Origin of the sequence: Pseudomonas sp. NBRC 111139, assembly GCF_001753955.1 — a bacterium.
Lineage (GTDB): Bacteria > Pseudomonadota > Gammaproteobacteria > Pseudomonadales > Pseudomonadaceae > Aquipseudomonas > Aquipseudomonas alloputida.
The window spans coordinates 1-55,500 of sequence record NZ_BCBP01000037.1 but is presented as its reverse complement, the minus strand read 5'-3'; the positions used below and the strand labels follow the sequence as shown (position 1 = coordinate 55,500).

Annotated in this window: 52 protein-coding genes and 1 riboswitch; of the genes, 38 read left to right on the top strand and 14 right to left on the bottom strand. The window is 63.4% G+C overall.

Going from position 1 to position 55,500, the window contains the following annotated elements; translation table 11 throughout:
• Positions 1–45: 45 nt before the first annotated feature.
• The gene (locus BJQ17_RS15175; RefSeq protein ID WP_003252403.1) at positions 46–510 is read left to right on the top strand and encodes a peroxiredoxin family protein; all 465 of its coding nucleotides are present in this window, start codon (positions 46–48) and stop codon (positions 508–510) included.
• 113 nt (positions 511–623) lie between these two features.
• On the opposite strand, the gene BJQ17_RS15170 is transcribed toward BJQ17_RS15175, so the two are convergent.
• The 4 genes from BJQ17_RS15170 to BJQ17_RS15155 all read right to left on the bottom strand — a co-directional run bounded on the left by BJQ17_RS15170 (position 624) and on the right by BJQ17_RS15155 (position 5,313).
• Entirely contained in the window at positions 624–1,028 is a 405-nt protein-coding gene (locus BJQ17_RS15170) for an META domain-containing protein (RefSeq protein ID WP_003252405.1), read from the bottom strand.
• On the bottom strand, positions 1,025–1,462 hold the full coding sequence (locus tag BJQ17_RS15165) for a hypothetical protein (RefSeq protein ID WP_004575339.1): 438 nt from the start codon (positions 1,460–1,462) through the stop codon (positions 1,025–1,027). The genes BJQ17_RS15170 and BJQ17_RS15165 overlap by 4 nt, the downstream gene beginning before the upstream one ends.
• 31 nt (positions 1,463–1,493) lie before the next feature.
• Positions 1,494–2,483, bottom strand: a complete 990-nt coding sequence (locus BJQ17_RS15160) for a 2-hydroxyacid dehydrogenase (RefSeq protein ID WP_004575338.1) — start codon at positions 2,481–2,483, stop codon at positions 1,494–1,496.
• Between the two features lie 76 nt (positions 2,484–2,559).
• Positions 2,560–5,313: a response regulator gene (locus BJQ17_RS15155; protein WP_070096282.1), complete on the bottom strand. Its 2,754-nt coding sequence runs from the start codon at positions 5,311–5,313 to the stop codon at positions 2,560–2,562.
• 193 nt (positions 5,314–5,506) lie between these two features.
• Between BJQ17_RS15155 and BJQ17_RS15150 the strand changes: the two genes are divergently transcribed.
• From BJQ17_RS15150 to BJQ17_RS15105, 10 genes are all read left to right on the top strand, one after another.
• Entirely contained in the window at positions 5,507–6,226 is a 720-nt protein-coding gene (locus BJQ17_RS15150; RefSeq protein ID WP_004575336.1) for a response regulator transcription factor, read from the top strand.
• Positions 6,227–6,229: 3 nt separating this feature from the next.
• Positions 6,230–7,621, top strand: coding sequence for a cell wall metabolism sensor histidine kinase WalK (locus tag BJQ17_RS15145; RefSeq protein ID WP_070096281.1), 1,392 nt, complete (start codon positions 6,230–6,232; stop codon positions 7,619–7,621).
• Positions 7,622–7,762: 141 nt separating this feature from the next.
• Positions 7,763–8,662, top strand: coding sequence for a cysteine synthase CysM (cysM, locus tag BJQ17_RS15140; RefSeq protein ID WP_003252416.1), 900 nt, complete (start codon positions 7,763–7,765; stop codon positions 8,660–8,662).
• Complete coding sequence (gene rlmD / locus BJQ17_RS15135) at positions 8,663–10,021, top strand: 23S rRNA (uracil(1939)-C(5))-methyltransferase RlmD (RefSeq protein ID WP_003252418.1); 1,359 nt, start codon at positions 8,663–8,665, stop codon at positions 10,019–10,021.
• 96 nt (positions 10,022–10,117) lie between these two features.
• Positions 10,118–12,358, top strand: coding sequence for a GTP diphosphokinase (relA, locus tag BJQ17_RS15130; protein ID WP_003252420.1), 2,241 nt, complete (start codon positions 10,118–10,120; stop codon positions 12,356–12,358).
• A 125-nt stretch (positions 12,359–12,483) separates the two neighbouring features.
• Entirely contained in the window at positions 12,484–13,317 is an 834-nt protein-coding gene (gene mazG / locus BJQ17_RS15125; RefSeq protein ID WP_003252422.1) for a nucleoside triphosphate pyrophosphohydrolase, read from the top strand.
• Between the two features lie 26 nt (positions 13,318–13,343).
• On the top strand, positions 13,344–13,883 hold the full coding sequence (locus tag BJQ17_RS15120) for a DUF2058 domain-containing protein (protein ID WP_003252424.1): 540 nt from the start codon (positions 13,344–13,346) through the stop codon (positions 13,881–13,883).
• Positions 13,884–14,193: 310 nt separating this feature from the next.
• Positions 14,194–15,534 (top strand): hypothetical protein, encoded by a 1,341-nt coding sequence (locus BJQ17_RS15115; protein ID WP_060538692.1) that lies wholly within the window; start codon positions 14,194–14,196, stop codon positions 15,532–15,534.
• Positions 15,535–15,538: 4 nt separating this feature from the next.
• A complete protein-coding gene (locus BJQ17_RS15110; protein WP_003252427.1) occupies positions 15,539–16,030 on the top strand; it encodes a hypothetical protein in 492 nt (163 codons plus the stop codon).
• On the top strand, positions 16,027–18,285 hold the full coding sequence (locus BJQ17_RS15105; RefSeq protein ID WP_003252429.1) for a GMC oxidoreductase: 2,259 nt from the start codon (positions 16,027–16,029) through the stop codon (positions 18,283–18,285). The genes BJQ17_RS15110 and BJQ17_RS15105 overlap by 4 nt, the downstream gene beginning before the upstream one ends.
• Positions 18,286–18,385: 100 nt before the next feature.
• Here the strand turns inward: BJQ17_RS15105 and BJQ17_RS15100 are convergent, their stop codons facing one another.
• The 4 genes from BJQ17_RS15100 to purM all read right to left on the bottom strand — a co-directional run bounded on the left by BJQ17_RS15100 (position 18,386) and on the right by purM (position 21,199).
• A complete protein-coding gene (locus BJQ17_RS15100) occupies positions 18,386–18,568 on the bottom strand; it encodes a hypothetical protein (protein ID WP_003252431.1) in 183 nt (60 codons plus the stop codon).
• A gap of 200 nt (positions 18,569–18,768) precedes the next feature.
• The gene (locus BJQ17_RS15095; RefSeq protein WP_070096280.1) at positions 18,769–19,479 is read right to left on the bottom strand and encodes a DUF3108 domain-containing protein; all 711 of its coding nucleotides are present in this window, start codon (positions 19,477–19,479) and stop codon (positions 18,769–18,771) included.
• A gap of 8 nt (positions 19,480–19,487) precedes the next feature.
• On the bottom strand, positions 19,488–20,141 hold the full coding sequence (gene purN, locus BJQ17_RS15090; RefSeq protein WP_003252434.1) for a phosphoribosylglycinamide formyltransferase: 654 nt from the start codon (positions 20,139–20,141) through the stop codon (positions 19,488–19,490).
• Positions 20,141–21,199 (bottom strand): phosphoribosylformylglycinamidine cyclo-ligase, encoded by a 1,059-nt coding sequence (purM, locus tag BJQ17_RS15085; protein WP_070096279.1) that lies wholly within the window; start codon positions 21,197–21,199, stop codon positions 20,141–20,143. The genes purN and purM overlap by 1 nt, the downstream gene beginning before the upstream one ends.
• Positions 21,200–21,519: 320 nt before the next feature.
• Between purM and BJQ17_RS15080 the strand changes: the two genes are divergently transcribed.
• The 20 genes from BJQ17_RS15080 to BJQ17_RS14990 all read left to right on the top strand — a co-directional run bounded on the left by BJQ17_RS15080 (position 21,520) and on the right by BJQ17_RS14990 (position 39,160).
• Entirely contained in the window at positions 21,520–22,587 is a 1,068-nt protein-coding gene (locus BJQ17_RS15080) for a DUF2066 domain-containing protein (protein WP_070096278.1), read from the top strand.
• Positions 22,588–22,599: 12 nt separating this feature from the next.
• Entirely contained in the window at positions 22,600–23,673 is a 1,074-nt protein-coding gene (locus BJQ17_RS15075) for an AI-2E family transporter (RefSeq protein WP_003252442.1), read from the top strand.
• A gap of 236 nt (positions 23,674–23,909) precedes the next feature.
• Positions 23,910–24,617 (top strand): DnaA regulatory inactivator Hda, encoded by a 708-nt coding sequence (hda, locus tag BJQ17_RS15070; protein ID WP_003252443.1) that lies wholly within the window; start codon positions 23,910–23,912, stop codon positions 24,615–24,617.
• Positions 24,618–24,744: 127 nt separating this feature from the next.
• The gene (locus BJQ17_RS15065; RefSeq protein ID WP_070096277.1) at positions 24,745–25,383 is read left to right on the top strand and encodes a C40 family peptidase; all 639 of its coding nucleotides are present in this window, start codon (positions 24,745–24,747) and stop codon (positions 25,381–25,383) included.
• A 139-nt stretch (positions 25,384–25,522) separates the two neighbouring features.
• Positions 25,523–26,056: a C40 family peptidase gene (locus BJQ17_RS15060; RefSeq protein WP_003252446.1), complete on the top strand. Its 534-nt coding sequence runs from the start codon at positions 25,523–25,525 to the stop codon at positions 26,054–26,056.
• A 219-nt stretch (positions 26,057–26,275) separates the two neighbouring features.
• A riboswitch (cobalamin riboswitch) is annotated at positions 26,276–26,497 on the top strand.
• 119 nt (positions 26,498–26,616) lie between these two features.
• Positions 26,617–27,228, top strand: a complete 612-nt coding sequence (cobO, locus tag BJQ17_RS15055; protein WP_003252448.1) for a cob(I)yrinic acid a,c-diamide adenosyltransferase — start codon at positions 26,617–26,619, stop codon at positions 27,226–27,228.
• Positions 27,225–28,520: a cobyrinate a,c-diamide synthase gene (locus BJQ17_RS15050; RefSeq protein ID WP_012053452.1), complete on the top strand. Its 1,296-nt coding sequence runs from the start codon at positions 27,225–27,227 to the stop codon at positions 28,518–28,520. The genes cobO and BJQ17_RS15050 overlap by 4 nt, the downstream gene beginning before the upstream one ends.
• On the top strand, positions 28,517–29,167 hold the full coding sequence (gene bluB, locus BJQ17_RS15045; RefSeq protein ID WP_003252453.1) for a 5,6-dimethylbenzimidazole synthase: 651 nt from the start codon (positions 28,517–28,519) through the stop codon (positions 29,165–29,167). Before BJQ17_RS15050 ends, bluB begins: the two co-directional genes overlap by 4 nt.
• The gene (cbiB, locus tag BJQ17_RS15040) at positions 29,164–30,072 is read left to right on the top strand and encodes an adenosylcobinamide-phosphate synthase CbiB (RefSeq protein ID WP_003252455.1); all 909 of its coding nucleotides are present in this window, start codon (positions 29,164–29,166) and stop codon (positions 30,070–30,072) included. The genes bluB and cbiB overlap by 4 nt, the downstream gene beginning before the upstream one ends.
• Positions 30,065–31,057, top strand: a complete 993-nt coding sequence (cobD, locus tag BJQ17_RS15035) for a threonine-phosphate decarboxylase CobD (protein ID WP_003252458.1) — start codon at positions 30,065–30,067, stop codon at positions 31,055–31,057. The genes cbiB and cobD overlap by 8 nt, the downstream gene beginning before the upstream one ends.
• Complete coding sequence (locus tag BJQ17_RS15030) at positions 31,054–32,508, top strand: cobyric acid synthase (protein ID WP_070096276.1); 1,455 nt, start codon at positions 31,054–31,056, stop codon at positions 32,506–32,508. Before cobD ends, BJQ17_RS15030 begins: the two co-directional genes overlap by 4 nt.
• A 1-nt stretch (position 32,509) precedes the next feature.
• Positions 32,510–33,031 (top strand): bifunctional adenosylcobinamide kinase/adenosylcobinamide-phosphate guanylyltransferase, encoded by a 522-nt coding sequence (cobU, locus tag BJQ17_RS15025; protein WP_003252463.1) that lies wholly within the window; start codon positions 32,510–32,512, stop codon positions 33,029–33,031.
• Positions 33,028–34,083 (top strand): nicotinate-nucleotide--dimethylbenzimidazole phosphoribosyltransferase, encoded by a 1,056-nt coding sequence (cobT, locus tag BJQ17_RS15020; protein WP_003252465.1) that lies wholly within the window; start codon positions 33,028–33,030, stop codon positions 34,081–34,083. The genes cobU and cobT overlap by 4 nt, the downstream gene beginning before the upstream one ends.
• Positions 34,080–34,646: a histidine phosphatase family protein gene (locus tag BJQ17_RS15015; protein ID WP_003252467.1), complete on the top strand. Its 567-nt coding sequence runs from the start codon at positions 34,080–34,082 to the stop codon at positions 34,644–34,646. Before cobT ends, BJQ17_RS15015 begins: the two co-directional genes overlap by 4 nt.
• 1 nt (position 34,647) lies before the next feature.
• Positions 34,648–35,370 (top strand): adenosylcobinamide-GDP ribazoletransferase, encoded by a 723-nt coding sequence (locus tag BJQ17_RS15010; protein ID WP_004575325.1) that lies wholly within the window; start codon positions 34,648–34,650, stop codon positions 35,368–35,370.
• 225 nt (positions 35,371–35,595) lie between these two features.
• Entirely contained in the window at positions 35,596–36,711 is a 1,116-nt protein-coding gene (locus BJQ17_RS15005; RefSeq protein WP_003252471.1) for a glycoside hydrolase family 5 protein, read from the top strand.
• A 62-nt stretch (positions 36,712–36,773) separates the two neighbouring features.
• A complete protein-coding gene (locus BJQ17_RS15000; protein WP_003252473.1) occupies positions 36,774–37,178 on the top strand; it encodes a MarR family winged helix-turn-helix transcriptional regulator in 405 nt (134 codons plus the stop codon).
• 62 nt (positions 37,179–37,240) lie between these two features.
• Entirely contained in the window at positions 37,241–38,443 is a 1,203-nt protein-coding gene (locus BJQ17_RS14995; protein WP_070096275.1) for an MFS transporter, read from the top strand.
• Complete coding sequence (locus BJQ17_RS32130) at positions 38,440–38,562, top strand: hypothetical protein (RefSeq protein ID WP_256559700.1); 123 nt, start codon at positions 38,440–38,442, stop codon at positions 38,560–38,562. The genes BJQ17_RS14995 and BJQ17_RS32130 overlap by 4 nt, the downstream gene beginning before the upstream one ends.
• A gap of 46 nt (positions 38,563–38,608) precedes the next feature.
• A complete protein-coding gene (locus tag BJQ17_RS14990; protein ID WP_064491168.1) occupies positions 38,609–39,160 on the top strand; it encodes a glutathione peroxidase in 552 nt (183 codons plus the stop codon).
• Between the two features lie 143 nt (positions 39,161–39,303).
• On the opposite strand, the gene BJQ17_RS14985 is transcribed toward BJQ17_RS14990, so the two are convergent.
• Complete coding sequence (locus BJQ17_RS14985) at positions 39,304–39,564, bottom strand: DUF2798 domain-containing protein (protein WP_070096274.1); 261 nt, start codon at positions 39,562–39,564, stop codon at positions 39,304–39,306.
• Between the two features lie 113 nt (positions 39,565–39,677).
• Here BJQ17_RS14985 and BJQ17_RS14980 point away from each other — a divergent pair, with 113 nt between their 5' ends.
• Entirely contained in the window at positions 39,678–40,607 is a 930-nt protein-coding gene (locus BJQ17_RS14980; protein WP_070096273.1) for a LysR family transcriptional regulator, read from the top strand.
• 42 nt (positions 40,608–40,649) lie between these two features.
• On the opposite strand, the gene BJQ17_RS14975 is transcribed toward BJQ17_RS14980, so the two are convergent.
• From BJQ17_RS14975 to BJQ17_RS14965, 3 genes are all read right to left on the bottom strand, one after another.
• Positions 40,650–41,930 (bottom strand): OmpP1/FadL family transporter, encoded by a 1,281-nt coding sequence (locus BJQ17_RS14975; protein ID WP_070096272.1) that lies wholly within the window; start codon positions 41,928–41,930, stop codon positions 40,650–40,652.
• Positions 41,931–42,076: 146 nt separating this feature from the next.
• Positions 42,077–42,559: a hypothetical protein gene (locus BJQ17_RS14970; RefSeq protein ID WP_003252489.1), complete on the bottom strand. Its 483-nt coding sequence runs from the start codon at positions 42,557–42,559 to the stop codon at positions 42,077–42,079.
• 249 nt (positions 42,560–42,808) lie between these two features.
• On the bottom strand, positions 42,809–43,033 hold the full coding sequence (locus BJQ17_RS14965) for a hypothetical protein (RefSeq protein WP_010952743.1): 225 nt from the start codon (positions 43,031–43,033) through the stop codon (positions 42,809–42,811).
• Between the two features lie 950 nt (positions 43,034–43,983).
• Here BJQ17_RS14965 and BJQ17_RS14960 point away from each other — a divergent pair.
• Both BJQ17_RS14960 and rmuC read left to right on the top strand, forming a co-directional pair.
• Positions 43,984–44,403 (top strand): tetratricopeptide repeat protein, encoded by a 420-nt coding sequence (locus tag BJQ17_RS14960; protein ID WP_012053440.1) that lies wholly within the window; start codon positions 43,984–43,986, stop codon positions 44,401–44,403.
• Positions 44,404–44,814: 411 nt separating this feature from the next.
• A complete protein-coding gene (gene rmuC, locus BJQ17_RS14955; protein WP_161774447.1) occupies positions 44,815–46,188 on the top strand; it encodes a DNA recombination protein RmuC in 1,374 nt (457 codons plus the stop codon).
• Here rmuC and BJQ17_RS14950 read toward each other — a convergent pair.
• Together BJQ17_RS14950 and BJQ17_RS14945 are read right to left on the bottom strand one after the other, a co-directional pair.
• Complete coding sequence (locus BJQ17_RS14950; RefSeq protein WP_012053438.1) at positions 46,160–49,639, bottom strand: PAS domain-containing hybrid sensor histidine kinase/response regulator; 3,480 nt, start codon at positions 49,637–49,639, stop codon at positions 46,160–46,162. The genes rmuC and BJQ17_RS14950 overlap by 29 nt on opposite strands.
• A 126-nt stretch (positions 49,640–49,765) precedes the next feature.
• Entirely contained in the window at positions 49,766–50,944 is a 1,179-nt protein-coding gene (locus tag BJQ17_RS14945) for an MFS transporter (RefSeq protein ID WP_070096271.1), read from the bottom strand.
• A 241-nt stretch (positions 50,945–51,185) separates the two neighbouring features.
• Here BJQ17_RS14945 and BJQ17_RS14940 point away from each other — a divergent pair, with 241 nt between their 5' ends.
• The 4 genes from BJQ17_RS14940 to BJQ17_RS14925 all read left to right on the top strand — a co-directional run.
• Entirely contained in the window at positions 51,186–51,917 is a 732-nt protein-coding gene (locus BJQ17_RS14940) for a GntR family transcriptional regulator (protein WP_070096270.1), read from the top strand.
• Between the two features lie 94 nt (positions 51,918–52,011).
• Complete coding sequence (locus BJQ17_RS14935) at positions 52,012–53,286, top strand: MFS transporter (RefSeq protein ID WP_070096269.1); 1,275 nt, start codon at positions 52,012–52,014, stop codon at positions 53,284–53,286.
• A gap of 24 nt (positions 53,287–53,310) precedes the next feature.
• Positions 53,311–54,144, top strand: a complete 834-nt coding sequence (locus tag BJQ17_RS14930) for an amidohydrolase (protein WP_070096268.1) — start codon at positions 53,311–53,313, stop codon at positions 54,142–54,144.
• A gap of 157 nt (positions 54,145–54,301) precedes the next feature.
• Positions 54,302–55,500: MFS transporter (locus BJQ17_RS14925; RefSeq protein ID WP_139139785.1), on the top strand; the 1,199-nt coding region annotated here is incomplete at its 3' end.

Here is a 55,500-nt window from a genome sequence, read left to right as displayed (position 1 = left end):
GCAGCGACTGACCAATTTGCTTTAAAACTCGAGAAGGATTGACCCATGGCAAGGCGTCTGGCAGCAGTACTGGCCATCACCGCGAGCCTGTTGCTCGGTGGTTGCGGTGCCGATTACGGCGTGGACCAACACGGTAATACGGTTAAGGCCGAACAGATCGAAGGGCACTGGCTGGTGCTCAACTACTGGGCTGAATGGTGCGGACCGTGCCGTACCGAAATCCCGGAACTGAATGCGGCGGCCAAGCAATGGGCGGCTGAGGGCATCAAGGTGGTGGGGGTGAACTTCGACGGTTTGCAGGGGCAGGACCTGAAGCAGGCTGCCGAAACCCTGGGTATCGGTTTCACCGTGCTCGCCCAGGACCCGGCCGAGCGCTATGACCTGCCGCGTAGCGAGGCCTTGCCGGTGACCTACATCATCGACGACAAGGGCAAGGTGCGTGAGCAGTTGATGGGCGAGCAGACCCTTGAAGGGTTGCAGGCCAAGATCAAGGCCCTGAAAGGCGCCTGATGCATTCGGGCCGCTTTTGCGGCCCTTTGCGGGCAGGCCCGCTTCCACAGGGGGGTGACAAACTGTGGGAGCGGGCGCGCCCGCGAAGGGCCGCAAAGCGGCCCAGGCAATCCTCAGCCTTCTTCAGGCCAGAAGCGCAGCGGCTTGCCTTCGGCCGGCCAGAAGCGCATCTGCTCCACCGGTGACACATCCCAACGCTCTACCGTTTCCAGCGCCTGCAGGAAGCGTTTTTCCTGTTCCATCAGCGCGGGTGCACACAGCTTGCGGGTCTTGCCGACCTTGCCGAAGCTCAGGTGCTCGCCATCGAGCGTGTAAGGCGCAAACCAGTGGTTGCAGCCGCCGTTGCCATAGGCACGGCCGTCGCTGGCCAGGGTCAAGGTCAGGTGGCTGTAGTCGATCAGTGGTCGTTCGCCAATCCACTCCAGCACGTAGCTGCGTTCCTGCTGCAGCCGGGAAGGTTCCGTGGCGCAGCCGAGCAGGCCGGTTGCAATCAGCACGCCGGTCAGCAGATTCTTCACTCGGCGCTCTCCTGGCAACGCGGGCACAGGTGTTTTTCGCCACGGCTGGCCCAGCCCAGCGCTGCGATACGGGCGCTGGCAGCCGGTTGACGAGCTGCCTTGCCGAGCTTGGCGTCTACTGCGAACTCGAAGCTCAGCACCGCATCGCAGCGATCGCATTCGACCTGCCAGGTGAGGATTTCCAGCTCGTTGAATACCGGGCCACTCGCCACGGCAACCCACTGGCCGCGTGGGTTGATCAGGTGGCGCACGCTTTCCACGGTCAGGCGCATGGACAAATCCTTGCTGCCCTTGAGCGTGACCAGCAAGCTGTCGCCTTTTTGCATCGAACCGCCGTTGCCCGTGACCTGGTAGCGGCCCGGCACCAAAGCGCGGCACTCGATCAGGGTGTGTTGCGGGTTGAAAAGGGTGTAGCGAAAATCGTGTTCGACCATGGGTCCTCCAGAAATGCCGCGTATCCTAGCATTAACCCATCACCAGGTTCTGTGGATTGCCTGCCGCCCAGCGGTTGATGTTGTCCAGTGTGGTCGCGGCAATGGCATCCAGCGCCTCGCGGGTGAGGAAAGCCTGGTGAGCGGTGATGATCACGTTGGGGAAGGTCAGCAGCCGAGCCAGCACATCGTCTTGCAAGGGCAGGTCGGAGCGGTCTTCGAAGAACAGTTGGGCTTCTTCCTCGTAGACGTCCAGGCCCAGGTAGCCAAGCTGGCCGCTTTTCAGTGCGTCGATCAGCGCCGGGGTGTCGACCAGCGCACCGCGACCGGTGTTGATCAGCATGGCGCCGGGCTGCAACTGGGCCAGGCTTTGCGCGTTGACCAGGTGGCGAGTGTGCTCGGTCAGCGGGCAGTGCAGGCTGATGATGCGGGCTTCGCGCAACAGCTCGGGCAGGGGCATGTAGCGGGCGCCAAGGGCCAGCAGCTCTGGGTTGGGGTAGGGGTCGTACGCCAGCAGCTGGCAGCCGAAACCGGCCATGATGCGAGCGAAGGCGGCCCCGATCTGGCCGGTACCGACCACCCCGACGGTTTTGCCGTGCAGGTCGAAGCCGGTCAGCCCGTGCAGGGTGAAGTCACCTTCGCGGGTGCGGTTGTAGGCCCGATGCAGGCGCCGGTTGAGTGCCAGGATGAGCGCCACGGCGTGCTCGGCAACGGCGTGTGGCGAGTAGGCCGGCACCCGCACCACGGCCAGGCCCAAGCGCTGGGCGGCGGCCAGGTCGACGTGGTTGTAGCCGGCCGAGCGCAGGGCGATCAACCGCGTGCCCGCAGCGGCCAGGCGCTGCAGCACCGGCGCGTCGAGTTCGTCATTGATGAAGGCGCAGACCACCTCAAAGCCCTCTGCCAGGGCGGCGGTGTCGAGGGTCAGGCGGGCGGGCTGGAAATGCAGCTCCAGGGTGGTGCCGCTGACAGCCTTGGTGAAGCTTTCCTGATCGTAGTGCTGGCTGCTGAACAACAGGGCGCGCATGGTGGAACTCCTTTGCAATGCATGTCTTGGTTGGGTCGCTGCCTGTCAAGGCATACCCAGCGTGGCCCAGAGCCACTCAAGCGCTCAATCTGGCCTGTGCCGACAGCCGGCTGATCGCGCTGTCCAGTTCATCCAGGGCCTGCTGCGCCTGCGGATTGTCCTGCTTCAGCAAGGTCTCGCTGCGTTGGCACGCTGCCCGTAACTGCGGTACGCCACAATAGCGTGAGGCCCCGTTCAGACGGTGTACTTGCTCGATCAGGCCATTGCGGTCGTCGGCTTCGCGGGCGGCGCGTATGGCTTCGCGGTCCGTATCCAGGGAGGCCAGCAGCATGCTCAGCATGTCAGCGGCCAGATCTGCCTTGCCAGCGGCCAGGCGCAGGCCCTCTTCGGGGTCGAGTACCTTCAGTTCGTCGCCATTGGTCAGTAGCTCGGCGTGCGCCTGCTGCGGTGTGCCCAGGCTCAGGCCGGTCCACTTCATCACCACCTGGGCCAGTTGCCGTTCGCTGATGGGTTTGGTCAGGTAGTCGTCCATGCCGCTGTGCAACAACGCGCGCTTTTCATTGGCCATGGCATGGGCAGTGAGGGCGACGATCGGCAGCGGGTTGCCGCTCTGGGTGTTTTCCCACAGGCGGATCTGTTCAGTACAGGCGCGGCCGTCCATGCCGGGCATCTGCACATCCATCAGCACCAGGTCGAACAACTCCTCCTGCACGGCCTGTACCGCCGCATAACCATTGTTGACGGCCAGTACCTCGGCACCCAAGTCTTCGAGCAGGGTTTTTACCAGCAGCAGGTTGGCGGCATTGTCGTCGACGCAGAGTATTTTCGGGCGTCGCTGGCCGTTGGCGTTGCTCCCTTCGGCCAGCGGACGGCGAGGTTGTACCAGCTCCAGCAAGAGGCGACGCAGCTTGCGGGTGCAGGTCGGCTTGGACAGCAACTGGCCATGGCCGTTGGGCAGGTACGGGTGGTACAGCGCCTGCTCGGTGGTCGGGCACAGCACCACGCATTGGCAGTGGTAACGCTCGAGCTGCTGATGATAACGGCCCAGTTGCTCGGGCGACAGGTTACCCAGGTTGGCCCCGAGCACCGCGAACTCGAAGGGCAGGCCGGCCTGGCTGGCGGCCTGCACCCCCTGCAGCAACTGGTCGTAGGAGGCGAACAGGCTCACGCTGAGGCCGCAGTCTTCCAGCTGGTGCTCCAGTGCCTGGCGCGCCAGTTCGTGGCCATCGACAATGGCGGCACGGCGACCCAGCAATGGCTGCGGTGGCAGCGCTTCGGCATCGTCATGAGCCTTGGGCAGGTTGAGGCTGATCCAGAACTGCGAACCTTCGCCCGGGGTACTGTCGACACCGATCTCGCCGCCCATCTGTTCGATCAGGCGCTTGGAAATCACCAGCCCCAGACCGGTGCCACCGGGCTGGCGAGCCAGTGAGTTGTCAGCCTGGCTGAAGGCCTGGAACAGTGTGCGCACATCCTGTGGTGACAGGCCGATGCCGGTGTCCTGTACGCTGATGCGCAACTGCGCGCAGTCTTCGTGCTCGTCTTCCAGCATGGCGCGCACGACGATGGTGCCTTCGCGGGTGAACTTGATGGCGTTGCTGACCAGGTTGGTGAGGATCTGCTTGAGCCGCAACGGGTCGCCCACCAGCGAAGCAGGCGTGTCGCGGTAGATCAGGCTCAGCAATTCCAGCTGCTTGGCGTGGGCGGCCGGAGCGAGGATGGTCAGGGTGTCCTGGATCAGGTCCCGCAGGTTGAACGGTATGCTGTCGAGCACCAGCTTGCCGGCTTCGATCTTGGAGAAATCGAGGATCTCGTTGATGATTCCCAGCAGGTTGTCAGCAGACTTCTCGATGGTGTTCAGGTAGTCGAGCTGGCGCGGTGTCATCTCGCTTTTTTGCAGCAGGTGGGTAAAGCCGAGGATGCCATTGAGCGGGGTGCGGATTTCGTGGCTCATGTTGGCCAGGAACTCCGACTTGATACGGCTGGCCTCAAGGGCCTCTTTGCGCGCCATGTCCAGCTCGATGTTCTGGATTTCGATGGTTTCCAGGTTCTGGCGCACGTCTTCGGTGGCCTGGTCGATGCTGTGTTGCAGTTCTTCGTGGGCGTTTTGCAGGGTTTCGGCCATGCGGTTGATGCCGTGGGCCAGTTCGTCCAGCTCATGGCTGCCCATGGTCGGCAGGCGTTCTTCGAGGTGGCCGTCCTTGAGCTGATTGACCGCGTGCTTGATGCGTTCGATGGGGTCGTTGATGGTGCGGCTCATGCGCAGCGCCAACAGGCCGCTGAGTGCCAGGCAGGCGAGGATCAGCAACAGGCTGGTGAACAGGTTGCGGTAGCCGCGCAGCAGCGTGCCGTCGTGCGACAGCTCGATCTCTACCCAGCCCAGCAGGCGCTCGGCTTCGGCCGGCACGGCGTCGGTGGCCAGGTCGCGGTGGTGGCCGAACACGGGCATCAGGTAGCGGGTGGCGTCGTTGCCACTGCGCTGCAGGAGTTGGGTGCCGGTACCGCCGCTGGGCGGCAGGTTGAGCATGCTCGGGCCGGCGTGGGCCAGGCGCGTGCGGTCCGGGGCCAGAAACGCCACTGCGCGCACATCGGCCTGCTCCAGGGTTTGTGCGGCAATTCGCTCCAGTTGCGCAGGCGCGAGCCGGGCCATGGCCGGTGCGGCCAGGGGCGCCAGTTGTTCGGCGATCATCTTGCCGCGCTGCAGCAGCTGGGTGCGCAGGTCGTTCTGTTGCAGCCAGGTGAAATAGCTACCCAGCACCAGGGCCATCAAGCCGGCCGGTAGCAGTGCCAGCAGCAGTACCCGGCTGCGGATTCCCAAGCGATCGAGCACACTCGCCTCCTCTGATGTGCCTGGATGCCGTCAAGTGGTAACGGCCAAGCCGCGAAGTTACTCCGCCTGCCGCACCATTGCATCTCTTTAGTACGTGTTATGCGCCGTTGCCGGGGCATTGGTCGCAGTGCGGTTGCCTGGCAGGTGGCGAATGCTCAATAATCACGTAATTGAGAATGCATGGCAGTTGCCAATGAATCCTGTATCTATTTACAACACCCACATCCTTGCCATCGAGGACGACCCGGTGCTTGGCGCCTATCTGCAGGAAGAGCTGCAGCGTGGCGGCTGCCAGGTCACCTGGTGCCGCAATGGCCTGGAGGGTCTGGAAACGGCTGGCCGCCAGGCTTTCGATGTTGTGCTCATGGACATCCTGCTGCCCGGGCTTGATGGGCTGGACGCCTTGGCGCAGTTGCGCAGGCACAGCGCTACACCGGTAATCATGATGTCGGCGCTGGGGGCCGAGGCGGATCGTATCAGCGGCTTTCAGCGCGGCGCCGACGATTACCTGCCCAAGCCATTCAGCATGGCCGAGTTGCAGGTGCGCATCGAGGCGATTTTGCGCCGCGTGGCCCTGGAGCGGCGGCATCAGGGCCCGCTGGAGCAAGCCGGCTGCGGCGAGCTGCAGTTCGATGAGGGGCTGTGTGACGTGCGCCTGAATAGCCGTCTGGCAGGCCTGACCCCCAGCGAATACCGCCTGCTGGACATCCTCAACCGCAACCTCGACGAAGTCCTCAGCAAGCCGTTCCTGTACCAGCACGTGTTGCAGCGCGGCTATTCACGGCATGACCGCAGCCTGGACATGCACGTCAGCCAGATCCGTCGCAAGCTCAAGGGCATCGGTTATCACGAACGGCAGATCCGCACCGTGTGGGGCAAGGGTTACGTGCTCAGTGCCAGCGAGGCGGAGTGAACCATGCTCGACCGCCATTCGCTGTTCTGGAAGCTGACCATCTTGCTGGTGGGCTTCTGCCTGCTGATGATCGGCCTCAGTTATACCTGGGGCCGACACATGGAAACCCAGAATGCCTTCCTCTCGGAGTCGGCACGGCAGACCCTGCGGGGTTATGCCGCCGAAGCTGAGCAGGCCTGGCGCAGCGGCGGGCGGGAAGGGTTGGACCAGTGGGTGGCGGCCATGCATCAGCGCGAACGGGGCTGGGTGGGCGTGCTCGACATCAACCTGCGCCCGCTCGACAGCGCCTCCCTCAACCCACAGATCATGCAGCGTCTGACACGCCTGCGCGGTGTCGATTGGCCGATGAGTCGGCGCAGTTTCGACCAGCCGTGGGTGCGCATACCGTTCCCGGGGGCGCCGGAGCAGGGCATGCTGGTGATCGAACTGCCGCAGCGCTTCAATCCGGGCCAGCACCGCTTGCTGTGGCGCATTGTCACCAACGGCATCATTCCGGGGCTGTTCACCTTGCTGTTGTGTGTGGGCCTGTACCGCATGTTGATCGTGCCGCTGAATCAACTTCGCGAGCAGGCCAATGCCTGGCGGGCCGATCAGCTGTCGGCCCGCCTGGACTCGCGCACCATCGCCCGGCATGACGAATTGGGCGAACTGGCGCGTGCCTTTGACCAGATGGCCGAGCGACTGCAAGGCACGGTGGCTATGCAGCAGCAGTTGCTGCGCGACCTGTCCCACGAAATGCGCACGCCGCTGAGCCGGCTGCGGGTGGCCTGCGATGGTGAAACCGACCTGCAGCGTCTGCGTGATCGCCTGATCCGTGAAGTGGACTGCATGCAGCAACTGGTCGAAGACACCCTGCAACTGGCCTGGCAGGACGCCGAGCGTGCGCCGATGAACCTTGAGCCGATCGAGGTCCACGCCTTGTGGGAGTTGCTGGCCGAAAATGCCAGCTACGAGAGCGGCTGGTCGCCTGCGCAACTGCGCTGCGAAGTACCGGCCGACTGCTGGGTGCAGGGCAACCTCAACCACCTGGCTCAGGCGCTGGAGAACATGTTGCGCAATGCCATTCGCCACTCGCCGGCCGAGGGTGTGGTGCGGTTGGGTGGGCAGCGTGAGGGTAGCTATTGGTGGTTGTGGCTTGAGGATGAGGGTGGCGGTGTCGCTGAAGAAGACCTGGAACGGATCTTCGCGCCGTTTTCGCGGTTGGACGGTTCGCGGCCCGGGGATGGTGGCTTCGGCCTGGGGCTGAGCATCGCCCGCAGTGCCATCCAGCGCCAGGGCGGCACCTTGTGGGCGCAGAATGGCAAACGCGGGTTGCGCTTGTGGATGAGGTTGCCGTTGCATGTGCCGGCCGCTTCGCGGGTAAACCCGCTCCTGCACGCTAGCGAATCCCCGTAGGAGCGGGTTTACCCGCGAAGAGGCCAGCACATGTCACACCGTTATAGCTTGTAGCTATATGCACTACAGATTGCGTGATATGGCCGCGAAGGGTTTGCCGGTATGATAGGCACCCCCGCCGTCCGGATTGCGAAATACGCCATGACCGTGCAGTACCCAACCATCGCCGATTGCGTCGGCAATACGCCACTGGTTCGCCTGCAGCGCATCGCTGGCGAAACCAGCAATACCCTCCTGCTCAAGCTCGAAGGTAACAATCCTGCCGGCTCGGTGAAAGACCGCCCGGCACTGTCGATGATCGCTCGCGCCGAACTGCGCGGCCAGATCAAGCCAGGCGATACCCTGATCGAAGCCACCTCCGGCAACACCGGCATCGCCCTGGCGATGGCGGCGGCGATCAAGGGCTACAAGATGATCCTGATCATGCCCGACAACTCCACCGCCGAGCGCAAGGCCGCCATGACGGCCTATGGCGCCGAGCTGATCCTGGTGACCAAGGAGGAGGGGATGGAAGGCGCCCGTGACCTGGCCGAGAAGCTGCAGGCCGAAGGCCGTGGCTTGGTGCTCGACCAGTTCGCCAACGGCGACAACCCGATCGCCCACTACAACAGCACCGGCCCGGAGATCTGGCAGCAGACCCAGGGCACCATTACCCATTTCGTCAGCTCCATGGGGACCACCGGTACCATCATGGGCTGCTCGCAGTACCTCAAGGAACAGAACCCCGCGGTGCAGATCATCGGCCTGCAACCGATGGAGGGCTCGGCTATTCCGGGCATTCGCCGCTGGCCCGAGGAATACCTGCCGAAAATCTTCGATGCCACCCGCGTCGACCGCGTGGTCGACATGTCGCAGCAGGAAGCCGAAGACACCACCCGTCGCCTTGCGCGTGAAGAGGGCATTTTCTGCGGCGTGTCTTCTGGTGGTGCGGTCGCGGCCATGTTGCGCCTGTCCCGCGAAGTGGAAAATGCGGTCATGGTTGCGATCATTTGCGACCGCGGCGACCGTTATCTGTCCACCGGCCTGTTTGATCCACGCTAAATGTCCAAGAAAAAAAGCAACAGCGGCCTGCGCTTCCAGCCGGCCGGCGGCAATCGCACCCCCCAGGTCCCAGTGGGCAAGAAGCAGCGCCTGGACATCGAGCGCCTGGCCGGTGACGGCCGTGGCATTGCCTTCCTCGACGGGCGTACCTGGTTCGTCAGCGGCGCCTTGGCCGGTGAGGCCGTGGAGGCGCGGGTGCTCAACGCCCGTGGCAAAGTGGTCGAGGCACGCCTGGAGCGGTTGCTGCAGGCCGCGCCCGAGCGCCGTGAGGCGCCATGTCGCTACTACGACCGCTGCGGTGGCTGCAACCTGCAGCACCTGCCGCACGACGCGCAACTGGCGCTGAAGCAGCGCACCCTCGCCGAGCAGTTGCAGCGGGTGGCCGGCGTGCAACCCGAGGCGTGGGCTGCCCCCCTGAGCGGGCCGGAATTCGGCTACCGGCGCCGCGCCCGTGTGGCCGTGCGCTGGGACGTCAAGGCGCGTCAGCTGGAGGTGGGCTTCCGCGCCGAAGCCAGCCAGGACATCATTGCCATCGACGATTGCGCAGTGCTGGTACAACCCTTGCAGTCCATTTTGCGCCACTTGCCGACCGTGCTGCGTTCGTTGAGCAAGCCGCAGGCGCTGGGCCATGTAGAGCTGTTCAGTGGCACCGCCGAGGCGGTTCTGGTGCGCCACGTCGCGCCATTGCCGGCTGAGGACCAGGCCAGGTTGCAAGCGTTCTGCGAGCAGGCCAACGCCCAGCTGTGGCTGCAAGGCGAAGGTGAGCCGGCGCCCGTGGACCCAGCGGCGCAGTTGGGCTTTGCCCTGGCACCCTGGCAGCTGGAGCTGGCCTGGCGCCCGGGCGATTTCGTGCAGGTGAATGCCCAGGTCAATACGGCGATGATCGAGCAGGCTTTGGCCTGGCTCGCTCCACAAGCCGACGAGCGTGTGCTGGACTTGTTCTGCGGTCTGGGCAACTTTGCCCTGCCGCTGGCCCGCCAGGCGCGTGAGGTGGTGGCAGTGGAAGGTGTACAGGCCATGGTCGATCGGGCCGCGGCCAATGCCCGGAACAACAATGTGCATAACGCACGGTTTTTTCAGGCCGATTTATCGCAGCCTTTGGCAGGCACCGGATGGGCCGCCGAGGGCTTTTCTGCGGTACTCTTGGATCCACCGCGCGACGGTGCTTTCGAGGTGGTGCAAGGCATCGCCCGCCTCAAGGCCAGAAGGCTGGTCTACGTATCGTGCAACCCGGCCACGCTGGCGAGAGACGCCCAAGTGCTGGTCGGCCAGGGGTACCGGTTAAAAAGGGCCGGGATTCTCGACATGTTTCCTCAGACGGCGCATGTCGAGGCCATGGCGTTATTCGAAGCGGGCTAGCTGACTGGCCCCTTGGTGCGGTTGCCACGGAATGGCGGCCGCACGGTGATCGCCAGCACACCCGTATGGTGTGCTGCATGGAAAGGTAAAACAAAGATGGTACAGGTGAGAGTGCACCAGCCGGTCAACACCGACGGCAGTATCAATCTCGAAGCATGGTTGGACCATGTGGTAAGCGTCGATTCGGCACTGGATCGCGCAGCGCTGAAAGAAGCCTGCGAGTTTGCTCTTGAGGTAGAGAAAAAGGGCAACCCGGCCAAGCATTCCTGGGCGGATGGTACGTCCAGCTTCCAGGCAGGCCTGGAAATCGCCGAAATTCTTGCTGACCTCAAGCTCGACCAGGACTCTCTGGTGGCTGCGGTCATCTACCGCTCGGTGCGCGAGGGCAAGGTCACCCTCGCCGAGGTCAGCCAGCGTTTTGGCCCGGTGGTGTCCAAGCTGATCGACGGCGTGCTGCGCATGGCCGCCATCAGTGCCAGCCTCAGCCCACGACAGTCGCTGGTGCTGGGCTCGCAGGCGCAGGTCGAGAACCTGCGCAAGATGCTGGTGGCCATGGTCGACGACGTGCGCGTGGCGCTGATCAAGCTGGCCGAACGCACGTGCGCAATTCGGGCGGTCAAGTCCGCCGATGACGAGAAACGCTTGCGTGTCGCGCGTGAAGTGTTCGACATCTACGCGCCGCTCGCGCACCGCCTGGGTATCGGTCACATCAAGTGGGAGCTGGAAGACCTGTCCTTCCGCTACCTGGAGCCCGACCAGTACAAGCAGATCGCCAAGCTGTTGCATGAGCGGCGACTGGACCGCGAGCGCTTCATCAGCGACGTGATGAACCAGTTGCAGAACGAGTTGCTCGCCACTGGCGTAAATGCCGACATCAGCGGTCGGGCGAAACATATCTATTCGATCTGGCGCAAGATGCAGCGCAAAGGCCTGGAGTTCAGCCAGATCTACGACGTGCGTGCGGTGCGCGTGCTGGTGCCGGAAATCCGCGACTGCTACACCGCGCTGGGCATCGTGCACACCTTGTGGCGGCATATTCCCAAGGAGTTCGACGACTACATCGCCAACCCCAAGGAGAACGGCTACCGCTCGTTGCACACTGCGGTAATCGGCCCCGAGGGCAAAGTGCTGGAGGTGCAGATCCGTACCCACGGCATGCACGAAGAGGCCGAACTTGGGGTATGCGCCCACTGGCGCTACAAGGGCACCGACGTCAAGCCCAGCTCCAACCACTACGAAGAAAAGATTTCCTGGTTGCGCCAGGTGCTGGAATGGCACGAAGAGCTGGGCGACATCGGTGGCCTGGCCGAGCAGTTGCGGGTCGACATCGAGCCTGACCGGGTTTATGTGTTCACCCCCGACGGCCACGCCATCGACCTGCCCAAAGGCGCCACGCCATTGGACTTTGCCTACCGCGTGCACACCGAGATCGGCCACAACTGCCGCGGCGCGAAGATCAACGGCCGTATCGTGCCGCTGAACTACAGCCTGCAGACTGGCGAACAGGTGGAGATCATCACCAGCAAGCACGGCAACCCTAGCCGTGACTGGTTGAACTCCAACCTGGGCTACGTGACCACCTCACGGGCGCGGGCCAAGATCGTCCACTGGTTCAAATTGCAGGCCCGCGACCAGAACGTTGCTGCCGGCAAGACCTTGCTTGAGCGCGAGCTCAGTCGTCTGGGCCTGCCGCAGGTTGATTTCGAGCGCCTGGCCGAGAAGACCAACGTCAAGACCGCCGAGGACATGTTTGCCTCGCTCGGTGCTGGCGACCTGCGCCTGGCTCATCTGGTCAACGCTGCCCAGCAGTTGCTGGAGCCTGAGCGTATCGAGCAGATCGAGCTGGTGCCGCGCAAGCCTACCGGGCCGCGTACCGGCAAGCGTGGCGACATTCAGATCCAGGGTGTCGGCAACCTGCTGACACAGATGGCCGGCTGCTGCCAGCCGCTACCGGGCGATGCCATTGTCGGTTACATCACCCAGGGCCGTGGCGTGAGCATTCATCGCCAGGACTGCGCCTCGGTACTGCAGCTGGCGGGCAAGGAGCCAGAGCGCATGATCCAGGTGAGCTGGGGGCCGATCCCGGTGCAGACCTACCCGGTCGACATCGTCATCCGTGCCTACGATCGCCCGGGCCTGCTGCGCGATGTGTCGCAGGTGCTGCTGAACGAGAAGATCAACGTGCTGGCGGTGAATACCCGTTCGAACAAGGAAGACAACACCGCGCTGATGTCGCTGACCATCGAGATCCCCGGCCTGGACGCGCTGGGGCGCCTGCTGGGGCGGATCTCGCAGTTGCCGAACATCATCGAGACGCGGCGTAATCGTACCCCTTGAGACCGGGGCGTCTGCTTCGCGGGTAAACCCGCTCCTACAGGTAAGGTGCAGATTTCGAAAGCTGCACCCATCCTGTGGGAGCGGGTTTACCCGCGAAGAAGGCGCCACTGAAAGGACCTGATTGAATGACCTACACCCTTGACGACCTGCTGCATCTCATGGCCCGCCTACGCGACCCGCAGTACGGCTGCCCGTGGGACCTGAAGCAGAACTACGCCAGCATCGTCCCACACACTATCGAAGAGGCCTACGAGGTCGCTGATACCATTGAGCGCGGCGATTTCGAGCACTTGCAAGGCGAGCTGGGCGATTTGCTGTTCCAGGTGGTCTACTACAGCCAGCTGGCCCGCGAAGAAGGGCGTTTCGAGTTCGATGGTGTGGTCGACAGCATCACCCGCAAGCTCATCCGCCGCCACCCGCACGTTTTTCCGACTGGCGAGCTGTACGCGCCGGTGGACACGCCCAGCCTGAGCGAAGCCCAGGTCAAGTCGCGCTGGGAAGAAATCAAGGCCGAAGAGCGCGCGGAGAAGAGCCAGCCCGAACAGCTGTCGCTGCTTGATGACGTGCCGGCAACCTTGCCGGCGCTGTCGCGGGCAGCCAAACTGCAAAAACGTGCGGCCACGGTCGGTTTCGACTGGCCGGCGGCGTTGCCGGTGCTGGACAAGGTCCGCGAAGAGCTGGATGAAGTGCTGCAGGCCATGGCCGACGGCGACGCCGATGCGCTGGAAGATGAAGTCGGCGACTTGCTGTTTGCTGCGGTCAACCTGGCCCGCCACCTCAAGCAAGACCCAGAGCATGCGCTACGCCGCGCCAATCGCAAGTTCGAACGACGTTTCCGTTTTATCGAACAGGCATTGCGCGACAGTGGCCGCCCCATTGAAGATTGTGACCTTGACGAGCTGGATGCCCTTTGGGGGGAAGCCAAACGTCAGGAAAAGAACCTGCCCAGCTGCGGCTGAGCTGTTGCATAAGTGAGTGAATATTCATGAGCCTTTCCCTTCGCGACCAATTGCTCAAAGCCGGTCTGGTCAACCAGAAACAGGTCTCGCAGACCAACAAAGCTGAAAAGAAACAGAAGCGCATGGAGCACAAAGGCCAGGTCGAAGTCGACGACAGCCAGCAGCGCATGGCCAAGGAAGCCATGGCTGAAAAAGCCCGGCGTGACCAGGAACTGAACCGCCAGCAGCAGGAAAAGGCCGAGCAGAAGGCCCGTGCCGCGCAGGTCAAGCAACTGATCGAGGCCACTCGCCTGCCCAAACTGAGCACCGAGGATTACTACAACTTCGTCGACGACAAGAAGGTCAAGCGCATTGCCGTCAACGCCCTGATGCGCACCAAGCTGAGCAACGGCGCGCTGGCCGTGGTAGCCCATGCCGGTGGTTACGAGGTTATCCCCCGTGAGGCCGCCTTGAAGATCCAGGAGCGCGACCCTGGCCGTATTCTGCTGCTCAACAGCCATGTCGAGGAAACGGACGAAGACGACCCGTACGCGGCTTACAAGATCCCTGATGATCTGATGTGGTAAACACGAAAACCTCGCCTTGGCGTTAATGCGGTTCATTCAAGATCGCAGGGCCGCTCTGCGGCCCTTTCGCGACACGCGCGTTCTCAAGAAGACGCTGGCCTTGCGTCGCGAAAGGGTTCGCCGCTCACCGAACCGGCGCGGTTAGTCACTTGTACTATCGTCTTGGTTCCCTCCGTTCGTCGGACATTTCTTAGGGTTCCGGCACAACGGCTAGCCTCCAGCTTAGCGTCAGGGATAGCGCTGAACATTCGGTCCAGGAAGGGCCAGTACGCCTCGTCGTCCCGACGCTTTATCTGCTGAGGAGACGACAATGAAAATAACCCTGAAACGGTTGGCGTGCCTGGGTGCGAGCTTCACCAGTGCGTTCGCCATGGCCGATGCGGCCAGCCCGCCGGTGCTGTCACCTGCGATTCCCTTCGATGTCACCGCCAATCCCCCCTTCACCCTGGACAACCTGCAACACGATTTCGACGTGCTGTCGTGGCAAACCTTCGTCGCCCTGAACTGGCCCGCCAACGCCGACGGCAGTGCCAACACCTCGGCGAAGATCGGCGCGCCCGGCAAGACGGTGTGGGAATCGTGGAAAGAAAGCTACGAGATCTTCCTGCCCAAGGGGCAGAAGCCCGTCGCCTGGGACCAGCAGGCGCCCGTGCCCGCGGCCTGCCAAGGCAAGGGTGACTTGCCGGTGCTGCAACAGATGGGCAAGGTCGCCGGCGTGCTCGATGAGTTCATCCAGCCATTCAAGACTGGCCCGCTGGTCGACCAAAGCGGCACCTACACGCGCAACGCGATCATGGTCAACCAGCCAATGTTCGATGACATCGTCAACAATGGCCTGTACAGCAAGGAAGGCCAGCAAGCGTTCCTGAGCAAGGCCGACAACCGCATCGCTTTCGCCTGCGGTTCGCAAAAGGCCCAGCAGGTCGGCGCGATCATGGTCAAGTCGGCCTGGAAAGTGCTCGGTGGCAGCGACAACCCTCAGGAGTTCCACGCCGTCGACGCGCTGGTCTACACCCCCGGCAACGCCGACCCGAACAAGGGGGCGGTGATCCCCGAATCGTGCAATGCGCAGAAGGTCGGGCTGGTAGGCCTGCACATCGTGCACAAGACCGAGGGCGCACCGCAGTGGGTATGGTCGACGTTCGAGCACGTGCGCAACGTGCCGGAAAAGACCACGCCAATGAACGAGCGCAAAGGGCCCTACCTGTTCTACGACGCCCAGGCCAGCAACCGCCCGGTGAACGAGCCACCCGCGCAACCGTGGGACCCGTCGAAGAAGGCCATCCCCTCGCAGATCGTGCGTGACATTCCCATCACCGCCGCCACCCAACAGCTCAACGCGCAGTGGCAAGGCGCGCTCAAGGGCACGGTGTGGGCCAACTACCACCTGATCAGCACCCAGTGGCCCACCGACCCGGCCGATGACTGCCAGGTGCCGTCGCCGACTAACCCGCTAGGTACGCCTGCGCCGAACTTCCTGGCTAACGCCACCCTGGAGACCTACAACCAGGGCACCACCCCGCAGGCCTCGTCCAGCTGCATGGAGTGCCACAACAACGCGACCACCCGCGTGACCCAGTCGCCACGCACCAGCTTCGCCGATTTCACTTTCCTGCTTGAACGTGCCCAATCCACCGGCGCCAAGGAGTGATGCCATGAGCGACCAGAACCTGCAAAACTTCATCGGCTTGTCCGCCGTACTCACTGGCCTGTCGGCCAAGCTGCTGGCGCCTTCCGTCGACCCGATCAACCTGCCGCCGGTGTTCTTCGCCACCGCCCAGCAAGGCATGGGCCTTGAGGCGTTCAGCAGCCTGCTGGAGCTGTACGCCAGCATCCAGAGCCAGCCGCCCGCGCAAATCGCCAGCGCCGTGCTCGCTAACGCGAACCCGCAAATCGCCCAGGGCGCCCGCTCGATCATGAAGCTGTGGCTGCTCGGCAGTTGGTACCAACCCTACGACCTGGGCAACGCCCGCACGGGTGACACGCGTGTGGTCTCCGACCAGGCCTACAAGGAGAGCTGGGCGTGGAAGATCGCCCAATCTCACCCTATGGGCTACAGCCAGTTCCACTTCGGGTACTGGGGTGAACAGCCACCGACCCTCAAGCAATTCACCGGTGTCGACGCCAAGGAAGGGCAGCAGCCATGAGCAATGTACAAACCCAGAACATCGAAACTGCCGATGTGATCGTGGTGGGCGCCGGCATGGCCGGCAGTGTCATGGCCTACCAGTTGGGCCTGGCCGGGTTGAAAGTGCTGGTGCTCGAATCGGGCCCGGCCATTCCGCCCAATCGCAGCGAGTACCTGGAGCGCTTCTACACCGCGGTGCTCAAAGCGCCCGAGTCGCCGTACCCACCTGAGCAGAGCGAGCAGACCCCGGCCACGCAGTTCGCGCCACGGGCGACCATCCAGGACCTGATCACCGCGGGTAGCCAAGACCCGAACAAGGCGCAGAAAAGCTACCTGGTGCAGAAGGGGCCGCACCTGTTCGCCAGCACCTACGAGCGGGTAGGCGGCGGCACCATGTGGCACTGGATGGGCACGGCCCTGCGCCTGTTGCCCAACGACTTTCGCATGCGCACTGCGTACAACGTCGGGGTCGACTGGCCGCTCAGTTACGACGACCTGCAGACTGCCTACTGCCGCGCCGAGGAAGAGATGGGCGTGTCCGCGGATGTCGCCTCGCAGACTTACCTGGGCGTGACCTTCCCGCAGGGCTACAAATACAGCATGCATGGCATCCCGCCGTCGCTGGTTGACCAGGGCCTGGGCAAGCACGTCACGGGCACCGTGTACCAAAGCCCGGAGAAGGGGCCTGACGGCAAGCCGTACCCAGGTGTCACCCTCAACGTCCGGCAGACGCCGGCCGGGCGCAACTCGCAGAATGATAACGGCCGTCGGGTGTGCGCTGGCAATACCAGCTGCACGCCGATCTGCCCGATCCAGGCCAAGTACGACGCCACCGTGACCATGGCCAAGGCACTGGATACCGGCAACGTGCGCATCCTTTACCAGACCGTGGCGAGCCAGGTGCAGGTCGATGCCAATGGGGTCACGGGCATCGATTTCATCCAGTACCAGAACAATGGTACGCGCCAGAACGGCACGGCCCAGGGCAAACGCTACGTAATCGCCGCCCACGCGATCGAAACGCCGAAGTTGCTGCTCAACTCCATCGGCCCGAACAGCCCTAAAGGGGTCGCCAACAGCAGCGGCCAGGTCGGCCAGGCGTTGGCTGACCACCCGGTGTACCTGGCCTGGGGGCTTATGCCCGAAGGCAAGCCGCTGTTCCCGTTCCGTGGGCCGTTGTCCACCTCGGGGATTGAGGACATGCGTGATGGCCCGTTCCGCAGCCAGCGTGCCGCCTGGCGTATCGAAATCGGCAACGAGGGCTGGAACTGGTCGGTGAATGACCCCTACACCTCGGTCTGCGATTTCATCGACGGCACCAACCACGGCGGCGCTAACCCCAGCAAGCTGGCGTTGTCCGGCCAGGCGCTGGTGCAGCAGCTCAACAGCGTGCTGACCCGCCAGTTCCGTCTGGGCTTCTTGATCGAGCAGGTGGAGAAAGACCCCGATAATGCGCTGTGCCGGGTGGAGAGGAGTACGGAGTTCGCCGACGGCTTGGGCCTGCCTCGGCCGCAGATCACCTACGAACTGTCCGACTACACCAAGGAGGGTTTCAAGCAGGCGCGCCTGGCCGCCACGCACATCATCACCGAACTGATGGGCGCTACCGAGCTGACCGACCTGAACCCTAAGCTTGAGCCCGGCTCGCAAACGGTGTTTGAGTACGACGGCCAGAACTACCCGTTCTACGGCGCTGGCCACCTGATGGGCACCTACCGCATGGGCTCGGACCGCACCACGTCGGTGGTGGACAAGGACCAGCGCAGCTGGGACCACCCCAACCTGTTCCTGGTCGGCGACGGCGTGTTCCCCACTACCGGCACCGCCAACCCGACCTTGACCATCACCGCGTTGACGTTCCAGGCCGCCGACGTGGTGGCCAGCGACCTGCTCAAGCGCACTGTGCAGGTGCAGGCCAACCAGGCATGGCAGGGCACGGGCATGCAGGTCAATGGGCAGAGCTGGCAGTTGGCGGTATGCACGGGCGGGCAGTGGACAGCGAACCCGGCCACCGGCATGGTTGGCGCGGCGGGCAACCCAAGGTTGATCGCCAAGCCCGGCTATGCCTTGCCTGGTCAACCGGAAGGGGCGTTGATCGGGCGTATCGGCAACAGCGGTGCGCCGTTCCTGGTCGGCAACCAGGTGCAATTGCCGCGTGGCCAGCAAGGTGAGCTGCAGCTGTGCATCAATGACGACCTGGACGGGCGTTACGGGGCTGGCCTGAGCGATAACCTGGGCAGCCTGTCGGTGGAGGTGCGTTTCGGGGCGGTGTAGGCCCTGTCATGGCAACCCCACAATACGCCGGCAATGTCGCAGTATTGTGGGGTTGCTCTCTGAGCCCAGGTGAGTCAGGGGGTTGTCGCAGTGCGCAGGGTCATTGTGTGGCGCGCTGGTTTTCCAGGTCTTCAAGCTCAACGCGGTATTGGTGTGCTTCGTGTTCGTTATGGAACATGCCCACCAGTTGGCCTTGCTGGTACACATCCCAGATCCGCACGCCAGCGGCCAGGCCTTCGTGGGACATTCTCGATTCGTCGCGTTCGGTTACTTGGACAGTCATCGGTAAACTCCACTTCTTCAAGATGGCTGCGACAGTGTGTCGCACGTCTTCTTTATAGAGTTTGTTAGCAGACTAAGTAAGTAAAACAGGCATGAAACAAGTTTCATGAAGCTCGAAGGGATGCTGCCTGGGTGGGCTTTTTCGCAGCAAAGAAAAGCCCCGCACAGGGCGGGGCTTCAGGTGTTGCAGGCAGTGCGCGATCAGTTGCCCTTCACCGGCTTGCCATCGACCGTGCCATCCTGCAACACGATCACGTACTCCTTGCCATCGGTCTCCACCTGGCGCAGTTGCACCAGCAGGTAGTCCCAGTTCTTGGCAAACCACAGCTCGGTGATGCGCTTGCTCTGGCTGGGATCGCGCACGCGCTCGACCTTCACGGCATCGACCTGGCCGGTCTTGGTGGTGACCTTTTCGGTGCCCAGCACGCGGAAGTCGTAGGTGTCGATCTCGTCGCCGTCGACCACCTGGTAGGTCATGCTCTTCTTGCCTGCGGCCACGTCGTGCTGCAGGGCCAACTGGTAGGAGGACTTGTCCAGTACGCCGCGGTTCAGTGTCAGGTTGACGGCATCGCCACGGTCGCTGCCGGTGATCTTCTTGGTGCTCCAGTCGAAGTTCAGGTCGACCTTCTTGGCCTTGCCCAGGCCGCCACGCTCGAAGTGGTACTTCTGTGGCAGCAGGGTGTCGTTGTCCAGGCGCAGGGTGCTTTGCTCGGTCAAGCTGGCGATCATCATGGAAGCCTTGAAGTTAAGGTCCCAGGTACCGTTGGCATTTTTGACCAGGCTGCGCTCGGCGGTGCCGCTCATGGGCAGCTGCTTCCAGTCGGCGGTGTAGCTGGCCGAGAAGGGCTTCAGTTCAGCTGCCTGGAGGGGCAGGGCGAGCACGGCGAGAGCCAAGAGCAGGGCGCGACGCATAAATTCTCCTAGGATCGAATCAAGTGACCGCTGGCCGCCAGTGGCTGGCCGTCCAGTAATGCACCGTGTTCGCCGAGACGCAAGCGCCCTTCAGCGAACCAGCGCACCGCCAGTGGGTAGATCAGGTGTTCCTGATGGTGTACCCGCTGTGCCAGGCTTTCGACGGTGTCATCAGACGCCACCGGTACCACAGCCTGTACGACCAGTGGGCCGCCATCGAGTTCCTCAGTCACGAAGTGTACGCTGCAGCCATGCTCGGCGTCGCCAGCTTCCAATGCCCGGCGATGCGTATGCAGGCCCTTGTACTTGGGCAGCAGCGACGGGTGGATGTTGAGCAGACGGCCCTGATAGTGGCGCACGAAGTCGCCACTGAGGATGCGCATGAAACCGGCCAGCACGACCAGGTCCGGGGCAAAGCCGTCGATGCGCGCCATCAGCGCGGCATCGAAGGCTTCACGGCCGTCGAACTGGGTGTGGTCGAGCACGACGCTGTCGATACCGGCCGCTGCGGCGCGTTGCAGGCCGTAGGCATCGGCGCGGTTGGAAACCACCGCGCGGATACGCACCGGGCTGTCCTGCCCTTGGCAGCTGTCGATCAGGGCTTGCAGGTTGCTGCCGGAGCCCGACAGCAGTACCACTACATTGCAGGTCTTGCTCGGCATCAGTGTGCCTTGAGGTTCTGCAGCTCGACCTGGGCAGCGCCTTCGGCGGCTTCGGCGATGTGGCCGATTACCCACGGTTGCTCACCGGCGGCGCGCAGTTCGTCCAGGGCGGCTTCGACCTGGTCCTGGGCCACGCAGATGACCATGCCCACGCCGCAGTTCAGTACGCGGTGCATTTCGTGCTCGTCGACGTTGCCCTTTTCCTGCAGGAAGTCGAACACCGCCGGGCGCTGCCAGCTGGCCACGTCAACCACGGCCTGGGCGTTTTTCGGCAGTACGCGCGGGATGTTGTCCAGCAGGCCGCCGCCGGTGATGTGGGCCATGGCCTTGACTGCGCCGGTGTTCTTGATCAGCTGCAGCAGCGGTTTGACGTAGATGCGGGTCGGCGCCATCAGCAGGTCGGTCAGCGGCTTGCCGTCCAGCTGGGTGTTCTCGATGTCGGTAGCCGACACTTCGAGGATCTTGCGGATCAGCGAGTAGCCGTTGGAGTGCGGGCCCGAGGACGGCAGGGCGATCAGCGCATCACCGGTGGCAACCTTGGAGCCGTCGATGATTTCGGCCTTTTCCACCACGCCTACGCAGAAACCGGCCAGGTCGTAGTCTTCGCCTTCGTACATGCCAGGCATTTCGGCGGTTTCACCACCGACCAGCGAGCAGCCGGCCAGTTCGCAACCGGCGCCGATGCCGGTGACCACGGTGGCGGCCACGTCAACGTTCAGCTTGCCAGTGGCGTAGTAGTCGAGGAAGAACAGCGGCTCGGCGCCGCACACGACCAGGTCGTTGACGCACATGGCGACCAGGTCCTGGCCGATGCTGTCGTGCTTGTTCAGGTTCAGCGCCAGGCGCAGCTTGGTGCCGACGCCGTCGGTGCCGGAGACCAGCACCGGCTGTTTGTAGCCGGCCGGGATCTCGCAGAGGGCGCCGAAGCCGCCCAGGCCACCCATGACTTCAGGGCGTGCGGTGCGTTTTGCCACGCCCTTGATGCGTTCGACCAGTGCTTCGCCGGCGTCGATGTCTACACCGGCGTCCTTGTAGCTCAGGGAGGGTTGCTTGCTCATTGATCCAGGCCTTTAGGAGGGAGGGATTCTTAAAAACGACCATGACGGCCAAGGCCGGCTGATAAGCGGCGGCGGTCTGAAACGTCAGTGGTCTGTGAAGGCGCGCGATTTTATCAGGGTTGCTGGGCAGCGGCCATCCTCAGGCCGACGGGCAGGGCGGTAAATGTTGAAAAAAGCGGGAGGGTGGTTGATGCGGTTGCATGTGTATAAGCTGCAAGCAACGAGCTTGCTGCTGCACGACGATGCAGCCTGGCGCTCGGCCTGCTTTTTCTTGCAGCTTGAAGCTTACGGCTTGAAGCTCGACTGGACAGGAATCCTCCATGCGTTTGTTCAATATTCTGGCAGCTGGTTGCCTGGCCCTGATCTCGGCCACGGCCCTGGCTGAAAATGTCTCCGGCCTTTATCAGGTGCGCGAGCCGGTCACCGGGCCGGGTGCCGAAGCCCGTACCGCAGCCACAGTCAAAGCCCTGGACACGTTGGTGCAGCGTCTGACCGGTGACCCAAAGGCCGTGCAGAGCCCTGCATTGGCCGAGCTGCGCAAGGACCCACAGCAAATCATCAACCAGGTGGGCAGTGAAGCCGGCCCGCCCGAGTCAGTCGTGGTCGAGTTCGACCCAGGTAGCACCGAGCGGGCTTTGCGCAAGGCTGGCCTGGCTTTGTGGGGCAGTAACCGGCCCTCGATACTGGGGTGGTGGTTGAACGACACCGTTGAGGGCAGCAGCCTGGTCGGTGATGGCCAGGCCAGTGCCCAACCCCTGCGCCGCGCCGCCCAGCACCGTGGTTTGCCGTTGCGCTTGCCGCTGGCCGACTTGCAGGAGCAGCTGGTCGCCAATGCCAAGCAGATCGAAGGCAACGATCCGGCGCCGCTGCGCGAAGCTTCCGAGCGCTACGGCGCCGATGCTTTGCTGGCGGTACATGCCCAGGAAGCCGACGGCAAGTGGCAGGGCAAGTGGCAGCTGTGGCTGGGCGACCAGCGTGAGCAGGGCTCTGCCGAGGGCGCCGACCAGGCCGCCTTAGCTGACGCGGTGATGATGGCGGTAAGCAGCCGCCTGGCGCCGCGCTACGTTACCCGGCCGGGTGCCAGCAGCCAATTGCAGGTGCAAGTGCAGGGCATGAACCTGCAGCGCTATGCCGAACTGGCCCGCGTGCTGGAGCCCTATGGCCCACGCTTGCAGGCGGCTGAAGGCACTACCCTGACCTACGGGGTTACGGGCAATCGTGAACAGCTACGTGCCCAGCTTGGCCTGGCCAAGCTGCAGGAAGTGCCGGTCGAGCAGGCACCGGCGGTGCCGGCTATGCCAGCACCGGCGGTGGACGCCGCAGCCGCGCAGCCCGCGCCTGCGCAGCCAGCACCCAAGCCGTTCGACGGCTTGCGTTTTCGCTGGTAAGGGGCGCTTACCGTGACTGACATGCGTCGCTGGATCTGGCTGGGCGCTGCACTGCTGATCGCTGTGCTGCTTTATAGCCTGCACAATATTCTTACGCCGTTCCTGGTCGGCATCATGCTGGCCTACCTGGCCGACCCGCTGGTCGATCGTCTCGAGCGCCTGGGGCTTTCGCGTACCTGGGGTGTGGTGGTGGTGTTCGGCCTGTTCACCCTGTTGCTGTTGGCGTTGTTGCTGGTGCTTGTGCCGATGCTGGCCAAGCAGTTGGTGCGCCTGTACGAATTGGCGCCGCAGATGCTCGACTGGCTTGAGCATGTCGCGCTGCCGTGGGTACAGGGCCGCCTTGGCCTGGCCGATGGTTTCTGGAAATTCGACAAGATCAAGGCCGCCATCGGCGCGCACATGGGGCAGACCACCGATATCGTCGGCATGCTGCTGTCCCAGGCCACCGCCTCAAGCCTGGCGTTGGTGGGTTGGTTGGCCAACATGGTGCTGATCCCGGTCGTGGGCTTCTATCTACTGCGCGATTGGGACTTGATGATGGGCAAGCTGCGCGGCCTGCTGCCGCGCCAGCGTGAGCCGCAAGTGATGGGCCTGGCAGGTGAATGCCATGAAGTGCTGGGGGCATTCGTGCGCGGGCAGCTGATGGTGATGCTGGCCCTGGGCGTCATCTATTCAGCCGGCCTGATGCTGGTGGGGCTCGAACTCGGTCTGCTGATCGGCATGCTTGCAGGCCTTGCGGCCATCGTGCCGTACATGGGCTTCATCATTGGCATTGGTGCCGCGCTGGTGGCCGGCCTGTTCCAGTTCGGTGGCGACCTGTATCCGATGCTGGGCATCGTTGCGGTGTTCATGGTTGGGCAGGCGTTGGAGGGTATGGTGCTGACCCCTCTGCTGGTGGGCGATCGCATCGGCCTGCACCCGGTTGCAGTAATCTTTGCCATCCTCGCCGGGGGGGAACTGTTCGGCTTCACCGGTGTGCTGCTGGCGCTGCCGGTGGCGGCGGTGATCATGGTGCTGCTGCGGCATGTGCATGCCCTGTACAAGGAATCGGATATGTACGCCGGGAACATCGACCCGGAGCTTTGAACACGTGTTTCGTCTTGAGCCTTTTCGTGCCCGCGAAATCGAGCGCCGCCCTGTGGCGCCCGCTCTCGCGGGTGCTGAGCACTGTTTTTCCTGCATCCGTCGTTCGCTTGTGCAGCGCAACTTGTTGATTTTGCTTGCCCTATCCGCAGTCGAGATTGTGCGCCCCGCGTTGCGGGTATAGACTTTGCAGATTGTTCACCAAAGGCCCCCAGCGGTCCCGTCGACCGCCCGCGAGCATGAAACCACCGATCCAGTTGCCCCTGGGTGTGCGCCTGCGCGATGACGCCACCTTCATCAACTACTATCCGGGCGCCAATGCTGCGGCATTGGGTTACGTCGAGCGGCTATGCGAAGCCGACGCCGGCTGGACCGAGAGCCTTATCTACCTGTGGGGCAAGCAGGGTGTTGGCCGTTCCCACCTGCTGCAGGCCGCCACCCATCGCTTCCAGCAACGTGGCGAGCCCGCTGTCTACCTGCCGCTGGCGCAATTGCTCGATCGTGGCGTAGAACTGCTCGACTACCTGGCCCAGTACGAACTGGTGTGCATCGACGATCTGCATGTGATCGCCGGCAAGGCGGATTGGGAAGAGGCCATGTTCCACCTGTTCAACCGCCTGCGCGACAGCGGCCGACGCTTGCTGCTGGCTGCCTCGGCATCACCGCGTGAGCTGCCGATCAAGCTGCCGGACCTGAAGTCGCGGTTGACCCTGGCCCTGGTGTTCCAGATGCGCGGCCTGTCCGACGAAGACAAGCTGCGCGCCTTGCAGCTGCGAGCTTCGCGCCGTGGCCTGCACCTGACCGACGAAGTCGGCCATTTCATCCTCACCCGCGGCGCGCGGAGCATGAGCGCGTTGTTCGACTTGCTCGAGCGCCTCGATCAGGCGTCGCTGCAGGCACAACGCAAGCTCACCATTCCTTTTCTCAAGGAAACCCTCGGCTGGTAACCCCCTGAAAACCCTGGGCCAGAGCGGTAAAACAAAAAAGTCACATCTTTTTCGATAAAATTTGCAAATGGCCATGATAGAGGGCATAGTTTCACCCTTCTAAAGGATTACAGACACGGTCGTGCCCATGCTGAAGCGCTTCGCACCCCTCGTGCCACTCGCACTCGTGACCCTGCTTTTTGGCTGCGCGGCCCAAGGCCCGGTATCTCAGCCCCAGGATCACACGCCGATCACTGCACAATCGGCAATCAACGCCAAAGCCTCTTCCTCGTCGGTGTTCGGCGAGCCGGAAGAGCTGGCCACCGAAGATGGCCTGGCGTCTTTCTCCGGCAGCAAGCCTTACCAATTGCCGGTTCTGGCTGACAGCATTCTCGAGCGCGGCATGTCGTTGATCGGCACCCGCTACCGCTTCGGTGGTACCTCGGAAAAGTCCGGCTTCGACTGCAGTGGCTTCATCGGTTACCTGTTCCGCGAAGAGGCGGGCATGACGCTGCCGCGCTCCACGCGTGAAATGATCAACGTCGATGCCCCGAAAGTGGCCCGCAACAAGCTCAAGCCAGGTGACCTGCTGTTCTTCAGCACCAATGGCCGTGGCCGGGTAAGCCATGCCGGGATCTACCTGGGTGACAACCAGTTCATCCACTCCAGCAGCCGCCGCAGTGGTGGTGTGCGCATCGACAGCCTCGGTGATCGTTACTGGAGCAAGACCTTCATTGAAGCCAAGCGAGCCTTGGCCATGGCGCCGACCAACATCGCGCGCAACTGATATCAAAATGATGTACCCTGCCGCGGCGGTGATGCTTTAAAAAAAGCTCGCCGCCGTGCGCATTTACAGAAAGCGTCTAATCTAAATTCTCAACTCTTTTCGGCTGCAGCGCAGCGGTCTCAGACAGGATGTTCTGGCCATGGTAAAGATGGCGCGCTTCGCATTTTTCTCCTTGGCAGCCTTGCTGGCTGCATGCTCCAGCCGTGCGCCTGCGCCGGCCCCTGTGGTACAGCCGCAGGTGACCTATAGCCAGCCCAGTCCTTCACCGATTGCCGATGACGTGCTGATCCGCGCCATTGGTCTGGTTGGTACGCCCTATCGTTGGGGGGGCAATACGCCGGATTCCGGCTTCGACTGCAGCGGCCTGATCAAGTATGTATACCGTGATGCTGCTGGCATCAGCCTGCCGCGCTCGACGCGAGAGATGATTGTCATGCGCGCACCGACGGTGGATGTCAGTTCGCTGCAGTCTGGTGACCTGGTGTTCTTCGCCACCAGTGGCGGCTCGCAGGTCAGCCATGCCGGCATCTATGTCGGGGACGGCCGCTTCGTGCATGCACCTTCCACCGGTGGCACCGTGCGCCTGGACTACCTGTCGAACAGCTACTGGGCCAAGGCCTACCTGCAGGCCAAGCGGGTGATTCCGCAAGGGCATCTGGCACAGAACCCTTGATATCCATGCCTGTAAGCGGTCCCGTTGAGCTTGGGGCCGCTACAGGCTGCCGAGATTCAGGGGGCTACGACCACCCGCCAAAATCACATTGCCGCCATCGTCGGCCACCGGTATCCCGCCTTGGCCTGCTTCAGCTGGCCTCGCGCCGGCCTCATTGAAGTCGCGCATACTTTGGCGGCATCACCCGCTTCGATTGACGCTCCCGGTGCAACCCTCTAACCTTCGCGGCGTGTTTCAGGTGCCCTGCCAGCCCCGACTGGGCAGGGTGAAACTGGGAAGCCGGTGGGCGCCAGCATGGCGCGATTCCGGCGCTGCCCCCGCAACGGTGGATGAGTAAAAGGCCGCGCAGGGCCACTGGATGCCAGCATCCGGGAAGGCGCGCAGGCCAGGGCCAAGGCCCACTCACAAGCCCGGAGACCGGCCTGATACTGCCAACGGCATCACGGAGGGTGATGCGCGGTGCACCGTGGCGCCCAGCCATGGCCTCTGCGCGTTCTCCGTTTGCCTGCCTATTACCTGTCGCCGCGCATTGCCGTGGTGCCAGCCAGCGGAGAACCCTGATGAGCGATTCCACCGAACGCGACGAACGCCACCTGGCGCGCATGCAGCGCAAGAAGGCGGTCATCGACGAACGCATCGCCAATTCCCCTAACGAATGCGGCCTGCTGCTGGTGCTGACCGGCAATGGCAAGGGCAAGAGCAGTTCGGCCTTCGGCATGCTCGCGCGCGCCTTGGGCCACGGCATGCAATGCGGTGTGGTGCAGTTCATCAAGGGCCGCAACAGCACCGGCGAGGAGCTGTTCTTCCGTCGCTTCCCCGAACAGGTGCGCTACCACGTGATGGGCGAGGGCTTTACCTGGGAAACCCAGGACCGCCAGCGTGACATCGCCGCTGCGCAAGCCGCCTGGGCGGTGTCGCGCCAGTTGCTGCAGGACCCAGGTGTACAGTTCGTGGTGCTGGACGAGCTCAACATCGCCCTCAAACATGGCTACCTCGACCTGGACCAGGTACTGTCCGACATTCAGGCCCGCCCGCCCATGCAGCATGTGATTGTCACTGGCCGCGCTGCGAAGCCTGAGATGATCGAACTGGCCGACACCGTGACCGAAATGGGCATGCTCAAGCACGCCTTCCAGGCCGGTATCCGCGCACAGAAGGGCGTCGAACTGTGAGTCGATCGCGCCACTGCCCCGCCGTGTTGATCGCGGCACCCGCCTCAGGCCAGGGCAAGACTACCGTCACTGCTGCGCTGGCCCGCCTGCACCGCAACCTCGGGCGCAAGGTGCGGGTGTTCAAATGCGGGCCCGACTTTCTTGACCCGATGATTCTCGAACGGGCCAGTGGCGCGCCGGTGTATCAGCTGGACCTGTGGATGATCGGTGCCGAGGAAAGCCGTCGGCTGCTGTGGGAAGCTGCTGGCGAGGCTGACCTGATCCTCATCGAAGGGGTGATGGGGCTGTTCGACGGCACCCCGTCAAGCGCTGACCTGGCGCGCCACTTTGGCGTGCCGGTGCTGGCGGTGATCGACGGCACAGCCATGGCCCAGACCTTCGGTGCCCTGGCCTTGGGCCTGGCGCGGTACCAGGCCGATCTGCCGTTCGCCGGCGTGCTGGCCAATCGGGTAGGCAGCCTGCGTCATGCGCAACTGCTCGAAGGCAGCCTGACCGAGGGCTTGCGCTGGTATGGCGGCTTGTCCCGCGAACGCGGCATCGAACTGCCCAGCCGCCACCTGGGCCTGGTGCAGGCCAGCGAGCTGAATGACCTGGACACCCGCCTGGACGCTGCCGCCGAAGCGTTGGGCGCCAGTTGCGATGCGGCGTTGCCGCCGCCAGTCAGCTTTGCCGAGCCTGAACCGCAAGCCTGCGTGGCCTCGCTGGCCGGTGTGCGCATTGGCGTGGCGCGGGACGAGGCGTTCGCCTTCACGTATGGCGCTAACCTCGACCTGTTGCGCAACCAGGGTGCCCAGCTGGTGTTCTTCTCGCCGCTGCACGACCACGAACTGCCGGCGGTAGACAGCCTGTATCTGCCGGGTGGTTATCCTGAGCTGCATCACCATGCGCTGGCCGCCAACGCACCGATGTGCGAGGCGATCCGCGCCCACCACGCGCAGGGCAAGCCATTGCTGGCCGAGTGCGGCGGCATGCTGTACCTGCTCGATGCCCTGACTGACGTGGCCGGTGAACGTGCCGAACTGCTCGGCTTGCTGCCGGGTGAGGCGACCATGCAGAAGCGCCTGGCCGCCCTGGCGCTGCAGGCGGTGGAGCTGCCGGAGGGGACCTTGCGCGGTCACACCTATCACCATTCGCTGACCAGCACTGCGCTGGAACCGATTGCTCGGGGGCTGAGCCCCAACGGCGGGCGTGGCAACGAGGCGGTTTATCGTCTGGGCCGGCTCACGGCCTCTTACGTGCACTTCTATTTCCCTTCCTGCCCGGATGCGGCAGCGGCGCTGTTGCGACCATGAATGATCACGCCTATAGCGACGCCGAGCGCGCCGCCATTTACCGGGCCATCGGCGAGCGCCGCGACATGCGCCATTTTGCGGGTGGCCAGGTGGCACCCGAACTGCTTGGCCGCTTGCTGGCGGCCGCGCATCAGGCGCCCAGTGTCGGGCTTATGCAGCCGTGGCGCTTTATCCGCATCACCCAGCGTGACCTGCGCGGGCGCATCCAGGCCTTGGTGGAGGCGGAGCGGGTACGCACGGCCGAGGCGCTGGGCGAGCGATCCGATGCCTTCATGAAATTGAAGGTGGAGGGCATAAACGATTGTGCCGAGCTGCTGGTGGCGGCCTTGATGGACAACCGCGAGCCTCACATCTTCGGCCGCCGCACCCTGCCGGAGATGGACCTGGCCTCGCTGGCCTGTGCCATCCAGAACCTGTGGCTGGCCGCGCGTGGCGAAGGGCTGGGCATGGGCTGGGTGTCGCTGTTCGACCCGCAGGCGTTGGCCGCGCTGCTGGGCATGCCCGCCGGGGCCAAGCCGGTGGCGGTACTGTGCCTTGGGCCGGTCGCCGCGTTCTATCCGGTGCCGATGTTGGTGCAGGAAAGCTGGGCCGAAGAGCGGCCCCTGAGTGAAATGCTTTACGAAAACCAATGGGGAGAGCGTCAATGAGCGTGGCCTTGCTGACCGTGGCCGGGGTGGCCCTGGACGCTTTGCTGGGCGAACCACAGCGGCGCCACCCCTTGGTGGCGTTCGGCAACATGGCCGGCACCCTGGAGCGCCGCCTGAATGCGGGCGGGCGCGGCTGGCGCAGCCACGGCGTGAGCGCGTGGTTTCTGGCGGTGGTGCCGCTGACCCTGGTGGCGCTGGTCCTTTCGTGGCTGCCGTATATTGGCTGGCTGGTTGACGTGCTGGCGCTTTACTGCGCCGTGGGGCTGCGCAGCCTGGGCGAGCATGTGCTGCCGGTGGCCAACGCCTTGCGCCAGGGCGACCTGGCGGAGGCGCGGCACCGCGTTGGCTACCTGGTCAGCCGCGAAACGCGCGAACTGGACGAGCCAGCAGTGGCCCGGGCGGCGACCGAGTCGGTGCTGGAGAACGGCAGCGATGCAGTGTTCGCCGCGTTGTTCTGGTTTGTGGTGGCCGGTGCGCCCGGGGTGGTGCTGTACCGCCTGAGCAACACGCTGGATGCCATGTGGGGCTACCGTAACGAACGTTTCGAGCGCTTTGGCTGGTGCGCGGCGCGCATCGACGATGTGCTCAACTATATACCTGCAAGGCTGGTGGCCCTGACTTATGCGCTGTTGGGCAAGACCCGTCTGGCCCTGGCCTGCTGGCGCAAACAGGGCCCGCTGTGGGACAGCCCCAACGCCGGGCCGGTGATGGCTGCCGGCGCCGGCGCGCTGGGCGTCGAGCTTGGTGGCCCGGCGGTGTACCACGGCGAACTGCATGAGCGGCCGCGCCTGGGCGAGGGGCCAGTGGCCGATGCCGATGCCATCGAGCGCGGCTGGCAGCTGGTGCAGCGCGGCGTGTGGCTGTGGCTGCTGATGATCTGCCTGGGGGCCTATATCAATGCTTGAACATGGTGGCCGCCTGTTACGCGCGGTGCAGCAATACGGTATTGCCCGTGAGCAGTGGCTCGACCTGTCCAGCGGCATTGCGCCCTGGCCATTTCCTGTCCCGCCGATTCCCGTCGACGCCTGGGCCCGCCTGCCAGAAACCGAGGACGGCCTGGAGGACGCCGCGCGCGCGTATTACGGCGCCCGCCAGTTGCTGCCGGTAGCCGGCTCCCAGGCCGCTATCCAGGCCTTGCCGCTGCTGCGTACAACGGCCCGGGTTGGCGTGCTGACGCCGTGCTATGCCGAACACCCGTATGCCTGGCAACGGGCGGGGCACCAACTGCTGGCGCTGGATGAGGCGCAAGTTGAGGCTGCGCTCGACGGCCTCGATGTGCTGGTGCTGGTGAACCCCAACAATCCGACCGGCCAACGGGTGTCGCGCGAACGCCTGCTGGCTTGGCATGCTCGCCTGGCGGCCCGCGGTGGCTGGCTGCTGGTCGACGAAGCATTCATGGACAACACCCCGGCGGACAGCGTGGTGGACTGCGCCGAACGCCCGGGGCTGATCGTGCTGCGCTCGTTTGGCAAGTTCTTCGGCTTGGCCGGCGTGCGCCTGGGCTTCGTTGCCGCCGAACACAGCTTGCTGCTGCGCCTGGCCGAGCTGCTCGGCCCCTGGACCGTCAACGGCCCGACCCGGGTGCTGGCCCAGGCCAGCCTGACCGATCAAACTGCCCAGCGCGCGCAGGCCGAACGCTGTGCTGCTGCCGGCCAGCGGCTTGCGCACGTGTTGCGCAGTGCCGGCCTGGCGCCTAGTGGTGGCTGCGACTTGTTCCAGTACGTGCGTAGCGAGCACGCTGCACGCCTGCATGAATTTCTCGCCCGGCGCGGCATCCTGGTACGGCTGTTCGAACAGCCAGCAGCCGTGCGCCTGGGGTTGCCTGCCTGCACGGCGGACGAACAGCGCCTGGCCCAGGCCCTGGCGGCTTATCAGAAGGAAACGGCATGACGACCCTCATGGTGCAAGGCACCACCTCCGACGCAGGCAAGAGCACACTGGTGACCGCATTGTGCCGCTGGCTGTTGCGCCAGGGCGTCGCTGTGGTGCCCTTCAAGCCACAGAACATGGCGCTGAACAGCGCGGTGACGGCTGATGGCGGTGAAATCGGCCGTGCCCAGGCGGTGCAGGCCCAGGCCTGCCGGCTACAACCGCACACCGACATGAACCCGGTGCTGCTCAAGCCCAACAGCGACACCGGCGCCCAGGTCATCATCCACGGTCGGGCGGTCACCAGCATGAATGCAGTGGCCTACCACGACTATAAAACCACGGCCATGCAAGCGGTGCTGGCGTCTCATCAACGCCTGAGTGCCGCGTACCCGGTGGTCATGGTCGAGGGTGCGGGGTCGCCGGCAGAGATCAACCTGCGTGCCGGCGATATCGCCAACATGGGCTTTGCCGAAGCGGTGGACTGCCCGGTGATCCTGGTGGCCGACATCAACCGCGGTGGTGTGTTCGCCCATCTGGTGGGCACGCTGGAACTGCTGTCGACCACTGAACAGGCGCGGGTCAAAGGTTTTGTCATCAACCGCTTCCGTGGCGATATCGCCCTGCTGCAGCCAGGGCTGGACTGGCTGGAACAACGCACCGGCAAACCGGTACTGGGCGTACTGCCTTACGTTACCGACCTGCACCTGGAAGCCGAAGACGGTATCGATGTGCGTCAAGGCGTCAAGCACGCGCGTGTGCTCAAGGTGATCGTGCCAGTGCTGCCGCGTATCAGTAACCACACCGATTTCGACCCGCTGCGCCTGCACCCGCAGGTGGACTTGCAGTTCATCGGCCCTGGCCAGCCGATTCCGGCTGCCGACCTCATCATCTTGCCGGGCTCCAAGAGCGTGCGAGGCGACTTGGCACAACTGCGCGAGCGCGGTTGGGACAAGGCCATCGAGCGGCACCTGCGCTATGGCGGCAAGCTGATCGGTATCTGCGGTGGCCTGCAGATGCTGGGGCGGGAAGTGCATGACCCGCTGGGGCTGGAGGGGGCCGCAGGCTCTAGCCAGGGGCTCGGCCTGCTCGACTATGCCACGGTGCTCGAAGCCGAGAAGCAACTGTGCAATGTGGCCGGCACGCTGAGCCTTGAAGCGGCAACGGTAACCGGTTATGAAATTCATGCTGGCGTTACGACGGGGCCTGCGCTGGCGCAACCCGCGGTCCAACTGGCTGATGGCCGCCATGATGGCGCTGTCAGTGCCGATGGCCAGATCCTCGCCACCTACCTGCATGGCCTGTTCGAAGGCAGCCAGTCGTGTGCCGCGCTATTGCGCTGGGCCGGGCTGGAGGATGTGCAGGTTATCGACTACGAAGCGTTGCGCGAACACGACATCGAGCGCCTGGCTGATCTGGTGGAGAAGCACCTGGACACCGCGCAGTTGCGCCAGCTGTGTGGGGTAGCCTGACATGCGTAACCTGATTCTCGGTGGCGCCCGGTCTGGCAAAAGCCGCCTGGCCGAACAACTGGCCAGTGCCAGCGGCTTGCCGGTGACCTACATCGCCACCAGCCAGCCGCTGGATGGCGAAATGAACGAACGCGTGTTGCTGCATCGTCAGCGCCGGCCGGATGACTGGGGGTTGATCGAAGAGCCCTTGGCCCTGGCCGCGGTACTGCGCGCCGAAGCGGCCGAAGGGCGCTGCCTGCTGGTGGATTGCCTGACCCTGTGGCTGACCAATTTGTTGATGCTGGAAGATGACCAGCGCCTGGCCGAGGAGCGTGATGCCCTGCTGGCGTGCCTGGAACAGTTACCTGGCACCCTTATCCTGGTCAGTAACGAAACCGGCCTGGGCGTCGTGCCCATGGGCGAGCTGACCCGGCGCTATGTCGACCTGGCCGGCTGGCTGCACCAGGCGGTGGCCGAACGCTGTCAGCGTGTCGTGCTGACCGTGGCCGGCCTGCCCTTAATCCTCAAAGGACCTGCACTATGACCCAAGCCTGGTGGCGTGACGCCTGCCAACCCCTCGACAACGCCGCCATGGACCAGGCCCGCGCCCGTCAGCAGCAACTGACCAAACCTGCAGGCTCGCTCGGCCAACTTGAAGCGCTGGCGATTCAGCTGGCTGGCCTTCAGGGGCTTGAACGACCCACGCTGGATCAGGTTGCCATCACCATTTTTGCCGGCGACCACGGCGTGGTCGAAGAGGGCATCTCGGCCTATCCGCAGGCGGTAACCGGGCAGATGCTATGTAACTTCGTCGGCGGGGGCGCGGCGATCAGTGTGCTGGCGCGGCAACTGCAGGCCAGCCTGGACGTGGTCGACCTGGGCACCATTGACGCGCAGCTGGAACTGCCCGGCGTGCGCCATCTGCGCCTGGGCACTGGTACTGCCAACTTTGCCCGTCAACCCGCGATGACCGAAAACCAGCTGCAAGCGGCCTTGCAGGCCGGTCGCGACAGTGCCCAGCGCGGCGCCGAACAGGGCGCACAGCTGTTCATCGGTGGCGAGATGGGCATTGGTAACACCACAGCCGCCGCAGCCTTGGCCAGTGTTCTGCTGGGGTGTCCGGCGTCGGAGCTGAGCGGCCCTGGCACTGGCCTGGACAACGCCGGGGTACAGCACAAGGCTGAAGTCATCGAGAGGGCGCTGCGCCTGCATGGCCTGCGTGCTGAAGACCCGTTGCAGGTACTGGGCTGTGTTGGCGGTTTCGAGATCGCGGCGTTGGTCGGTGCCTACATAGGTTGTGCGCAGGCGGGTGTCGCGGTGCTGGTGGATGGCTTTATCTGCAGTGTCGCTGCGCTCGTGGCAGTGCGCCTCAACCCGCAGTGTCGGGCCTGGCTGTTGTTCGCTCATCAGGGCGCTGAACCCGGGCACAAGGCCTTGCTTGCTGCACTGCAGGCCGAGCCCCTGCTGGCCTTGGGCTTGCGCCTGGGTGAGGGCAGTGGCGCTGCCTTGGCGGTGCCGCTGTTGCGCCTGGCCTGTGCGCTGCATGGACAGATGGCGACCTTTGCCGAGGCCGCGGTGGCGGACCGCCCGGCATGATCCTCGACTTGCTGCGCCATGGTGAAACGGAACAAGGCGGCCTGCGTGGCAGCCTTGATGATGCCTTGACCGACAAGGGCTGGGCACAGATGCGCCGCGCGGTGGCCGACGGCGGCCCATGGCAGGTGCTGGTCAGCTCGCCGCTGCAACGTTGTGGGCGTTTTGCCGATGAGCTGGGTGCGCAGTTGAACCTGCCTGTGCAGCGTGAGCCCGCCCTGCAGGAACTGCACTTCGGTGATTGGGAGGGCCAAAGTGCCGCGCAGATCATGGAGCGCCAGGCTGATGCACTGGGCCGTTTCTGGGCCGACCCTTACGCCTTCACACCGCCCAATGGCGAGCCGGTCGAGGCGTTTGCCGAACGGGTGCTGGCGGCTGTCGAGCGTTTGCGCCTTCAACATGCCGGCAAGCGCGTGCTGCTGGTCACCCATGGCGGCGTCATGCGGCTGTTACTGGCCCGTGCCCGTGGCTTGCCCAGGGAGCAGTTGCTGCAGGTCGAGGTGGGCCATGGCGCGTTGATGCGGCTGGTGCCAGGTGGCGATGGGCAACTGGTCGAGGCACCCTGAGATGTTGCCGTTCTGGATCGCCCTGCAATTTCTCAGCAGCCTTCCGGTGAGCCTGCCGGGCATGCCGGCACCGCGTGAGGTAGGGCGTTCGCTGCTGTACTACCCGCTGGTCGGGCTGCTGTTCGGCTTGCTGCTGTGGTTGGCCAGTCATCTGCTGCAGGGTACGCCGTCGCCGCTGCATGCGGCTTTGCTGCTGACGTTGTGGGTACTGCTCAGTGGCGCCTTGCACCTGGATGGCCTGGCGGACAGTGCCGACGCCTGGCTAGGTGGTTTCGGCGACCGTGAGCGCACCTTGCGGATCATGAAAGACCCGCGCAGTGGGCCGATTGCCGTGGTCACCCTGGTCTTGGTGTTGTTGCTGAAGTTTTGCGCACTGTGGGTGCTGGTCGGGCAGGGCATCGGGGCGCAATTGCTGCTGGCGCCGTTGATCGGGCGGGCGGCGATGTTGGGCCTGTTCCTTGGCACACCTTATGTGCGACCTGGCGGGTTGGGCCAGGCGTTGGCCGAACATTTGCCCCGGCGCGCGGCGGGGTGGGTGTTGCTGGTTTGTGTGCTGTTCTGCCTCTTCTTGGGCGGATGGAGCGTGCTGCTGGCGCTGGCGGTGTTTGCCTGGTTGCGGCATCTGATGTGCCGGCGCCTGGGCGGGACCACCGGTGATACCGCCGGTGCGTTGCTGGAGCTGCTGGAGCTGGCCGTCGTGCTCGGGTTGGCGCTGGGGCTTTGAGCGCTTGATCTGGACGGCCCTTTAGCGGCTGCTTTGCGGTGCTTTCGCAGCACGCCATAGGTGTGGAGGGGCAGTAACTTCCAGAAACGGTCCGGAAGCGCCTGCCTCTTCCTTGCCGGCGTATCCTCAGCCTCCCCCCAGCAACCAGGTAGGCTTCCCGTGCGTCACTGGATCTTTGCCAGTCTATTGGTCCTGTCCACCCTCCCAGCCTCTGCTGCAGACCTCATGGCGTTCTGGGACACCCCACGCCACGGCGGCAACAGCTTCAACCGGCTGCCACCCGATCAAGCCTACTTCGATGCCCTGAGGGGGTACGGCGCCACATGGGTGCGGCTGTCGTACGACAAATGGCAACCGGTGAAACGTGATTTCCTCCTCGGCAGCGCCGATACCTATGAAGGCCTGCCCGACGCCGACCTGGCTGTGCTGCGTGCCACCCTCGACCGGGCGCACCAGGCGGGGCTCAAGGTGGTCATCGCGCCACTCTCGCTACCGGGTATGCGCTGGTCGCAAAACAACCAGGGCCAGTTCGATGATCGCCTGTGGCAAGACAAACGTTACTGGTCCCAGGCTGCGGCGTTCTGGCGAGATATGGCGCGCGAACTGAAAAGTCATCCGGCCATCGCGGCCTACAACCTGATCAATGAGCCAGCACCGGAGAAACAGGGCGGCCTGGCTGAACATGCCGAACTCGGGCAGATGCAGCAGTGGTATGCGCAAGCGCAGGGCGGTGCGCGCGATCTGCCCTTGCTGTACCGGCAACTGATAGCGGCCATACGCGAAGAAGACACTGACACGCCGATCATGGTCGATGCCGGCTGGTATGCAGGCGCAGACGCGTTCGGCTACTGGTCGGCGCCGCTGGAAGACCCGCGAGTGCTGTACAGCGTGCACATGTACGAGCCCTATGCCGCAACCAGTGCGCCGAATATGGCGCGCAAACAGCCCATCGCCTATCCAGGCCCCGTATCTTTTGCCGGGCAGACACAGCTGTGGGATGGGCGGCGAGTTGAAGGCTACTTGCGCCAGCCGCTGGCATGGGCCGAGGCCATGGGGCTGCCGCTTTCTCGCCTGGTGGTGGGTGAGTTTGGCTGCATGCGCAGGCTGCCGGGTTGCCGGCAGTACCTTGAAGATGTACTCGTCGTGCTGGATCGCAACCGGTTGCACTGGGCGTTCTATAGCTTTCGTGAAGACAACTGGGATGGCATGGACTACGAGCTGGGCACGGCGAAGGTGCCGTGGCGCTACTGGCAGGCGGTCGAGCAGGGCGCGCCAGACCCCTTGGCGCGCAAGGCCACGGTTGAGTTCGAGCCGATCCGCAGGCGCTTGAACCCGGACTGACGCTTCTCACTCTTTCGTGAAACTTCTTGCAACACTCAGTACGCGGGTATATACACGTATCCATGCTGACCAGTGAATGCATCTGTACCCACCTACGTCGCGCCGCCCGCGGGGTGAGCCGGCATTACGACGAAGCCCTTGCCGGCTTCGGGGTCAATGTCGCCCAGTTTTCCCTGCTGCGGCACCTGCAGCGGCTCGACCGACCCAGCATCACAGCCCTGGCCGAAGCCATGGGGCTCGAGCGCAGTACCCTGGGCCGCAACCTGCGTGTGCTGGAGGCGGATGGGCTGGTAGCACTGGGCGATGGCGACGACCAGCGTAACCGCGTGGTGCTGTTGACCGAGGCGGGTAAGCAACTGCTGCACGTTGCCCACCCAGCCTGGGAGCAGGCCCAGAAAGAACTGGTTGAACGGCTTGGGGTGGGGCAGCGGGATGAACTGGTGCGACTGCTGGAACAACTGGCCTGATTTGATACGACTATAAGCGGGTATATACCCGTAAACCTTGCGATGTGCTGGAGATAACGACAATGACTTCGGTGTGGCGAACCAGCGGATGGGTGTTGGTGGGGGCGGCCTTGATACTGGCGCTGTCTCTGGGCGTACGGCACGGCTTTGGCCTGTTTCTGGGGCCGATGAGTGCTGATTTCGGCTGGGGGCGTGGGGTGTTTGCCTTCGCCATTGCCCTGCAGAACCTGATCTGGGGCCTGGCGCAGCCGTTCGCTGGCGCCTTGGCCGACCGGCTTGGCGCGGCGCGGGTGGTCATCATCGGCGGTATTCTTTATGCCGTCGGCTTGATCTTGATGGGCTTGGCTGATTCGCCTTGGTCGTTGTCGCTGAGTGCGGGCTTGCTGATCGGCATCGGCCTGTCTGGCACGTCGTTCTCGGTCATTCTCGGTGTGGTCGGGCGTGCCGTGCCGGCCGAAAAGCGCAGCATGGCCATGGGGATCGCCAGCGCCGCCGGGTCATTCGGCCAGTTCGCCATGTTGCCGGGTACCCAAGGCCTGATTCAGTGGCTGGGCTGGTCGGCAGCGTTGCTGGTACTGGGCCTTTTGGTGGCGTTCATCGTGCCTTTCGTCGGCCTGCTGCGCGATCGCCCGTTACCCAGTCACGGTGCCGAGCAGACCCTGGGCCAGGCGCTGCGCGAGGCGTGCACGCACTCTGGCTTCTGGTTGCTGGCGTTGGGCTTTTTTGTCTGTGGCTTCCAGGTCGTATTCATTGGCGTTCACCTGCCGGCCTACCTGGTTGACCAGCACCTGGCTGCGGCCACCGGTACGACAGTGCTGGCGCTGGTCGGCCTGTTCAACATCGTCGGTACCTTCACCGCTGGCTGGTTGGGCGGGCGCATGTCCAAGCCGCGCCTGCTGACCGGGTTGTACCTGCTGCGTGCGGTGGTGATCGTGCTGTTCCTGTGGGCGCCGGTGAGCGAGTTCAGTGCTTACCTGTTCGGCATTGCCATGGGCCTTCTGTGGTTGTCCACGGTACCGCTGACCAATGGGACCGTGGCCACCGTGTTCGGGGTGCGCAACCTGTCCATGCTGGGCGGTATCGTGTTCCTGTTCCATCAGTTGGGCGCGTTCCTGGGGGGCTGGCTGGGTGGGGTGGTGTATGACCGCACCGGTAGCTACGACCTGGTCTGGCAGATTTCCATCCTGCTCAGCTTGCTGGCCGCTGCCCTTAACTGGCCGGTGCGCGAGCGCCCGGTTTCACGCCTGCAGGCCCAGGCTGTATGAACCGCTACCTGATACGCGGCCTGTTGGCTATTGCCGCCCTGTTGCTGCTGGCATTGGTGTGGTGGGGCTGGCATCAGGGTGGGATGGCGCTGATGCAACTGGGCATGGGTGTGTGTTAGGCGCTACCCTGCAAGCTCAAGGATTGTCATGCGGGAGAAACAAGTCATGCGTGCACATTGGTTGACGGTGCCGGTGCTGGCCCTGCTTGCCAGTACATCGAGCTGGGCTGCAGATTGCCCGGCATTGTTGCAGGGCAGCCTGCCGGAATTGCGCGGCAAGGGGCAGGTCGAGCTGTGCAAGCGCTTTGCCGGCAAGCCGCTCGTGGTGGTGAATACTGCCAGTTATTGCGGTTTTGCCCCGCAGTTCGAGGGGCTTGAGGCGACCTACAAGGAGTATCACGAGCAAGGCCTGGAAATGCTCGGCGTGCCGTCCAATGACTTCAAGCAGGAAGACGCCGACAGTGAGAAGACTGCCAAGGTTTGCTATGCCAACTACGGTGTCACCTTCACCATGACCAAGACGCAGGCGGTGCGGGGCAAGGATGCGATACCGCTGTTCGCGGAGCTGGCCAGCCAGAGCACTGCGCCGAAGTGGAATTTCTACAAGTATGTTGTCGATCGCAAGGGCAAGGTGATCGGTAACTTCTCCAGCCTGACCAAACCGGATGATCCCGCGTTCCGCGCCGCTATCGAAAAGGCCATCGCCTCACAGCAGTAACCAGGCTGCGCTTGCTGCGGCGTTTGCTTTTAAGCGCGAGGCAGTTCAGGCGACGCAGATTGCGACTTCAGTAGGCCTTACGCCGTCCTCCTGAAGTCGCGGGATCAAGATCAAAAACAGGAAGTGGCTGGCTGCGGGTCACTTCACCGTGCATGCACGGTAATCGCCACCAACCGCACCACCACCGGCCGGACCACCAGCACACACACAAATGCCACCGGCATCGCCAGCTGATAGGCCTTGAGCACATTGCCCAGATACTCAGGGGTAAACCCGGCATTGGCTGCCGTGATCACGAAGCACATCAACAGCGCCATGATCGACGACATGTAGAACGCGAAAACGTAGGGAGTAGCGACCGGGTGCAATTTACGTCGACTGCGCGACCGGGACAGGTTGCTCATGCGAACTCCTGAAAGCTGAGTGGAAGCGCAGATTAGCAACCTGCCCCCTGCAGCTGTAGACCGGCAGCATTGAGTTCTTTATAAAGAAACTCTTACGAATCCAAGCGCTCACCATGGACCTGCTCAACGCCATTCGCTGCTTCATCAAGGTGGTCGAGGCCGGTAGCATCGCTGCTGGTGCCCGTATTCTCGGCCTCAGTCCGGCAGCCGTCAGCCAGAACCTGGCGCGGCTGGAAGGCCACCTGCAAGTGCGCCTGCTCAGCCGAACCACACGCAGCATGGCCCTGACGCCCTCTGGCGCCCAGTATTACGAGCGTGTAAAGCATATCGAGCGTGATCTGGCCCTGGCCGAACAGGCAGTGACAACACCCGACAGCGAGCCTCAGGGGCGGCTGTGCATTGCCTCGACCTCTGCCTTTGGGCGCCATGTGCTGGCGCCGTTGATACCTGCTTTCAGTGCCCGCTACCCTTTACTTTCGATAGAGTTGGTAACGACTGATCGTCGGGTCAACCATGCCCGTGAAGACGTTGACGTGAGCCTGCGCATTGCCCCGCAGCTCGAAGACCAGCTGCTGGCCCGGCGCATCGCCCGCATCCCGTTCATTTGTTGTGCCTCACCCGGTTACCTGCAAGGTGCTGGCGTACCTGCCACGCCCGAGGCCTTGCGCGGGCACCGTTGCCTTGTGTTTCGCTATCCGGTGGATGGCCGCTTCTTGCGCTGGGGCTTCATGCGGGACGGCCTGCGCTTCGAAGCGGAATTCGGCAGTGTATTGATCAGCGACGATATCGATGCCCTGACCCAGATGGCCTTGCACGATGGTGGCATCACCCGTCTGGCCGAGTTCATCGTGCGGCCGCACCTGGCCTCGGGGGCCTTGGTGCCGCTGTTCGAATACTGCGACAGCAGCCAGGCATACGCCCAGACCGAGCCCATGGACATCTACCTGTGCCTGGCCGATCGCTTTGCCATGACCACCAAGGTGCGCGCTTTCATGGACTACCTGCGCGAATGCCTGGGCGACAGCTGGCAAGTGCAGGCATGAAAAAAACCGCCACGAGGGCGGTTTTCATGTAACGCACAGGAATCAGAAGCGGTAGGTGAGGGATGCACCGATACCGTGAGCGCTGTTCTCGTACTTGGCCTGGTAGCTGCCTTTCAACAGCCCTTGTTGTTGCGAGCTTGGCAGGTTGTTGACCTTGGTATCCTCTTCCCACAGATACGAATAGGCAACGTCGATGGTCATGTCATCGTTCGGGCTCCAGCCGGCACCAAAGCTGACCGCTTTACGATCGCCAGTCGGAATGCGTGGCGAGCGATCATGGTTGTTGGTGGGCGACTGGTCGACGGAGAAGCCTGCGCGCAGGGTCCACTCCTTGTTCACCTTGTAGGACGCACCAATGGCGTGGGCCCAGGTGTCGTGCCAGTTCTGCTCTTCGGTGATGGTCTTCAACGGGTAGCCTGCCGGCGCTTCGTTCTCGACGACGATGCTTTCCAGGCGGCTCCAGCGCGTCCAGGTGCTACCCGCATACAGTGTCCAATGGTCATCCAGTTCATGAGTGACCGAGAAGTCCACTGACTCTGGCGTCTTGATCTTCAGGCTAGCGTCGAACTTGCCGTTCAGGCCAAGCTGTGGAATCGGGTAGGAAACGCGGGTATTGCCTTCAAGCTTGTAGTCGACCATCGAGTGATAGGTCAGGCCCAGACGGGTACGGTCCGTAGCTTGCACCAGAACGCCGATGTTGTAACCGATCGCAGTGTCGTCGCCCTTGATCTTGGTCTCGCCGTCAGGGCCATTGGGCCCCAGGAGGGCCTTGCTGCTCAGGTTCGAACCCAGTTCACCCTTGATACGGTTGATAGTCGGGCCAAAACCGATCGACACTTTGTCGTTGAAGGCGTAGCTGACGGTTGGCTGGAAGGTGACAACCTCGACCTTGCTCTTCTTGCCCCAGTAGCGTGCAGCGTCATCGCTACCGTAGTCGGTGATCAGGCCATATGGCACGTAAACGCCGAAGCCAACGCTCCAGTGATCATCAATCGGCTTGACGTAATAGCCCATGGGTACGCCAACGAGAGGCACCATGTCACCATCGGTTTCCCCCCCGAAGTTGCTGCCTGGGCCCGATATGTCGGTCTTGGCGATGACGGCAGCGCCGCCCACGGTGAATTGTTCGCGCTTGAGGCGGGACATGCCGGCCGGGTTGCCATACACAGTGCTGGCATCGTCGGCAGAAGACGAGCGCCCAGCAAAACCGGTTCCCATGCCGCTGATACTTTGTTCGTTCAGCGCGAACCCGGCGGCGAGCAGTTGGCTGGAAGCAAGCGCAACGACTACGCCGAGGGAGGTTTTGAGCATTACTTTTTTCATTATTAGAAAACTCCTTGGGTCTCCGGGGCGAAAAGCTACCAACAAATCACGCGCTGCGCTATAGGCTCAATCGCAGGAGTTAGAGTGGTTTTGTAGGACAATCCGACCAAAATTCCATTTTTTCCGGTTTACTTGTAGGACGCGTCTCAAGATGCCTGTGGCAATTTCTGATCTATGCAGGCATGCCAGGCATGGGTGAAGTCGCGCAGACGACCCTGGGGGTTGAAAATCTGTCGCCAGATACGCGCCAGGGCCAGCAGATCGTCTGCCGCAGGCAATGGGGTGGCCTGCTCTTCGATGAGCATCCAGGCAATGGCAGTGGAATAGCGCAGGTTGACGGTGAGCTCCAGGTGCGGGCCACCCAGGAAGGCGTGCTGGCTGGCCAGGCCGCGGACCAGGCTGGCGAGGTCGGGGTCACGGGCCAGGTATTCGTCCCAGAGCGCCTGGTGACGATGTTCGCCGATGCGGTAGAGGCCGTGCCCGCGTCGGTCGTGCAGGGCTGAGCCGAGTGCTGACTGGCTGGCGGCGATACCCAGGAGCAAGGCTTCGGCGCTGGCGCAGTGACGGTTCAGGTAGACCAGGGTGGGTCGGATCACATACTGACACAATTCATTCGCCGCAATACCCATGATGCCCTCGAGCAGGTAAGGGCCGGACGGGCGCTGGAGCTTGGCAGCTGGTGAATGATCAGGCCCGCCGGGAGCGGAAAGCACCGCTCGAGTTGAAGTGTAGTGTGATAATCGTGGTGTAAAGAGCTGTTTTTAAATCGATTGCTGCCTGACACTCCGGGCTATATGCCCTTAGGCAATTACGCCAAGAGCGTTCAGGCAGTCTTGTGATCGGATGATTCAGCGCTTGAATACCCCGGTATTCGCCGGTCACGCGGTAAGCGACTGACGCGTCCGGGCGATCACCGCCTGCAGCGGTTCATGGCGGCTGTACTGTTCGTGGTACAGGCGTTCGGTATGGCAGGCAACGCCGTGTTCGTCTACCAAGGTAAAGCTGAAGCTGCCCTTGCGTGGGGCAACGATAAGGCACTTCAACGGCGAGAAGGCCTGGGAGAGGGTGCCAATGGCAGCCTGAATCTGATGATGAGTTTGCATATTGTTGGAGGTTCCTGCTTTAAACACGGGGGTTATGATCCGTGCATGATAGAAACGTTCCAGTGACGCCTTTATTAAGGGACGAACGAACCTGACTGGAACAGGGCAGCCAGAGGGGGCGCAATCAAATGTAGGCGCTTGGGCTGACTGGTAGGTACTTCGGAAGGCAGGCAGCACGCCGGGGCCAAGGTTCTAGGCCGTCGAGGTGGGATCCTGATCAATCTGTCATGTGATTCGTGCTTGCGCAGCGTAAGGCTGGCGAGTGAATCATTGAATGGGCCGGTCCTTGTTTCAGCAGGGACGCTCTTGGGGGGAGCGAGTCTGCAAGGACGCTTGCGGCCAGAATTGACTTTCAGCTTGGTACTAACGAGGGGCACCTTACCGGAAGTGCAGATGTTTGGCAAGCGCTACGTTTGTTCAGGTGAGCCGCGCAGTATGGCGCGAATTTTCGTTGCTGGGAAGAGGGGGGAAATGGCCCGAATGCCGGCCGATGTGCCCTTTTCGTGCACCCAAATGGAGGTTCATGGTGCACTTGTTCACATTCGGGGCAGCGCCTGTAACGGCCTGGTAACACCACCCGGCAGCCTCGCCAATGCCTTGACTGCGTGGTTAAGTCAATGAAAAAAAACACTATTTTTAGCTGGTGAAAAAATCGTCAGTTTGACCAAAGCCCCCAATTCACGGGGGTTTGAGGGGTGTGAGAGGGGGTTGTCCACCGAGTTATCCACAGGAACTGTGGATTGTCCCGAGCGCTTGCTCTAGCACGGGCGTGCCAGCAATGGGATGGACTGTCCGACAATTGCCATGCTCCAACAGACTGGTTGGTCATCCACCTGAAAACGTCAAGAAAAGATCATGGAATTTTTTTTCAATCCTCCAGAAATCGACAGGCCAGGGCGAAAAAAAAAGAGTAGAGTGGCGCGCCTTTCGAGTTACCAAACCTGTTGCTCATGAAGTTTCGCGGTAAACACCTTTCCAGCCCCGCTGCATCGACACCTGCACCTCCTGCCAAACGCTTTTCCCTGAAAGTGGCCTTGTGGTTGCTCGACAGCCCGCGCCTGGGCGACAACCCTCAGGTCAAGCACCTGGCCGGGCGCTTGCTGAAGCAGCCTGCGCGCCAAGGGGTGGTTGTGGCGCAGAGCCGCCTGGGGCAGATGCTGTGCCGCGATTGTGGCAACGCCCGTGACCGGCGTATAGGCCATGAGCTGCTGCGGCAGGCTGCCCGCGCAGGGGATCGGCGGGCGCAGCTGGAGTACGCTCGGCTGTGTCAGCACAACGAGCCGGAGCAGGCGCGCTATTGGCTTGAGCTTGCGGCAGGGCAGGGGTCGCAGGAAGCGCGGCGCTTGTTGCGACAGTGGTTTTCTGTCTGAGCTTTTTTGCCTGCGCGGGCCCTTTCGCGAGCAATCACCGATGTGTGTCCACCGCCGTGGTAGGAGCGGGTTTACCCGCGAATACGGTGGCGGCGGCCACGGTGAACGGCGGGTTGGAGATTGGCCAGCAGGGCCGGCCTCTTCGCGGGTGAACCCGCTCCTACGGGCGACCGTGCAGGCATTACCTTTGCCTTCAGGCTTGCGCAGCGGGCAGGCCCGCGATGAGGCCGATGCAGGCAACACGCCAGTCAGGCTGATAAGCTGCACTCAATTTGCATCAGAGCGTTCGGGGTAAGCATGACAGTGGATCTGGCCAGCATTCTGCTGGGCTTGGTGGCAGGCGTAATACCCTGCCTGGTGTGGGTCATGCAGGTGCAGCGCCGCCAGGGCGCACGGCAAGGTGAGCAGGCCTTGCTCGAAGAGCGCCTCAACGCTGCCCAACTTGCCCAAGCTGGCCTGCAGGCGCAACTGGACGCCAGCCGCGACGAGGTCAGCGACCTCAGTGAGGCCAACGCCGTCAAACAGGCCCAGCTGGCCGCCCAAGGCCGTGAGCTGGAGCTGCTGCAGATCGACCGCGACAATGCCCGTGATGCGGCCCACGCCTGGAGCCTTGAGCGCGCCAACCGCGAAGCCGAACTGCGCCGCCTGGAAGCGCAAACCGCGCGCCTGGACGCAGAACTGCGTGAACAGCAGGAAAGCCACCAGCAACGCCTGGAAGACCTGCAGGAGGCCCGTGACACCTTGCGCGCCCAGTTCGCCGACATGGCCACCAAGATCTTCGACGAGCGCGAGCAGCGCTTCGCCCAGACCAGCCAGCAGCACCTTGGCCAGTTGCTCGACCCGCTCAAGGAGCGCATCCAGGCCTTCGAAAAACGCGTGGAGGAAAGCTATCAACAAGAGGCCCGCGAGCGCTTCTCGCTGGGCAAGGAGCTGGAGCGCCTGCAACAGCTCAACCTGCGCCTGTCCGACGAAGCCACCAACCTTACCCAGGCCTTGAAGGGCCAGAAAACTCAAGGTAACTGGGGGGAGCTTATCCTCGAACGCGTGCTGGAGCATGCCGGCCTGGAAAAGGGCCGCGAATACCAAACCCAGGTCAGCCTGAAAAGCGCCGATGGCGAGCGTTTCCAGCCGGATGTGCTGATCATGCTGCCCGGCGACAAGCAGGTGGTGGTGGACGCCAAGGTCAGCCTCACTGCGTACCAGCAGTTCGTTGCCGGCAACGACGAAGCTGCGCTCAAGCAGCATGTGCAGTCGCTGCGCAGCCACGTCAAAGGCCTGTCGAGCAAGGACTACAGCCGCCTTGAAGGCCTGCACAGCCTGGATTTCGTGTTGTTGTTCGTGCCCATCGAGGCGGCCTTTTCGGCGGCCCTGCAGGCCGAGCCGAACCTGTTCCAGGAGGCCTTCGACCGGCAGATCGTGATTGTCAGCCCTACCACGTTGCTGGCGACCTTGCGGGTGATCGACAGCCTGTGGAAGCAGGAGCGTCAAGGGCAGAACGCCCGCGAAATTGCCGAGCGTGCCGGCTGGCTCTACGACAAGTTCGTGCTGTTCATCCAGGACCTGGACGAGCTGGGCAGCCGCTTGCAGCAGGTAGACAAGGCTTATGCTGCCGCGCGCAACAAGCTGTGCGAAGGGCGTGGCAACCTGGTCAGCCGCAGCGAGCAGCTTAAGCTACTGGGCGCCCGTGCCAGCAAGAGCTTGCCGGCAGACCTGCTGGAGCGGGCGCTGTCCGACGAGGCGCTGCCCGACGTAGCGGTTACTGAGCCAGGCTCAGATGGCGATTGAGCAGGGCGCGCAAGGCCGCGGGCTTGACCGGTTTGGCCAGGTAGTCCAGCCCTGATGCATGTACCAGGGCGATGGTTTCCTTGCTGCCGTCGGCGCTGATCACTACACCGGGTACCGGCTCACCCAGCCGTGCTCGAAGCCAGCCCATCAGTCCGGTGCCGGTCTCGCCGTCGTCCAGGTGGTAGTCCACCAATGCCAGGTGCGGGCGCATGCCTTTGGCCAGCAGGGCTTCGCATTCGGCCTGGTTGCGCGCGGTCCATACCTGGCAACCCCAGCGGCTCAGCAGGCTGTTCATGCCGATCAGGATGCTGTCTTCGTTGTCCACGCATAGCACGTGCAACCCGGCCAGTGGCTGGCCGCCCTGTTGTTCCACGGGCGCGCTTGGCGCCGCGGCGGCCTGGCGTGCAATCGGTACGCTGACGCGGAACACCGTGCCCTTGCCTGGCCATGAGCGCACTTCCAGCGGATGCCCCAGCACCCGACACAGGCCGTCTGCGATGGCCAGGCCCAAGCCTAGCCCCTTCTCGGCACGGGTCTGGTGGCTGTCCAGGCGCTTGAACTCCTGAAAGATCACTTGCAGCTTGTCGTCAGCAATGCCCGGGCCACGGTCCCAGACCTCCAGCCACAGGCGCTCGCCCTGTCGGCGCGCGCCTAGCAGGATCGGGCTCTTGCCGTAGCGCAGGGCATTGGTGAGGAAGTTCTGCAGCACCCGGCGTAGCAGTTTCATGTCGCTGTCCACCCGCAGGCGGCTGCCGCGCAGGCGGAACTCCAGGCCTTTCTCGGCCGCCAGCAGCTTGAACTCGGCGCCCAGGGTGTCGAACAGCTCGTTGAGGGCGAAGGGTTTGGCATCCGGGGTGATCTTGCCGTTTTCCAGGCGCGAGATGTCCAGCAGGTCGCTGATCAGCTCTTCAGCCGAGCGCAGCGAGCTGTCCATGTGCTGTACCAACTGCTGGGCCTCTTCGTTCATGCCCTCGGCCTGTTGCGACAAGGCGGCAGAGAAAAGCCGTGCGGCGTTCAACGGTTGCATCAGGTCATGGCTGACGGCGGCCAGGAAGCGGGTCTTGGACTTGCTCACCGCTTCGGCCTGGCTCTTGGCTTCGGACAGCGCCTGGTTCAACTGCGACAGTTCGTGGGTGCGCTCCGCCACGCGTTGTTCAAGGCGTTCGTTGGCATCGCGCAGGGCCTGCTCGGCTTCGCGGAACGGGGTGATGTCGGTGAAGCTCATGACAAAGCCGCCGCCCGGCATCGGGTTGCCGATCAGCTCGATCACCCGGCCATTGGGGAACAGCCGCTCGGAGGAGTGCGCGCGGCCCTGACGCATCCAGTGCAGCCGACGCGCCACATGCACTTGCGCTTCGCCGGGGCCGCACAGGCCGCGCTCGGCGTTGTAGCGGATGATATCGGCAATCGGTCGCCCTACGCTGATCAGCCCGTCCGGGTAGTTGAACAGCTCCAGGTAGCGGCGGTTCCAGGCCACCAGGTGCAAGTTCTGGTCGACCACGCTGATACCTTGGTTGATGTTTTCGATGGCGCCTTGCAGCAGGGCGCGGTTGAACTGAAGCACCTCACTGGCTTCGTCAGCGATGCGCACCACGTCTTCCAGCTGCATGTCTCGGCCTTCGATGGCCGCTTTGACCACGGCGCGGGTCGAGGAGGTACCGAGTACCCCGGCCAGCAGGCGTTCGGTGTGCTCGATCCAGTCGCCATCGGCGTTCTGGTTCGGGTTGAAGCCCTTGCCCTGGCGGTAGGCAAAGCGGATGAAGCTCTGCCGTGCGCGCTCTTCCCCGACAAAGCGCGAGGCCAGGGTCAACAGGTCGTCGATCTGCACCGCCAGCAGCGGCTTGCTGCTGGGCCGCGCGCTGGTCTGCTGGCCAATGAACCGGCCGGCCTGCCAGTGCTCGGAAACCCGTGTGCGCGACAGCACCGAAACCCAGGCGAACAGGGTGAAGTTGCCCGCCAGTGACAGCACCACACCTTGGGTCAGTGGACTGATCGGCAGGTTCAGCGGGTTGCCGTGCAGCCACGCCAGGCCAGGGAACAACTGCAACGACCAGCCCAGGCTGTGCGCGGCAATCGGCAGCACCAAGGTGTAGAACCACAGAAAAATGCCAGCGGCCAGGCCGGCGAACACGCCGCGACGGTTGGCCTGCTTCCAGTACAGCGCGCCAAGCATGGCCGGGGTGAGCTGGGTCACAGCGGCAAAGGCGATCTGGCCGATGGTCGCCAGGCTGGCGGTGGAGCCCAGCAGGCGGTAGCTGACATAGGCCAGCAGCAGGATCACCACGATGGTTACCCGGCGAACCGAAAGCATCCAGTGGCGGAACGCTTCGAAAGGCCGCTCGGCGTTGTTGCGGCGCAGCAGCCAGGGCAGCAGCATGTCGTTGGACACCATGGTCGACAGCGCCACGGCCTCGACGATCACCATGCCGGTAGCTGCCGAGGCGCCGCCGATGAACGCCAGCAGGGCAAGGCTCGGGTGCGCCTCGGCCAGCGGCAGGCTGATGACGAACGAGTCGGAGATCACCGTGCCGGGCAGCATCATCTGCCCGGCCAGGGCAATCGGCACCACGAACAGCGCGGCCAGTGCCAGGTACATGGGGAATACCCAGCGCGCCAGGCGCAAGTCCTGCGGTTCGATGTTCTCGACCACGGTAACGTGGAACTGCCGGGGCAGGCAGATGATTGCCATCATCGCCACGGCGGTTTGCACCACCATGGACGGCCAATTGATGGTTTCTTTCCAATAGTCCTGCAAGTGGATTGACTGGCGGGCCTGGCTGAACAGGTCGTCGAAGCCGTCATACAGGTTGAAAACGATGAAGATGCCCACGGCAAGGAACGCCAGCAGCTTGATCAGCGATTCGAAGGCGATCGCCAGGACCATGCCGCGGTGGTGTTCGGTCACATCCAGGCTGCGGGTACCGAAGACGATGGCGAACAGCGCCAGTACCAGCGATATCACCAGCGCGGTGTCCTGCACGCGGGTGCCGGTGGCGTCGGCGTTGGCCCCGATCAACAGGTTCACGCCCAGTACGATGCCCTTGAGCTGCAGGGCGATATACGGCAGCACGCCGACCAGGCAGATCAGCGCCACCACCACTGCCAGGGTCTGCGACTTGCCGTAGCGTGCGGCAATGAAGTCGGCGATCGAGGTGATGTTCTGCTGCTTGCTGATCAACACCATCTTCTGCAGCACCCACGGCGCGAAGATCAGCAGCAGTACCGGGCCCAGGTAGATTGGCAGGAATGCCCAAAGCTGTTCGGCGGCCTGGCCGACCGCGCCGAAAAAGGTCCAGCTGGTGCAGTACACGGCCAGCGACAGGCTGTACACCCAGGCACGCAGCTTTGGCGGCAATGGCGTGCTGCGGCGGTCGCCATAGAAGGCGATGGCGAACATGATGGCCATATAGGCCAGGGCGACCACGGCGATCAGCCCGCTGGACAACGACATGAAGACTCCGAAGCAAAAAGGTAACGCGGTCCCGATCAATCAGTCTGGCACGCAAGTGCCGCTTCGTCAGCGCAGACGATGGTTGTAGGAGCGGGTTCACCCGCGAATAGGCCGGAACAGGCAACATCAACCCCTGCGGGTACCCAACCCATAGAACACCCCTGCCAGTATCACCGACAACACCAGCAGGTAGAAGACTGCCCCCGGCCACAGGTGTACCAGTGCAAACCCCACCATCACCGGCCCCAGCGCCGCCCCCAGGTTGGACAGGTTCTGCGCGCCGTAATACACCCCGCGCAAGTGCTCCGGTGCGATCAGGTCGATAAACATGTACTCGGCCGGGATCACGATGATTTCGCCCAGCGTGAACACCAGCATCGCCAGGCACCAGACCAGTACCGAGCCCGCCAGCGCAAAACCCAGCAAGCCGGCGATTAACAGGCCCATGCCGGCCAACAGCCACGGCATCAGGCGCTGGCGGCTGATGCGCCGGCCAATCAGGTACTGCAAGGCAATGACCGTCACGGCGTTGGTGGTGACCAGATAGCCGATCAGCCGTGCCGCTTCGGCCGGGTTGCTGGTGACCACCAGGTACTGGGACAGGTAGGCGGTGAACTGGCCGAACACTACCGCGCTCAGCACCCCACCCACGGTAAAGCACACCAGCCGACGATCCCGCGCCAGCCCCAGTGCCACCTGGCCGAAGCCGGCCGCAGGTTTGTCCGGCGCGCTGGCCTGCAGGCTGCGATCACCCAGGCGCCAGTAAGCCAGGCACATGGCCAGGCCAAGCAGGGCAGAGGCGAGGAACGGCACATGGTCGTTCAGTTCAAGCATGGCCACGCCCAGCAACGGGCCGGTGGCGTAGCCGACGTTGCTGAGGGTGTACTTGATGGCGAATACCTCGGCCCGCTCATCCACCGGCAGTAACGCGCAGAAGCCCGCCTTGGCAGCAATGTCGACCACTGCCAGGGCCAGGTTGATCAACACCAGACAAAAGAAGAACGGCAGTGCCGAACGGCTGGCGACCGCGCCGACGAAGGCCAGGGCGAACAGCAGGGTACTGGCGCTGACCAGCGTGTGGTTGCTCAAGGTGTCGACCAGATGGCCACCGTACAGACTCAATAGCGAGGCGACGATCAGCGCGCCACCGATCAGCAGGCCGATCTGGCTGATCGGCAGCTGGAAATTGTCGGCCAGGTAAACCACCAGGTAGGGCAGGGTGAGGGCGCGGGCGACGGTAAGCGCGAAGGTGGTGGTGAGCAGCAGGCGAACGGTGTGCGGGTAGCGTTTTATGGCGGCGAGCATTGCCACGTCCTTGTTGTGCGGGTTTGCCGAGCACAAGCATAAGCCACATGCGGTCCTTGCAGCAGCACCGGCAACGTTCAAGAGAAGATGGCAATGCTCCGGCTGGCTCACAGCCCTTCGCGACACAAGGCCGCTTCACGGACAAAGGGCGACAGGCGGAGGATTGACAGTCTGTCAGGCTCGGGGAATACTCTCGCAAAATTCATATATATGTTTATATAACAAGACGAGAGCGAGACCCATGCACCCATTGACCGGTGATGCTCGACTGCCCCGCTATCAACAACTGCGCGATCACATGGTCACGCAAATTGCCAACAACCGCTGGCGCCCGGGGGAAGCGATCCCGACCGAAGCAGCCTTGGCCACCGAGTTCGACCTGTCGATCGGTACCGTGCGCAAGGCCGTCGATGTCCTGGTGGCCGAAGGCGTGCTGGAGCGCCAGCAGGGCCGAGGCACCTTCATTCGCCGCCCACAGTTCCAGTCGTCGCTGTTCCGCTTCTTCCGTTTCGAGGCCGCCAATGGCGAGCGCATAGTGCCGGAAAGCCGCATTCTTTCCATCGAGTCGCTTCCGGCGCCTTCGGCAGTGGCCGAGGCATTGGGCCTGGCAGGGGAGGCAGAAGTGATCCGCATCGTTCGCACACGTCTGCTTGGCGCCCAGCCGGTGCTGGCCGAAGACATCTGGCTGCCGCGCCAAACCTTCCAGCCGCTGCTGGACGTGGATTTAAACAGCAAGGGCCCACTGCTGTACCCGATCTACGAAGCGCTGTGCGGTCAGGTGGTCGCCTACGCCGAAGAAACCCTGACCGCCGAAGCGGTCGACGCGGTGCATGGCCGCTTGCTGCAACTGCCGGCCGACAGCCCGGTGGTCGTGATCGAGCGCCTGGCCCGCGACTATGCCGGCAAACCTCTGGAATGGCGCCGCTCGCGCGGCCATGCGCAGCACTTCCGCTACCGCATCGACATTCGCTAAACCGGTCGCTTCACCCTTTTACCTGTCTGCGCCGTGCTGCCATGGCGCAGTGGCTTCGCCTGCCCGTCACACCACGAATAGAAGGATAACAATCATGTTCAGCTGGTATCGCGAGATCACCTCACGGGAACGCAAGACATTCTGGGCCTGTTTCGGCGGCTGGTCGCTCGATGCGCTGGAAGTGCAGATGTTCGGCCTGGCCATCCCCGCGCTGATCGCCGCATTCTCCCTGACCAAGGGCGATGCCGGCCTGATCAGTGGCCTGACCCTGGTGACCTCGGCAATCGGCGGCTGGCTGGGTGGCACACTGTCCGACCGCTATGGTCGCGTGCGTACCCTGCAATGGATGATTCTCTGGTTCTCGTTCTTCACCTTCCTTTCGGCGTTCGTCACCGGTTTCTACCCGTTGCTGTTCGTCAAGGCCATGCAAGGCTTTGGCATCGGTGGCGAATGGGCAGCCGGCGCTGTGCTGATGGCCGAAACCATCAACCCCAAGTATCGCGGCAAGGTCATGGGCACGGTGCAGAGTGCCTGGGCTGTGGGGTGGGGGCTGGCGGTGGCATTGTTTACGCTGATCTACTCGCTGGTGCCGCAGGAGTTTGCCTGGCGGGTGATGTTCTTCGTCGGTCTGCTGCCATCGCTGCTGATCATCTGGGTACGCCGCAACGTGCCCGAGCCGGACAGCTTCCAGCGCCTGCAAAAGGAAAAGGCCGTCCCTTCCAGCTTCTTGCAGTCGATGGCTGGCATCTTCCGCCCGGAACTGCTGCGTGTGACCCTGCTGGGCGGCTTGCTCGGCCTGGGTGCCCACGGTGGCTACCACGCGGTGATGACCTGGTTGCCGACCTTCCTCAAGACAGAGCGCAACCTTTCGGTGCTGAACTCGGGCGGTTACCTGGCGGTGATCATCCTGGCCTTCTGGTGCGGCTGCGTGGTCAGCGGCCTGCTGATCGACCGTATTGGCAGGCGCAAGAACATCCTGCTGTTCGCCCTGTGCTGTGTACTGACCGTGCAGGCCTACGTGTTCTTCCCGCTGACCAATACCCAGATGCTGTTCCTCGGCTTCCCGCTGGGCTTTTTCGCCGCCGGCATCCCGGCCAGCCTGGGTGCGTTTTTCAATGAACTGTACCCGGCTGACGTGCGCGGCGCCGGGGTGGGCTTTTGCTACAACTTCGGTCGCGTGCTGTCGGCCGTTTTCCCGTTCCTGGTCGGGCACATGAGCGAGTCGATGTCGCTGGGCAGTGCCATCGGCATCGATGCCGGCATCGCCTATGGCGTTGCGGTGATCGCAGCCCTGTGCCTGCCCGAAACCCGTGGCCGCAACCTTGAATCTGCACCTGCGCCGGAAACGGCCGGTGCCGTCGCCAAGTAACCTGAACCTGTTTGTATGAGAACCATGCCCGACGCACCCGCTTTGCACCTGACTGCCATCGACAGCCACGCCCACGTGTTCAGCCGTGGGCTGAACCTGGCCCGCCAGCGGCGTTATGCGCCCAGTTACGATGCGCCGCTGGGCGACTACCTGGGCCAACTGCGGGCCCATGGTTGCAGCCATGGCGTACTGGTCCAGCCCAGCTTCCTGGGTACTGACAACCGCTACCTGCTCAGCGCCTTGCAGACCGCGCCAGGGCAACTGCGCGGGGTGGTGATGCTGGAGCGGGAGGTCGAGCGGGCGACCTTGGCGGAAATGGCCCGGTTGGGAGTCAGGGGGGTACGCCTCAACCTCATGGGGCAAGACATGCCTGACCTGACCGGCGCGCAGTGGCGGCCGTTGCTGGAGCGCATCGGCGAGCAGGGTTGGCACGTGGAACTGCACCGTCAGGTGGCGGACATTCCAGTGCTGGTGCGGGCATTGCAGCCTTACGGGCTGGACATCGTGATTGACCATTTCGGCCGGCCGGATGCCCGCCTTGGCCTGGGCCAGCCGGGGTTTGCCGAACTGCTGACCCTGAGCGGTCGGGGCAAGGTGTGGGTGAAGGTGTCCGGCATCTACAGGCTGCAGGGCTCGCCGGAGGAGAACCTGGCATTCGCCCGTCAGGCGCTGTGCGCGCTGGAAGCCCATTACGGCGCAGAGCGGTTGATGTGGGGCAGTGACTGGCCGCATACCCAGCATGAGTCGGAGGTCAGTTTCGGCACCGCTGTCGAACAGTTTGAGGCCTTGGGTTGTTCAGCGCAGTTGCGCCAGGCACTGTTGCTGGATACCGCGCGGGCGTTGTTTGGCTTCGAGTGACGTAGCGCCAGTTCTACAACTGCCGGCAGGTCCTTGAACGCAATCTCGCTTGGCCATGCCTGAGCCGGTGCTTGCCAGTCAGCGCATTTCCCATGCAGATTTGTGGCCCGGCGCGCTTGGCGAGCCTCCAATTGAAAAGCCCTCAGGACCAAGGACGATGAGTCACTCTTCGCAATTCACCTTGCTCGGCAAGCGGCGTTTCCTGCCGTTTTTCATCACTCAGTCGCTGGGTGCCTTCAACGACAACCTGTTCAAGCAGTCGCTGATCCTGGCGATTTTGTTCAAGCTCAGCCTGGGCGATGGTGACCGATCGATCTGGGTCAACTTGTGTGCCTTGCTGTTCATCCTGCCGTTTTTCCTGTTTTCGGCGCTGGGCGGGCAGTTTGGCGAGAAGTTCGCCAAGGATGCGCTGATCCGTGCAATCAAACTGGCCGAAATTGTGATCATGGCGATTGGTGCGCTGGGCTTTGTCACCAACCATCTGTGGCTGATGCTGGTGGCGCTGTTCGGTATGGGGACCCACTCGGCGCTGTTCGGCCCGGTGAAGTATTCGATCCTGCCGCAGGCCCTGCGCGAGGAAGAGTTGGTGGGCGGTAACGGGCTGGTGGAAACCGGCACCTTCCTCGCCATCCTCGCCGGCACCATCGGCGCGGGGGTGATGATGTCGGCCGACAGCTACGCAACAGTGGTGGCCGGTGGCGTGGTCGGCACGGCGGTACTCGGCTACCTCGCCAGCCGCTGGATCCCTCGGGCGGCTGCCGCCTCGCCGCAAATGCCGCTGGACTGGAACATCTTCAAGCAGTCGTGGGTGATCTTGCGCATGGGCCTGGGCCAGCCGCCGGCGGTGTCGCGCTCGATCGTCGGCAACTCGTGGTTCTGGTTTGTCGGCGCTATCTACCTCACGCAGATCCCGGCCTATGCCAAGGATTGGCTGCACGGTGACGGCACCGTGGTGACCCTGGTGCTGACCCTGTTCTCGGTGGGCATTGCCCTGGGCTCGCTGCTGTGTGAGCGGCTCAGTGGACGCAAGGTGGAAATCGGCCTGGTGCCGTTCGGTTCGTTCGGCCTGACCCTGTTCGGCCTGCTGTGGTGGTGGCACTCCGGTGATGTACCGGCTGCAGCAGCGCCGCACGACTGGCTGGCACTGCTGGGCATGAGCCAGGCCTGGTGGATCTTGCTGTCGATCATTGGCCTGGGTGTGTTCGGCGGCTTCTACATCGTGCCGTTATATGCGTTGATCCAGGCCCGCACGGCCGAGGACGAGCGCGCCAGGGTGATCGCGGCCAACAACATCCTCAATGCTTTGTTCATGGTGGTGTCGGCGGTGCTCACCATCATCCTGCTAGGCGTGGCCAA

Excerpts from the sequence above, each read along its gene's own strand:
- BJQ17_RS15175 (WP_003252403.1), top strand. The coding sequence starts at position 46 with ATGGCAAGGCGTCTGGCAGCAGTACTGGCCATCACCGCGAGCCTGTTG.
- BJQ17_RS15165 (WP_004575339.1), bottom strand. The coding sequence starts at position 1,462 with ATGGTCGAACACGATTTTCGCTACACCCTTTTCAACCCGCAACACACC.
- BJQ17_RS15160 (WP_004575338.1), bottom strand. The coding sequence starts at position 2,483 with ATGCGCGCCCTGTTGTTCAGCAGCCAGCACTACGATCAGGAAAGCTTC.
- BJQ17_RS15150 (WP_004575336.1), top strand. The coding sequence starts at position 5,507 with ATGAATCCTGTATCTATTTACAACACCCACATCCTTGCCATCGAGGAC.
- BJQ17_RS15145 (WP_070096281.1), top strand. The coding sequence starts at position 6,230 with ATGCTCGACCGCCATTCGCTGTTCTGGAAGCTGACCATCTTGCTGGTG.
- cysM (WP_003252416.1), top strand. The coding sequence starts at position 7,763 with ATGACCGTGCAGTACCCAACCATCGCCGATTGCGTCGGCAATACGCCA.
- rlmD (WP_003252418.1), top strand. The coding sequence starts at position 8,663 with ATGTCCAAGAAAAAAAGCAACAGCGGCCTGCGCTTCCAGCCGGCCGGC.
- relA (WP_003252420.1), top strand. The coding sequence starts at position 10,118 with ATGGTACAGGTGAGAGTGCACCAGCCGGTCAACACCGACGGCAGTATC.
- mazG (WP_003252422.1), top strand. The coding sequence starts at position 12,484 with ATGACCTACACCCTTGACGACCTGCTGCATCTCATGGCCCGCCTACGC.
- BJQ17_RS15120 (WP_003252424.1), top strand. The coding sequence starts at position 13,344 with ATGAGCCTTTCCCTTCGCGACCAATTGCTCAAAGCCGGTCTGGTCAAC.
- BJQ17_RS15115 (WP_060538692.1), top strand. The coding sequence starts at position 14,194 with ATGAAAATAACCCTGAAACGGTTGGCGTGCCTGGGTGCGAGCTTCACC.
- BJQ17_RS15110 (WP_003252427.1), top strand. The coding sequence starts at position 15,539 with ATGAGCGACCAGAACCTGCAAAACTTCATCGGCTTGTCCGCCGTACTC.
- BJQ17_RS15105 (WP_003252429.1), top strand. The coding sequence starts at position 16,027 with ATGAGCAATGTACAAACCCAGAACATCGAAACTGCCGATGTGATCGTG.
- BJQ17_RS15100 (WP_003252431.1), bottom strand. The coding sequence starts at position 18,568 with ATGACTGTCCAAGTAACCGAACGCGACGAATCGAGAATGTCCCACGAA.
- BJQ17_RS15095 (WP_070096280.1), bottom strand. The coding sequence starts at position 19,479 with ATGCGTCGCGCCCTGCTCTTGGCTCTCGCCGTGCTCGCCCTGCCCCTC.
- purN (WP_003252434.1), bottom strand. The coding sequence starts at position 20,141 with ATGCCGAGCAAGACCTGCAATGTAGTGGTACTGCTGTCGGGCTCCGGC.
- purM (WP_070096279.1), bottom strand. The coding sequence starts at position 21,199 with ATGAGCAAGCAACCCTCCCTGAGCTACAAGGACGCCGGTGTAGACATC.
- BJQ17_RS15080 (WP_070096278.1), top strand. The coding sequence starts at position 21,520 with ATGCGTTTGTTCAATATTCTGGCAGCTGGTTGCCTGGCCCTGATCTCG.
- hda (WP_003252443.1), top strand. The coding sequence starts at position 23,910 with ATGAAACCACCGATCCAGTTGCCCCTGGGTGTGCGCCTGCGCGATGAC.
- BJQ17_RS15065 (WP_070096277.1), top strand. The coding sequence starts at position 24,745 with ATGCTGAAGCGCTTCGCACCCCTCGTGCCACTCGCACTCGTGACCCTG.
- BJQ17_RS15060 (WP_003252446.1), top strand. The coding sequence starts at position 25,523 with ATGGTAAAGATGGCGCGCTTCGCATTTTTCTCCTTGGCAGCCTTGCTG.
- cobO (WP_003252448.1), top strand. The coding sequence starts at position 26,617 with ATGAGCGATTCCACCGAACGCGACGAACGCCACCTGGCGCGCATGCAG.
- bluB (WP_003252453.1), top strand. The coding sequence starts at position 28,517 with ATGAATGATCACGCCTATAGCGACGCCGAGCGCGCCGCCATTTACCGG.
- cbiB (WP_003252455.1), top strand. The coding sequence starts at position 29,164 with ATGAGCGTGGCCTTGCTGACCGTGGCCGGGGTGGCCCTGGACGCTTTG.
- cobD (WP_003252458.1), top strand. The coding sequence starts at position 30,065 with ATGCTTGAACATGGTGGCCGCCTGTTACGCGCGGTGCAGCAATACGGT.
- BJQ17_RS15030 (WP_070096276.1), top strand. The coding sequence starts at position 31,054 with ATGACGACCCTCATGGTGCAAGGCACCACCTCCGACGCAGGCAAGAGC.
- cobU (WP_003252463.1), top strand. The coding sequence starts at position 32,510 with ATGCGTAACCTGATTCTCGGTGGCGCCCGGTCTGGCAAAAGCCGCCTG.
- cobT (WP_003252465.1), top strand. The coding sequence starts at position 33,028 with ATGACCCAAGCCTGGTGGCGTGACGCCTGCCAACCCCTCGACAACGCC.
- BJQ17_RS15015 (WP_003252467.1), top strand. The coding sequence starts at position 34,080 with ATGATCCTCGACTTGCTGCGCCATGGTGAAACGGAACAAGGCGGCCTG.
- BJQ17_RS15010 (WP_004575325.1), top strand. The coding sequence starts at position 34,648 with ATGTTGCCGTTCTGGATCGCCCTGCAATTTCTCAGCAGCCTTCCGGTG.
- BJQ17_RS15005 (WP_003252471.1), top strand. The coding sequence starts at position 35,596 with ATGGCGTTCTGGGACACCCCACGCCACGGCGGCAACAGCTTCAACCGG.
- BJQ17_RS15000 (WP_003252473.1), top strand. The coding sequence starts at position 36,774 with ATGCTGACCAGTGAATGCATCTGTACCCACCTACGTCGCGCCGCCCGC.
- BJQ17_RS14995 (WP_070096275.1), top strand. The coding sequence starts at position 37,241 with ATGACTTCGGTGTGGCGAACCAGCGGATGGGTGTTGGTGGGGGCGGCC.
- BJQ17_RS32130 (WP_256559700.1), top strand. The coding sequence starts at position 38,440 with ATGAACCGCTACCTGATACGCGGCCTGTTGGCTATTGCCGCCCTGTTG.
- BJQ17_RS14990 (WP_064491168.1), top strand. The coding sequence starts at position 38,609 with ATGCGTGCACATTGGTTGACGGTGCCGGTGCTGGCCCTGCTTGCCAGT.
- BJQ17_RS14985 (WP_070096274.1), bottom strand. The coding sequence starts at position 39,564 with ATGAGCAACCTGTCCCGGTCGCGCAGTCGACGTAAATTGCACCCGGTC.
- BJQ17_RS14980 (WP_070096273.1), top strand. The coding sequence starts at position 39,678 with ATGGACCTGCTCAACGCCATTCGCTGCTTCATCAAGGTGGTCGAGGCC.
- BJQ17_RS14975 (WP_070096272.1), bottom strand. The coding sequence starts at position 41,930 with ATGAAAAAAGTAATGCTCAAAACCTCCCTCGGCGTAGTCGTTGCGCTT.
- BJQ17_RS14970 (WP_003252489.1), bottom strand. The coding sequence starts at position 42,559 with ATGGGTATTGCGGCGAATGAATTGTGTCAGTATGTGATCCGACCCACC.
- BJQ17_RS14965 (WP_010952743.1), bottom strand. The coding sequence starts at position 43,033 with ATGCAAACTCATCATCAGATTCAGGCTGCCATTGGCACCCTCTCCCAG.
- BJQ17_RS14960 (WP_012053440.1), top strand. The coding sequence starts at position 43,984 with ATGAAGTTTCGCGGTAAACACCTTTCCAGCCCCGCTGCATCGACACCT.
- BJQ17_RS14950 (WP_012053438.1), bottom strand. The coding sequence starts at position 49,639 with ATGTCGTTGTCCAGCGGGCTGATCGCCGTGGTCGCCCTGGCCTATATG.
- BJQ17_RS14945 (WP_070096271.1), bottom strand. The coding sequence starts at position 50,944 with ATGCTCGCCGCCATAAAACGCTACCCGCACACCGTTCGCCTGCTGCTC.
- BJQ17_RS14940 (WP_070096270.1), top strand. The coding sequence starts at position 51,186 with ATGCACCCATTGACCGGTGATGCTCGACTGCCCCGCTATCAACAACTG.
- BJQ17_RS14935 (WP_070096269.1), top strand. The coding sequence starts at position 52,012 with ATGTTCAGCTGGTATCGCGAGATCACCTCACGGGAACGCAAGACATTC.
- BJQ17_RS14930 (WP_070096268.1), top strand. The coding sequence starts at position 53,311 with ATGCCCGACGCACCCGCTTTGCACCTGACTGCCATCGACAGCCACGCC.